This window comes from Halorussus lipolyticus, assembly GCF_029338375.1.
Classification (GTDB): Archaea; Halobacteriota; Halobacteria; order Halobacteriales; family Haladaptataceae; genus Halorussus; species Halorussus lipolyticus.
The window spans coordinates 332,865-388,649 of sequence record NZ_CP119804.1 but is presented as its reverse complement, the minus strand read 5'-3'; the positions used below and the strand labels follow the sequence as shown (position 1 = coordinate 388,649).

The window sequence follows — 55,785 nt, the reverse complement described above, 5'->3', positions numbered from 1 at the left end:
AATTCGACGGTTGCCTCCTCGGCCGTCTCGACCTTGTAGGAGGGGGCCTGCACGCGCTGACCGTCAACCTCGACGTGTCCGTGGACCACGAACTGTCGGGCTTGGTTGGGCGTGTTGCCCAGACCCTTGCGGTAAGCGACCGTCTGGAGACGGCGCTCCAGCACGTCGGTCACGTCCAGCAGAAGCACGTCGTCCAGTTCGTCGCCATCGTCGAGGATGCCGACGCGCTGGAGACGACTGACGAACTCCTCTCCTTCGACGGCCTCAGTGTCACCCTGTGCACGCTGTGCGAGGATGTTCCGGGCCTCGCGGCGGTAGCCACGAAGTTCGGACTGGGCCTTCCAGAGTTCCTGCTTGTTCTGGAGTCCGTATCGGTCGAGGAGACTGCGCTCCTCGGAGATACGTTCGCCCTGATACGGATGGTTCGGCGTCTCGTAGGCTTTGGTGTTCTCTCCGAGCGCCATTATTCTTCACCACCCTCCTCTGCTTCGGCGGCCTGTTCTTCCTTGATCTCCTCGACGTTGACGCCGATGGTGCCCTCGGTACGCCCCGTCGAACGGGTGCGCTGACCGCGGACCTTCTGGCCACGCTTGTGGCGGACGCCCTTGTACGAGTCGATCATCTTCATCCGGTTGATGTCCTGACGACGGGTCATGTTCAGGTCGTTGCCCGTCTCGTGGGTGGTCTCCCCGGAGAAGAAGTCGTTGCGGTGGTTAGCGAGCCATTCTGGGACCTCGTCGGCGAAGTTCTCGACGGCCTCGACGACGGTATCGATTTCGTCGTCTTCGAGTCGGCCGAACGTCGCCGTGCGGTCTACGCCGGTCTTGTCGGCGATGATGCGCGCCGCTCGGCGACCGATCCCGTTCAGTTCGGTCAGGGACCGTTCGACGGACTTCGTCCCATCGAGGTCGGTCTGACCGATGCGGACGAAGTATCGGAGGTCCTCGTCTTCCTCCTGTGGTTCTTCTGTACTCATGGTTTGAATACTGGAAAGCGTCGAGGGAGGGATTTGAACCCTCGAGGCTTGACGCCACAGAGTTAGCAACCCTGCGCCGTGGGCCAAACTAGGCTACCTCGACACGCTTGCATTCACTGTCGCCCTCTCGGACTCGGGACGCCTCGCCCCTACAGGTGTGCATTTCAGCGTATGCACGATTCCTATATAAACGCAACGAATCAGATTCGATAGAATTCGGTACGCCTTCCCACGGTATCGTGACGCCCGACCGCGGTTTCGGTCCCTGCGGACGACTCCACGCACCGGTGGGACTACTTGGGTCCCCAGTGCCACGCCTCCTCGCTGTCGCCGATTTCGACGCTCTCGACTTCGCCGAGTTGTTCCCACCCCGACCCCTCGTCGCTCGCGTCGGTGTGGCGAACTGCCACGTCTCTCCACTCGTCGCCGTACTCCGCGGAGAGTTCGTACCGCTCGGTCGCACCGTCTTCGGGCCTGATTTCGAGGCGGAGCGAGTCCTCGGGCACGTAGTCGATGGGACTCGCCGGTCCCTCGAAGGAGGCCCCGTCCGAGAGCGTGACGCTCACCCGGTCGTTCAACTCCATCTCGCCGAGGCGCTCGACCAGTTCGGTGTCGCCCATGGAACGGCCTTCATCGGAGGCGGGGTTAAGCGTGCGGGCCGGTTTCGTGACCACTTATTTTGTGTCCGGCGCGGCCGCGAGCGGTCGCACCCGCGCGAGTCGGACGGAAACTGCCGTCGAGGGACAACTATATATCATTCAAACACCCCTGTATGAGTTCTAAACAATTGAGAACATTTCTTTGCCGTCGTTCGAAGGTCGGCATCAATCGTCTCGAAACCGGCGACACAGCGAACCGAACTCGCCGACACAGCGAACGGACGACTCGCGCGCGACCGAAGAATCAGACTTCGACGTTGTTGACGTACTCGTCGTTGATTTCCCACTCGCCGTCGTCGCCCCGCACCATGTACTCGCCGTAGTAGGGCACCCGATTCTCCACCGTCTCGCGGAAGGTCTCCCGAATCTCGTCGCGGGTCATCTCGCCCATCGACCGGAGGTCGTCGTTGCGGTTCAGACACCCCTTCAGGTATCCTTCGTGCGTGACGCGCACGCGATGGCAGTTCGCGCAGAACTGCGGGTTCTCCACAGGGTCCACGATTTCGACCATCCCGCTCTCGTCGTCAGCGGCGGTGCCCCCGACCCAGTAGCGATTCCGGTTGTGCATGTCGCGGGTCTCCACCTCGTCTGCGATGTCGGCCAGCCAATCGTGGACGCGCTGGATGTCGATGTTCCACTCGGGCTTGCCGGTCAACTCGGGCATGTACTGGATGAGTTGGAGTTGCAGGCCGTCGTTCTCGGCGACGTGTTCGACCATCTCCTCGACGTAGCCCGCGGTATGCTCGAACACGACCATGTTCAACTTCACGGGGTCGAGTCCGGCGTCTACGGCGGCGTGAACGCCTTCGATAACCTTGTCGTAGGCCCCGCTCTGAGTTACCTCGGCGAAGGCCTCGGGGTCGAGTGCGTCTTGGGAGACGTTGACTCGTTCGAGTCCGGCGTCCACGAGGTCATCTGCCCGGCCCGGCAGGAAGGTGCCGTTGGTCGTCAGCGACACCTCCATCTCGTCGGGGGTCCGCCGGATTATCTCCTCCAAATCTTGACGGAGCATCGGCTCTCCCCCGGTGAACTTGACTTTCCCCACGCCGAACTCGCGGGCGACCTCCAGAAATCGGACGACTTCGTCGGCGGTCATCTCGTCGTCTTGGGGGTCCATCGGCCCGCGCGTGTCACCCAACCCCTCGTTGTGGCAGTAAACGCAGTCGAAGTTACACCTGTCTGTGAGCGAGACTCGCACGCCCGAGACCTCGCGCCCGAAGTCGTCCTCCAGCATTACTTCTGGATTTTTCGCGCGGGAGTCCTTAAAATCGCTGTCGAACACCGGTCCCGCGTAACGAGATTTGGTTACGGGCTACGCCTCGTCGTCCTCCACGACCGACGCCGTGGCGTGACTCCCACCGACCTCCTCGATTTCGATGTTCACGCGCTCGCCGAGTTCTCCGTCAGGGACGAAGACGACGAACGACCCGATGCGAGCGATACCGTCGCCTTCGCTCCCGAGGTCCTCGATTTCGACGGAATACCGCTCGCCGACTTCGACCGGTGCGGTGTCGCGGTCTGCCATGACTCCGGACACGACCTGCCACCGGTTAAGTAATTGGTACGTGACCGGTCCGGACTTCCCCGCCGCGCGACTCTAGAGTTGACAAGGCTTATCGACTCGTCGGCCCCTACCTCGGGTATGGACGAATCAGCAGTACGCGAACTCCTCCGGGAGGTAGACGACCCGGACCTCGGCGACGACATCGTCTCGTTGAACCTCGTCAACGACATCTCGGTCGAGGGCGATACCGCCAGTATCTCGCTGGCGCTCGGCGCGCCCTACTCGCCCCACGAGTCCCAAATCGCCGACCGCGTTCGGGAGGTCCTCTCGGAACACGGGATGGAGGCCGAACTCTCGGCCCGCATCGACGACGACATCTCGGCCGACGAGCAGGTTCTCCCGAACGTCAAGAACATCATCGCGGTGGCCTCCGGGAAGGGCGGCGTCGGGAAGTCCACCGTCGCGGTCAACCTCGCGGCCGGTCTCTCCCAGATGGGGGCGCGCGTCGGCCTGTTCGACGCCGACGTGTACGGCCCGAACGTCCCCCGAATGGTGGACGCCGACGAGGTGCCGAAAGCCACCGAGGACGAGACCATGATTCCGCCCGAGCAGTTCGGCGTGAAACTCATGAGCATGGCTTTCCTCGTCGGCGAGGACGACCCGGTTATCTGGCGCGGTCCGATGGTCCACAAGGTCCTGACTCAACTCTGGGAGGACGTCGAGTGGGGCCACCTCGACTACATGGTCGTTGACCTCCCACCGGGGACCGGTGACGCGCAACTGACCCTCCTCCAGAGCGTCCCGGTCACGGGGTCGGTCATCGTCACCACGCCCCAAGAGGTCGCCATCGACGACGCCCGCAAGGGCCTCCGGATGTTCGGCAAGCACGACACGCCGGTTCTGGGCATCGCCGAAAACATGTCCACGTTCAAGTGCCCCGACTGCGGCGGCGAACACGACATCTTCGGCAGAGGCGGCGGCGCGAAGTTCGCCGAGGAGAACGACATGCCCTTCCTCGGGTCGGTCCCCATCGACCCCTCGGTCCGGACCGGGGGCGACGAGGGCGCACCCATCGTGTTGGACGAGGACAGCGACACCGGCGACGCCTTCCGCGTCATGACCGAGAACGTCGCCAACAACGTCGGAGTTATTAAACGACGCCAGCAACGCTGAACTATGTCCCACGACCAAGGCTCCTACGGCTCAGACATGGAGCGCGCGAAGACTCTCCGAGAGGTAGCAGAAGACATCCGCGGCGAATCCTCCGAGAGCAAACTCGTCGCGGCGATTCTCTACCGCATCAGCGACCTCTACGACCCCGACGAGGAGACCTCTCCTCGGGACATCTACGTCAACATGCGCGAAATCATCCGGACGAAGGAAACGTAGTCCTCCCTCCTATCGCACCTTTCGCAGGGCTATCCACCCGACGAGCAGTGCGAGGCCGAAGTAGATTACTGGCACGCCCCCAATCTCGACTCCGCCGCTAGCTCTCTCGCCGAGCGTCTGCCCGTAACTGCTGTTCTGGTACCGGTAGTTGTCGTCCATCCACGTCGGCCGCCCCGTTTCGTACGAGGTGTTCCACACTCGGGTTTCTCCACCGGCTTTCCCAGCGAACTCCACTTGGTCTAGTGCGCCCTCCTCGGTCGTCATATTACCCGCGTAGAATCGCGCCTCGCCTGCTATCTCTGCTCCGGGGTCGTCTAAGAGTTCGACGGTGATGGTCCGCGAATCGCCGGGCCGAACCGACGCCGGGTAGAGACTCCCGTCGGTCCCGACCGTGTGGACCATCAGTTTGGTGCTGTAGAGCTGTTCCGAGGGATTGACCAGCGTCACGTTGGCGACCGCCGACGGCTTGCCGTCGATCGTTCCCTCGGTAACCGTCACGTCCTCGATGTAGGGCGTCGGGATATTTTCGGCCTCGGCGGAGTCGATTTTCCGCGTGAAGTTGAATTGCGTGTGCCCGCCGAAGGTCGAGAACGTGACCGTGTGTTCGTCCTGATTGACGTTTATTGCCGGCGTGATGTTGATTTCCTTCGTTCGATGTTCCCCTTCGGAGAGATTGAAATCATCTTCATAAATTTGTTGCCCATCAACTGTAATTACATATCCTGATAACTTTATTTTATTTTCGGTCGGATTCCTGTAACCCACCACAACCGTAGAGTCGTTGGGAGAGAATGATATTTGATACTTAATGCCACCCGAGGATTCTATCACTGCCGACTTTTTGTCCACGCTCGAAACCTCAGCACCGACGATAGCGCTCTGCACGGAGGCCAGTAGACAGAGTAGTGCCAACATGCAGACGATTATAGATGACTTTTGTAGTGTCATGAATTTAGTCACCCCCGTTTTCTTCCGGGCAAGAGGCCTTTCTTTCACACCACTTCGAATCCTCTTCTCCAGTGGTTATATTCTTATATATATCTTCAGCATTTTTAGCTCCGGTGTCGGTCTGCTCGGTAGTCCGATGTTCGATTTTCTTAGTGACGTTCCCTGTTTTCGGGTTGTAGAACTCTTTGGTGAACTGTCCTGTAATCTTCACTTGCGTCTTAGCGACATGACTTTTGTTAGCGTACACGTCAGTCCAGTACTTCGACGTTCCGTCGTCTCGAACGAGGACCCACGCCGGAACCGATTCCTCGGTAATTCGCCAATCGCTCCGGCCACTTGCCTTTTTTCTGGCAACGACGTAGTCCATGGTTGAGGTTCGCGCTTTCCAGTCGTACTGGGCTTTTTGCACCTTCTTGTCACGTGCGGCCTTGTAGTCGGTGACCCACTCGGTTGATTTCGATTTGTATTCGACCTCGAACTGAGTTTCGTACACGGCATCTTCGATCTTAATTCGTCTAGTTCTTCCAGTAAACTCGTGGTCGTAGCCACGACTGGATGTCGCCCAGTAGGTGTCCGACTTCGTAACCGTGTACGTCTCCGTGACTTCTACGTCCCGACAACCGAATCGAAGACTACACCGCTCGACTATTTTGGTCCTCGTCTTCTCGACTTTGTACTCGTACCGGTACTTTTTCTCCGTCTCGTACTCGGCATCTTGGACTTTGACCTCCCGTGTCTCTCCGGACTGTTCACCGTTCCAGAGACTCAAGTCGTTCCACTTCCGCGGGGAACTCGTCGTCGAAGCGTCGAACCACGAAGACGACCGCTGGATTCGCGTTTCTTGTTCTCGCACTACTCCGTCTGCGTACCACTTCCGCATCGAATCGAGGAACTGACCCCTGAATCGTTTATTCGAGAAGCGCTTTGTCACCTTCCCGTATTTTGCTTCTTGCGTCTTGACACGTTCTTCGAGGATGTATTTTGTATCTTCTTCAATTTTATTGATGTGATACTCCTCGTCGAGGTATTGGTCACGCTTCTCTTCCGAGCGGACCGTGACCTCCCGGATTTTCGGTTTTTTCACCAGATATGTGAGATTCTCGATGCTCACGTCCGACCAGTATTCTCTATTTTCGAGCAGTACTTCGACCTCGGGAAGTGTCGTCTTGGTCTCCTTTCGGGTGTTGTTGACGTTATAAGCGGTTACTGTCGAATCGTGTGCCGAAATTTCGGTGGCAGGCACTTCGACGATGCCGACGTACTTGTACGCATCTTCAGTCGGTTCTGAATGCGAACTGTCCGGTGCGCTAACCGATTCCCATCGGGACACGGTTGCGTCCGGATTCGCCACTGCTAAACCGAGTGAGAAGTCGTTGTAGTACGTCTGTTTCGAGAAGTGATACGGTTCCGTTTCCACGCTAATCCGTACTGTATCGTCAGCGTAGTATGGGCCGGTACTTGTGACGTTTGTTCCAGCTATATCCGGAACGAAGTAGTCAAGGAAATTGAAATTACGCTTCGTTCGGAGGTCGTACTGATCTTCTACGATGGTAGCCGCTCGGTCGTAGGCGTAGAACTTCGCTGTCGTGTTATCTGGCTTCGTCGGCTCTGCACCGTATTTCCAGATATATTTGAGATCAGTGCCATCAGGGTCAAATGAACCGCTCGCGTTCACAGAGATTCCATGCTCTCTCGTAATTTCGTCTTTAGTCCCGTCGTTAAGTACGTCTAACCGAAGTTCTGGTTTGCTTTTCGTAACTTGGAATGATGAGGAACGCTTGTTTTTCCATATTACATCTAAGCCGTGTGGGGAAGCACTTGAATCGATATTTATGTCGTATTCTTTCGGCCTCTTACCAGACCAGTAAGTATGTGTGATAATATCTCCATTTTTGTGTTCCTGCCACTGTCCATGATTATTTGTATATAGCTTCCTCACAAAGCGATCTTCTGAGCTAAAATCAATCTCTAAATTCTCTATATCTACACCATTAAGATCAATTTCCAGAACGTGATGCGCAACATACCGCTTTGGGTCAATTCGCTCGTGATACGAGTCAACCGGTCCATTGACGAACTCCGAGCGAACGATTTCCGGTTCTTTCACCGGTGTAATCTCCCGAGACACGCTCGTCGTTTGGCCGCGTTCGTCCGTGGCGATGACTGTCACCGAGTGACTCTCACCGGGCGTGAAGTCGTCCGAGGAGAAATGGACCATCTGCTCGTAGTCCGTGTCGAGGCGGACACTCGAGCCAGCCGTGGCGACAGTTTCTCCGTCGACTTCGACGCGGAGCGTGTCGAGATTCTCGTACTCGTCGATGCCGTTGGCCGTTCCCGAAATCACGCCGTATCGGTCGAGCGAGGACAACGAGGCGTTCGGTCGAGGGTCGGCCACGACTGTCATCGTCCCGTCTGAAAACGTGGCCACGTTCTCAGAACCGTCCGTGTAGGTGACGAGAGCGTAGAGTTCGTGGTTGCCGGGTTCCCAGTCTCTGCTCAGTGCTTGACCGCTACCGATGCGTCCCGCGGCGTTCCGCCATTCGACCGATGCGACCGACTGCGCCGAGGAGTCGAGTTGAACCGAGTAGGTGCCTCGGAGTGGCCGAGACCCGGTGACGAGCGTATCACCGGAGACAGTCGGCGAGTTGCCATCTGCGATACTTCCTTCCTCCGGTGGCTCTGAGGGTGAGTCTTGCTGGCGGCGGACGCTGGTCGTGAGAGAACTCGTGTCGGTTTGCCCGTCTACGTCGTGGACCGTCGCGGTAAGCGACCGGTTGCCGACGGTCGGGAAATGCTTCGACACGGTGTCGCCGGACTGGGCCGGCGAGAGCGAGTGGTTTGCGAGTTCGACGCCGTCGATAGTCCAGACGATGTAGTCGAGTGTCGCGGACCCTGCGCTGAGGTCCGCGGAGTACGTTTCCGTCGCGCCTGTCGTCGATTGCTGTGGCCCCGAGACTGAGACTGTGGGCTTCGTGCCCGGCGAGACTTCGACGTAGAGGGTGTCGGCACTGCTTGCGCCCTCCTCGTCGGTGACAGTCAGCGTGACGCGGTAGCGCCCCGTCTCGGCCGGGGTGAATCGGGTTCGGTTACAGTCGGTGCAGTCCGGGGTAATGGTCTGGTTGCTCGGCGTTCGAATCGACCAGTCGTAGGCTTCGATACGCCCGTCGGGGTCGCGCGAACCGGTGCCGTCGAGGAGCACCGTCGCGCCTTTTCGCACGTCTTGGTCGAGGCCGGCGTCGGCGAGTGGGGCCTCGTTCGCGGGGCTAGCGTCGGCTGTAGGAGCGGCGACGTGCGCACCGAGCGTTCCGGCGACGGGGGTCGTCACGACGAGAAGGACGGCGAGACCGACCAGCGTCTGCTTCCACATGTGGCCGGTTAGCTCCCTTTTACTTAAAAAGTTATGTATTTAAAGAGTAAACTAATATATTCTGATAACAGGCTAATTAGTCCAAATTTCTAACCAAATGGCGACTTCTCCTTGGAAGGTTAGAAACTTACCATTACCGCAAAACCCTCATGAACATTCCTTGCTAATCTATAGCAAAGGCTTTACTGATTCCCCGATTTATCTACAATCACTGGGCCTAACGGCCGTGAGCTACAAATATGACTGATGACGAACTCATCTGGCGAATCGCGGGCGGTTCCGGTGACGGAATCGACTCGACGAGCCAGAACTTCGCCAAGGCGCTGATGCGCTCGGGCCTGAACGTCTTCACGCACCGACACTACCCGTCGCGCATTCGCGGCGGCCACACCTACGTAGAGATTCGGGCGAAAGACGAGCCTGTAAAGTCCCGAGGAGACAACTACAACTTCCTCCTCGCGCTGGGTGACAGTTTCGCCCGGAACCCCCAAGAGGAGGCCTACTACGGCAACGAAGAAATCAAGCCGCTGTCGGAGAATCTGGACGAACTGCGCGAAGGCGGCGTCATCGTCTACGATTCCGGCCTGCTCGACGCCAGCGAAATCGAGGACTTCGACCAGCGCGTCGAGGAGAACGACTGGCACGTCTACGACCTCGACCTCCGAGGTCTGGCCAAGGAACACGGCCGCGAGGTCATGCGCAACACGGCGGGTGTGGGCGCAACCGCGGCCCTGCTCGACATGGACCTCCAGTACATCGAGGACCTGATGGAAGACGCCATGAGCGGCGACGTGCTGGAGGCCAACCTCCAGATTCTCGAGGAGGCCTACGAGTCGGTCAACGACGACTACGAACACACCCACGACATCCGCGCTCCGACCGGGAGTACCGACGACGAGCAGGTACTCGTCTCCGGGTCCCACGGCATCGCCTACGGTGCGCTGGACGAGGGCTGTCGATTCATCTCGGGCTACCCGATGACCCCGTGGACCGACGTGTACACCATCATGACCCAACACCTGCCCGAGATGGGTGGCATCTCCGAGCAGGTCGAGGACGAAATCGCCGCGGCGTCGCTCGCCATCGGTGCGAGCCACGCCGGTGCGAAGGCGATGTCCGGGTCGTCCGGTGGTGGCTTCGCGCTGATGTCCGAACCGCTCGGACTGGCCGAGATTACCGAGACGCCCATCGTCCTCGTGGAAGCGATGCGCGCCGGGCCTTCGACCGGGATGCCGACCAAGCCCGAGCAGGGTGACCTCGAACACGTCCTGTACACCTCGCAGGGCGACTCGAACCGCGTGGTGTTCGCGCCGGGCGACCCCGCGGAGTGTTACGAGCAGACTCGCAAGGCCTTCGAAATCGCCTACGAGTACCAGATTCCGGCAATCGTCCTCTACGACCAGAAGCTCTCGGGCGGCCACCAGACCGTCCCCGAGGACCACTTCGACGAGGAGCCGAATCCCGACATCGGAAGTGTCGTGACCGAGGCCGAACTCGAAGAAGCGGTCCAAGAAGCCGGACGCTTCAAGCGGTACATGTACGACGACGAGGACAGCGGCTTCGGCGGCGTCAGTCGCCGGTCCATCCCCGGCCAGAAGGGCGGGAACTTCCTCGCGTCGGGTAACGAACACAACGAGGTCGGTCACATCAGCGAGGACCCGAACAACCGCGTGGTGCAGATGAACCGCCGGATGTCCAAGCTCGACGCCATCCGCGACGAGTTGGCCGAGAACGCCGACCATCAGCCGGTCTACGGGCCGGAGGACGCCGAGTACGGCATCCTCAGCTTCGGTTCGACCAAGGGCGTCATCGAGGAGGCCGTGGACCGCCTCAACGACGACGGCCACTCGGTCAAGGCGATGAACGTCAGCGACATCATGCCCTTCCCGAAGGACGACGTGACGGCCTTCTTGGAGAGCGTGGACGAGTCGCTGGTCGTGGAGATGAACGCCTCGGCCCAGTTCCGTCGTCACGTTCAGGGTCAGCTCGGTCGCTTCGGCGAGAAGCTGTACAGCCTGCTCAAGTACGACGGCAACCCCTTCGAACCCGAGGAGGTCGTCTCCGGGTTCGAGAGCCGACTCGGCGGCGAGGCCGACTTGAGCCAGTACAACGTCCGCATCGAATCCGCAACGGGTGATTAAACATGAGTGCATTCAACGCAATCGGCGAGGAGCGCGACATCGACAGAGACGAGTTCACTCCGGAAATCGAGCCGCAGGCGACGTGGTGTCCGGGCTGTGGCGACTTCGGCGTCCTGAAGGCGCTGAAGCAGGCCATGCCCGAGGTCGGCCGTAACCCCGAGGAGACCCTGCTGGTTACGGGTATCGGCTGTTCCGGCAAGCTGTCGAGTTACTTCCGGAGCTACGGGTTCCACTCCATCCACGGCCGGTCGCTCCCGGTCGCTCGCGCGGCCAAGATGGCCAACCCGGACCTCGAAGTCATCGCGGCGGGCGGTGACGGCGACGGCTACGGCATCGGCGGGAACCACTTCATGCACACCGCCCGCGAGAACCACGACATGACCTACATCGTCTTCGACAACGAAATCTTCGGGCTGACCAAGGGCCAGACCTCCCCGACCAGTCCGAAGGGTCACAAGTCGAAGACTCAGCCTCACGGGAGCGCCAAACAGCCGATTCGACCCCTGTCGCTCGCGCTGACCTCCGGGGCGTCCTACGTCGCCCGGACCGCGGCGGTCAACCCGAATCAGGCCAAGGAAATCCTGACCGAGGCGATGGAACACGACGGGTTCGCCCACGTGGACTTCCTGACCCAGTGCCCGACGTGGAACAAGGACGCAAAGCAGTACGTCCCGTACATCGACGTGCAGGACAGCGACGACTACGACTTCGACATCACCGACCGCGGCGAGGCGTCGGAGATGATGCAGGAGGCCGAGGACGCCCTCTACGAGGGCAAAGTCCTCACCGGTCGGTTCTACCACGACGAGGACCGACCCTCCTACCAGCAGGAAAAGCGGAACGCGGGCGACATGCCCGAGGAGCCACTCGCAGAGCGGTACTTCGACGACGACTACGAGTGGGAGCGTAGCTACGACCTGCTCGACCGCCACAAGTAACGTCGAAGCCGATTTCTTCGCTTTTCTCGATTCCGGAGCGACAGCGCCGGGCGCTACTCGTCGGCGAACTCGGGGGCGGCTCTGTTTTCGTCCTCGCCGCCCTCCTCTCCGCCTTCTTCTCCCTCCTCGTCTCCTTCCTCGCCGCCCTCCTCGCCGTCACCCTCTCCGCCGGGCATGCCACACCCGGCGAGACCGACAGCGATTCCGGCGAGCGAGACCTGTACGAACCGTCTCCGCGAGCGTCGTGCCATGTCGCCGGATACCGGCCGGTCGTCCGAAAAAGGGCCAGTTCCTCCCGGTCGTTCGGCGAGCGTAACGTCCCGTTGTCCGCCCGCAGGTCGGATTAGGGCCGACCGAACCGCCGGAATGGGGCCATCCGAACTACCGCCAACGGGGTTTTTCTCAGGCCACGAACTGTTTTCCCGTTCGCAAGGTATTTTTTCTCGTATCCGAAATAGACTGGTAATGAGTACCCAATCCACCGAAGACCGGATTCTATCGGTCCTAGAGGACGACGCCCAAGCGTCGTACGCCGAAATCGCCGACCGGGCGAACGTCTCGAAGCCCACGGTTCGGAAATACATCGAAAAGCTGGAAGACGAGGGGGTCATCGTGGGGTATTCGGCCGAAATCGACCCCAAGAAGCTGTCTAGCAAGTCCATCGCGCTCGTCGGGATGGACGTCGCCAGCGAGAAGTACGTCGAGGCCACCCGCGATTTGAAGGCGCTGGACGAAGTGGAGACTCTCTATTCGTCGTCGGGCGACCACATGCTGATGGCGGAGGTCCGGGCGGCGGACGGCGACGCCGTGGGCGACGTTATCAGCGAGAAGATGCTGGAAATCGACGGCGTGACGGCGGCCCATCCGTCGTTCCTCCAAGAACGGCTGAAGTAGGCGCGTTTGGTGGCGTCTGACCGGGGACCGATACGGGTTCGTGAGCAGTTTTCGGTTGCGTCTGTGGGGAGATAGCCACGGTCTCGTCACTCGCGCAGGAAATTATATATGCGTCTTTGAAGATTATACGTCTGCGTTTGAAAAACGAGGAGTTGTCTCAAACCCGCCGAGGCCGGGTTAGTCCGCGGTCGGACTCTCGACGCGCTCCAAGGCCCGCTGGACTCGCTCGGAGGCCTCGGCCAGTCGCTCGGCGCTGTTGGCGTAGGAGACCCGCAGACACTCCTCGGCGTTGGTCCCGAAGTCCGGGCCGGGCGTCATCGCCACGCCCGCTTCTTCGAGGAAGAAGTCCGCGGCGTCAAAAGCGTCCCCCGGCAGGTCGCTCACGTCCACCAGCAGGTAGTACGCGCCGCCCGGCGTGTAGTCCATGCTCAGGCCCCAGTCCTCGACTTCGCTCACGAGGTAGTCCCGGCGCTCGCGGTAGGTCTCGCGCACGTCGTCCAGAAAGTCGTCGCCCACCTCGTCTAACGCCGCGACCCCACCGGACTGGACGAAGTTGGGCGCGCAGATGAGCGTGTTCTGGGCGATGCGATTGACGTGGCCGACGTACTCGTCGGGTGCGACCATCCACCCGAGTCGCCACCCCGTCATCGAGAATCGCTTCGAGAAGCCGTCTATCACGAAGGCGTCGTCGGTGTACTCTAAGGCGGTGTGGTCGTCGCCATCGTAGGTCAGGCCGTGGTACACCTCGTCGGAGACCACCGTGGCGTCGGCCTCCTCGGCGAGTTCGACCAGTTCTTCGAGCGTCGAGTCCGAGAACACCGCGCCGGTGGGGTTCGCCGGGGAGTTGAGCAGGAGGGCCTCCGTCTCCGAGTCCACCGTGGGCGCGAAGGAATCGGCCCGCGGCCGAAATCCGTCGTCGGCCGCCAGCGAGACGGTCGAAACCCTCCCGCCGACCTGTCTGACGAAGTTGGGGTAGCAGGCGTAGTAGGGGTCGGTCAGCACCACCTCGTCGCCGGGGTCCACCAGCGCCGAGAACGCCAGCAGGAGCGCGGGCGACGACCCGGAGGTCACGACGATGCGCTCGGGGTCCACGTCCACGCCGTACCGGCGGTCGTAGTAGTCCGCGATTGCGCGCCGGAGTTGTGGTTTGCCCTTCGAGGAGGTGTACCCTGTCTCGCCCGCGCGGAGCGCCGCGACTGCCGACTCGGTGACTGCCTCGGGCGTCTCGAAATCCGGTTCGCCCACTTCGAGGTGTACAACGTCGTCCATGCGGTTGGCCCGTTCGAGAACGTCCATCGCGGCGAACGGGGTCGTTCTGGTCGCGCGCTCCGAAACCATATGCAGTGGAGAAGTGCGCTCGGTATATAAAGTCTCGATGTGACAGTCAGTATTTGCCGGTCCCCGGTGGTGAGCGCTCGCCGATGCCCCGGAAGTTTTGTCGGTGCTGACACAACTACCGACCATGCCCACCTACCAGCGAGCGGCCCGCATCGGCGCGCCCCTGTCGGCGGTCTGGGACTTCCACTCCCGAATCGGCGGACTGGAGGCGCTGACTCCCGACTGGATGAACCTCCGGGTCGAGGAGGTCCGCGGACCGGACGGCGACCTGCGCGGCGACGACGCCCTCCTCGAAGCCGGCACCCGAGTCCGACTGTCGATGCAACCCCTCGGTCTCGGGCCGCGCCAGCGGTGGACCACCCGCATCACCCGCAGGGACGAAGGCGACAGTACAGCGGTCTTCGCCGACGTGATGGAGGGCGGTCCCTTCCCGGAGTGGCACCACACCCACTCCTTCTACGCCATCAGCGACGAGGCGACGCTGGTCCGGGACCGCGTGGAGTACGAACTGCCCGTGGTTCGGGGCCTCCTCGGGCCGCTGGGGTGGATTGGCTTCGAACCGATGTTTCGGGACCGCCACCGCCGGACGAAGCGAATACTGGAGGCGTGAGCGAGGGTCGTCCTCAGAGACCCAGCATCAGCGGACCGAGCAGAACGCCCATCAGGTGAACCCGCCGGGCACCGAACTGGGCAGGGACCAGTCCCACCAGCGCCGCGACGGCGAAGACAATCACGCCGACTCCGCCGGCGAACAGGAAACTCAGTCCGGCGAGCAGACAGAGGACCGCCATCGACAACCGGAACTGGTCGAGCGACCCGACTGCCCGGAGGTAGCGGTCGCCGACCGAGAGGACCAGCAGGAAGCCAGCGATGCCGGCGATTCCGGCGCTGGCGAGGAGCAAGGGCAAGTTCACCGGGGCACCGACCTCCTGAAGCGCGACCATCACGCCGGTCCGGGGCGTGCCGAGCGCCGAGAGTGCGAACAGGGCGAAAATCGTGTTCGCGGTGTTGACCCCGCTGGTCGCAACCACGAACCCGCGGGCCTCGGTCGAACCGGGGACGAGCGCCAGCGCGATGACCGCGGCGACGGCCGACGAGACGCCCGGCAGGTAGCCCACGACCGCACCGGCGACGCTACCTGCAAGCGCCGTAACCGCCACGATTCGGCGGGAGGTTGCGATTACGGGGTCGTCCTGCTCGGGGACGCCCGACCCCGAGAGGGCCTCGACGAGGACGGGCGCGCCGAACAGTCCGGCGAACAGGGGCGTGAGCATCCCGCCCGCCGCGAGCGGTGCGGTCGGCGAGAGGTCAAGGGTCGCGTGGCCGAGGGTTGCGCTTCCGGCGAAAGCCGCCGCGCCGCCGCCGACGGCGCGGGCCGAACCCTCGGTCAGCAGGAGGAAGGCGACCACGCCGCCGAGGACGATAGGGAGATGATTTCGGACGACGGGGTAGGCCACGGTCATGCCGCGGGTAATCGGAACCGCCAGCGGGACCGCGAACGCGACGGCCAGTCCGCTCCCGAGCGCGGAGAGGCGGACCGCCTCGCGGCCTCGCCCGGCGACAACGAGGCGGTGGCCCGGCAGAGCGGTCGCCGCCATCGCGGCGTCGGGCACCCCGAGTGCGAGAGCGGGCACGGCGTCGAGGAAGGAGTGGACCACCCCGGCGGACAGCATCGCCGCGCCGACGAGTCGCGCCGGGCCGGGGACCGCGGGCGCAACCGACGCCAGCAGGAGCGCGAGGTTGTTCACGTGGAGACCGGGCGTGAGGCCGCTGAGCGTTCCCAAGGCGATGCCGCCGAGGACGAACGCCAGCGCCGTGGCTGAGGTCCCCAAGCCCATCCCGAGTCGGACGCCGACTGCTTCCATCGAGGCACTTTGGTCCCGCTTTCGGACTTAAACGTTCGTACCGACCGCTCCCGACTACCGTTCTATCCAGACTACTGTTGCATCCAAGACTCGGCGCGCGCTGGCGCGGCGTTCATGCCGCGCCAATCCGCGCGAGGTCTCGCTGAGTAGAGCGAAGCGAGGCTCGGCAGAGCTTGTCTCTGCCGGTGGACGACCGAGCGACTGAAAGGAGCGAAGGAGGAGGTTGGGGAGGCGTGAGGCCCGCGCTCCGTGGAACTTTCCACCGGCAAACGCTCGCCGACACGAACCAACACGGGTGGATGAAGGGGCCGCCCGGTCGCGTTTACTGTAGTCGCTGTGGGGGCTCTATTCGCGGCGGGCGGTGCTGAGAGCCGCGAATATCCGCCACAGCGACCGCGACCGGGCGGGGGCTTCAGAAGCGTTCCCAACCCCAATTTTGGTCCCGAGCCGTACTGTTCGCGCGTACAGTTACACTGGGACGAGAGCAATATACAACTAACTCTAACGAACAACAATATTTGTAAAACAAATATATTTCAATATTTGTCCGGTGATAAGCGCACAGCTACCCGATAGCGCGCGAAAGAAAGAATCCAGTTCTGGGGTGGGACGGATTTAACCGAAGAGTTCGCCGAGACCCTCGCCGTCGGCCTCGTCGTCGCCGTCGTCCTCTTCTTCGGCCGCTTCCTCTTCCTCGTCGGCGGACTCGTCCTCGTCGGCGGACTCCTCGTCGGCACCGCCCTCTGCGGCGGCACCGCCGGCGGCGGCTCCGCCAGCGGGCACGGCCGCGGCCTGCTCGACGGCCTCGTCGATGTCGACGTCTTCCAGCGCGGCGACGAGCGCCTTGACGCGGGACTCCTCGACATCGACGCCGGCGGCGTCGAGTACGTTGGTGAGGTTGTCTTCGTTGATTTCTTCGCCCGATTCGTTCAGGATGAGTGCAGCGTAAACGTATTCCATGGTTAGTAGTTTGGGGGTGGTTGGTTATCCGAACATCGCGCCGAGAGCGTCTCCGCCGTCGTCGCCGTCGTCGTCTTCCTCGTCGTCGGCGTCGTCGGCCTCGCTCTCGTCGGCTTCGGATTCGGTTTCTTCGTCGGTCGATTCGTCCTCGGAGGAGCCGCCCGCGGCGGGAGCCTCTACGTCACGAAGCTCCTCGGGGAGGGCGTCCTCGTCGTCGATCTGTCCAGCAAGCGCACGAACCTGTCCGTCCGCCTTGCTCACGAGGTCCGGCACGACGTCCGGACTCTCGACTTCGGCCTGCAGACCGAGGCTCTTGGCCTCGCCCTCGGCCTTCTGGATGAGGGTCGGCGTGGTCTGGGCGGTCGGGTAGACCGCGTTGACCGAGAGGTTGCGGGCGCGGGCCGCCGCAGACTCGATGTCCGCGCGGTACTCCTCGACGTCGATTTCCAACTCCTCGGACTCGAACAGGACGCCGTCGGAGTAGACGCCGCGCAGGTCCAGTCCCACTTCCTTCGGCTCGATGCCGAGTTCCGCGAGGACGTTGGCCGCTTCCTCGGACACTTCCTCGCCCTCCTCGGCGATAACGCTGTCCTCGGTGACGTGGATGGACCCTTCCATGATGCGGGCCGCCGCACCGATGGACTGGAGTTCGCCCACGAACGGACCGGGGTCGACGCCCGTGTCACCCTCGGGGATGACGATGTCGTTGGGCGCGACTTCGCCCGCGCCGATGGGCGCGGGACTCTTGGAGGCTTCGAGCTGTTTGTACAGCCCGAAGGGGTTGTCGTTCGTGCCGATGAGTCCGACTTCGCCGGAGACGTACTGGGTAAGGTCCTCGACGCCCTCGTTCACTTGTTCGAGGGCGCGGACCAGTAGCGTGTTCCGGCTGATGCGGAGTTCGGCGCTCCCGTGAAGGTTGCGCCGCATCGTCTGAAGCTGGCGCGACGGGATGCCCGTCACGTTGACGATGCCGACACTGCTGTAGCTCTCGATGAGGTCGGCGATGTCGTCGACCTCCTCCTGTTTCCATTGGGGGATGGTCTCGGTCTTACGCTCGGCCGACATCTTAGGCCACCTCCACGGCCGGTCCCATCGTCGTCTTCACGAAGACGTTGTCGATGTTCAGCGGGCCTTTTTCGAGATTCGAGTGGAGTCGGCGGAGAATCACGTCGATGTTGTCGGCGATTTCCTCCGCGTCCATGTCCTCTGCCCCGACGCGGGTGTGGAAAGTGCGTCGGTCGCCACTCCGTAGCTGGACCGTATTCTTCATCCGCTGGACGGTCTCGACGACGTCGTCGTCGGGCTGGAGCGGTTCGGGCATCTTACCGCGCGGGCCGAGGATGGTACCGAGGTACCGACCGATGTCTTGCATCAGCGCCGCTTCGGCGATGAAGAAGTCGGTCTCGTCCGCGAGGTCTTTGGCCTCGTCGTCGTCGTCGCCGAGGTCTTCGAGGTCGTCGCTGTCGAAAACCTCGTCGGCAACGTCTTCGGCGCGAAGGGCGGTTTCGCCCTCCGCGAACACGACAATCTTCGTCTCCTGTCCGGTACCGGACGGGAGGACGATACTTTCGTCTACGCGGTTCGACGGTTCGTTCAAATCTAGGTCGCGCAGGTTGACTGCGAGGTCCACCGTTTCGCGGAAGTTCCGCTCAGGTGCATCCTCGAGTGCGCGAGAGACTGCTTGCTCTATCTCCTGATCTGCCATTGTTCACCTCCGTAGTACGCAGGACGCTCCTACGGGTCAGTGAAACAGGTTACTGTCTGCCGACACCGTCGGGGTCGCCAAAACGGCGGTCCGCGATGGTATGGCACCAGACAGTACAGGCCTGTCTCGTTCCAGAAAGAAGGTCATCCGGAACTTAAACCCGTCGAAGCAACGCGACTCCTCGGACCGTCGCTGGCGGGCGTGACAGCCGCTCCCACGGGAATCTGCGGCCGTGGCGGTTCGCCGGGCGACGCCACCGCGAGGAGGACACCACACCGAGGGAGGCTGTCACAGCGAACTATACTATAGTACTTTGCGCGCGTGGGATACGCGAGGCCGCGGTGGTCTCGCCCGGAGCGAAAGGGCGTATCGAAAGTATTCAGTACCCACCGCCGCTAGCCTCGCGCATGAGCATGGAAGGAAGCGAGTCGGTCACGCGGCGCGGATTCCTTCGGACCGCCACGGGCGCGGCCGCGACTGCGGGCGCGGCGGGAACCGCGGCGGCCGAGAGCGAACAAGAAGGCGGCGGTGGCGGTGCCAAAGAGGTCATCGTCGGTCCCGGTGGGAGTCTGGTGTTCGAACCCGCCGACCTCGAAATCACGCCGGGCACGACGGTCAACTTCGTCTGGGAGTCAGACAACCACAACATCGTCCCCGATGGCCAACCCGACGGCGCGGACTGGCAGGGGACCGAGGGCGGCGCGAGCAAGACCTACGACACGGGCCACGAGTACAGTTACACCTTCGAGACGGAGGGCACCTTCGAGTACTTCTGCCAGCCCCACAAGACGGCCGGGATGGTCGGGTCCATTACGGTCACGCCGGACGCGGGCGGTGGCGGCGGTGGCGGCCCCGCGATTCCGTCCAGTGCCAAGACGCTCGGCATCGCCACGACGGCCGCGCTGGTGTTCACGCTCGGTCTGGCCTACTTCTTCATGAAGTACGGCGGCGACTACGGACAGGCAGAGTAACGCTCAGCGTCGGTTTTTCGCGTTTCCCGCTTGGCTTCGGAGAGCCTTCGGACCGTCAGACTACACCGTGTCGGGCGACTCGTGGAGCGTCAAATCTACGTCTCGGGGCTGGCCTTCGAGGTCCTCCACGATTCGGGCCACCACGCGCTCGCCCTCGTTCAGCACTAGCGGTTTGATTTTGCCGATAACCCAGTCGAGCGAGACCAGTCGGGGCAGGTCGAGCATGTCGGAACTCACCGAGTCGGCGTCGAACTCGATGACGAGGCGAATCCGAGAGGCCGTCTCGCGGTCGGGCGGGGCCTCGTCGGGGACGTGTTCGACGCGCCACTCGCCGTGGGCGTGTAGGTCCTTGGTGATTCGCCACCCGATGCGCTCGTGGGGTTCGAAGTCGGTCACTTCCGACCGGACGACGTAGTTGAGTTTCCACCAGCGCAGGTGGATGTCGTACTCCGTTCCGGGACCGCCCTCGCCGTGACGCTCGACCTGTTTGAGATGCTCGGAGTAGTTGGCGTACCCCGGAAAATCGACGAGGAAGTCGTAGGCCTCCTCGGGCGGCACGTAGACGACGGTGCTGAGTTCGACGCTATCCACGCCCGCGGTTTCGGACGAACACGGCGTAAAACTTCCGGCGGACGGACTCAAAGGCTGTAGTCGTGGTCGCCGGTCTCGGTTTCGAGGAAGGCGGTCAGGAGGTCGATGGTCGCCGACACGTCGTCTCGGTGGACTGTCTCGGTGACGGTGTGGAGGTACCGGGTCGGAATCGAAATCGCGCCCACCGGTTTCGCGCCGTGGGTGTTCTGGAACCCCGAGGTGTCGGTCGCACCCGAGGGCAGGACCTCCATCTGGTGTTCGACGCCGCGGTCCTCGGCGACCGAGCGCATCCGGCGGTGGACCTTCGGGGTCGTGACCACGCTGGAGTCTTTGAGCTTTATCGCCGCGCCCTCGCCGAGTTCGGTCACGTAGTCGCCCTCGTCTTTGACCGACGGGAGGTCGTTGGCGACAGTCACGTCGAGCGCGACTGCGAGGTCCGGGTCCAAATCCACGCCGAGCGCGGGCGCGCCCCGGACGCCGAGTTCTTCCTGCACCGTGGCGCAGAAGTGGATGGTCACGTCGGGGTCCGAGATGCGCTTCGCGGATTCGAGCATGGCGAACAGACACACCCGGTCGTCTAACGCCTTGCCGGTAATCTGGTCGCCCATCTCGACGGTGGTCTGGTCCATGCTCACGAGGTCACCGACCGCGACGCGCTCCTCGACTGCTTCGGCGGGCAGTCCGAGGTCGATGTACACGTCCTCGACCGCGAACTCGTCGTCGTCGTCCTTGACGTGGGTCGGGACCGAACCGATGACGCCCGTGAGGTCCTCGTCGTCGGCGTGGACGGTCACGCGCTGGGCGCGAAGCACGTCCGGGTCCCACCCGCCGAGGGTGTCGATTTGGAGGAAGCCCTCGTCGGTGACGTTGCGAATCATGAAGCCGATTTCGTCCATGTGTGCGGCGACGACGACTTCGTAGTCGCTGGTTCCTTCGACTGTCCCCACGACGTTGCCCATCGCGTCGGTGTGAACCGAGTCGGCGACCCCCGTGAACTCCTCGCGGACGAGTTCGCGCACTCGGTCCTCGTATCCCGGCACCCCGCTGGTCTCGGTCAACTCGGCCAACAAGTCGAAATCGAAATCCATGCGAAAATCTGGCGCACCGACCGGCTTAAATTCGGCTATCCGTCGCTCGTCCGGCCGAGGTTTCGGCCCGTTCAAAGACTGAATTACAATTGGGAAACAAATGCTAAGTTGGTCGTATCGTCGCATCAACCGCCGCGTGTCCTCGGGACAGGCGGTGCGAGACGACCCCGGCAGGTGATTCCCGGCGTCGTACACGCCGCTTGCGTCCTCGATTGGGCGCGTGTACTCGCCCGACAGCGGACGCCTGTCGAGGAGACGGCCGACCTTGCGCGAGGACGCTCGTCTCGCCCGATTCGACAGCGAGCGTATAACAAAGGCCGAATCGCCGGAACCAACGGGTAAACCGACGTGTCCGGACGTTGTGCCGCCACGTCGATACCAACCCTCGAACAATGTATAACGGCAACACAGTCGGCGTCGTCGTACCGGCGTACAACGAACAGGGGTTCGTCGGCGAGGTCATCGACACCGTGCCGGACTTCGTGGACCGGGTTTACGTGGTGGACGACTGTTCGACCGACGACACGTGGCAGGAGATACGGGACCACGCCGAGCGAGTCAACAGCACCGGCCCCAAAACCGGCGACAGCGAGGACTCCGGACGGTCCCGTCGAATCGAGACCGAACCGAAACTGGCCGACGGTGGACTGGCGTCCGCAGAGCGCGTCGTGCCGATTCGCCACGCGACGAATCAGGGCGTCGGCGGGGCCATCAAGACCGGCTATCGCCACGCCCGCGAGGACGACGTGGACGTGACCGCGGTCATGGCCGGCGACGGCCAGATGGACCCCGGCCTGCTGGCGCGACTCATCGACCCCATCGTGGAGCACGGGGCCGACTACGCCAAGGGCAACCGCCTGCTCTCCCCGGCGTTCCGCGAAGATATGCCCAGATTCAGACTGGTCGGCAACTGGATGCTATCTTTCCTCACCAAAATTTCCAGCGGCTATTGGAACACCGGTGACCCCCAGAACGGCTATACCGCGATTTCGGGCCGCGCGCTCGACCGCATCGACATCGACAGCCTCTACGACGATTACGGCTTCGCCAACGAACTCCTCGTGCGCCTCAACTGCCACGGGATGCAAGTCGCCGACGTGGCCACCCCGGCGGTGTACGGCGACGAGGAGAGTACCATCGAATACCACACCTTCATCCCGAAGGTGTCGTGGCTTCTGCTCTCGAACTTCGCCTATCGACTCCGGACCCAGTTGGCCGAGTTCGAGGCGTGGCCGACCGTTGCGGGGTATGTCCTCGGCGCGGTCGGACTGGTCGCGTCGCTCCTCGTGGGGGTAGTCGCCGGTTTGGGTGCGTTCGGGGCGGTGCTGGTCGGGAGCGTGGTTCTGCTCGGAGTGGCGATGTCGCTCGACCGAGCGAACAACGAGGGACTGGAGATGCAGGTCACGGAGGGGGTCGAGGGCGCGTAGGATTTCGACTCGGCATATTCGGGGATTTCGGTGTTCGATTGGCATCTTTTCCTCAGGCTTGGAGGGGTAGCGGTGTCGAAAAGCTTCACTCACTTGCTATCGACTCGCCAGTAACCGAAGACCTGAACGTTTCTTGAAGCCCCCACCCGGTCGCGGTCGCTCCGCCGGATATTCGCAGGCCTCTCAGCACCGCCCGGCCTGCGAATAGGGCCGCCGGAGACGACCAAGCCTGCGGCGCGACCGGGCGGCCCCTTCATCCACCCCACGGTGGTTGGTCAGTCGGGTTTTCGCTGTCGGTTTTTCGGCCGAGCGTTCGCTGGCCGAGGAGAACCCGCCGAAACCACCACCGAAAGAGTCACCGAGAAATCGATATTCAGCGCCTCAGACCGTCGCACTGCCGGCCATTCGCTCGTGGGTTCGCTTGGTCGGGAGCGACTTGAGCATCGCCGGGTCGGTCGCCACCTCGACCACGAGGTCAGTCAGGTTCACTTTGTCGGCCATGAACTCCCTGCGCTTTCGCGCCCACTCGTCGGCGACGCCCTCCTCGGCCAGCAGGCCCCGAGCGGTCTCCACGACCGGTTCGAACTCCCGAATGTTGTAGATGAGGCCCGCGCGTTCGAGTTCCTCGAAGTTGCCCATGTCGCCATCGCCCACGAAGGAGTTCGACCGAATCGCGGGCGTCCCGAGCAGGGCCGCCTCGGTCACCATCGTCTGGGTGTCGGCGACCAGCAGGGACGCCTCCGAGAGCGCGTCGTGCAGGAGCGCCGGGTGCAGGTCGAAGGGCCGGGCCGGGAGGTCCGCAAAGTCCATCTCCCCGCCCTCGTCGGAGACGAAGACGGTGGCCTCGCCGGAGAGGTCCTCGATTAGCTCCCGTCGCTTCTCTGGGGTGAACCCGCCCTGTCCCACGTCGTGGTGGGACCCGAAGGCATTGAGGCGGACGATGGCGTACTCCTCGTTTGCGCCGACACCCAACTGCTCCCGGATGTCGGTCTGCGGGACGTACTCGTCAGGGTGGAGATAGGCGCACTCTTTGAACCCCTCGAAGACGTGGTGTTTCTCCCCGAGGTCCTTGTCGAAGGTGTGGGGCGTCAGGTAGGCGTCGGCGAAGGGCCGCGAGATGGCGTGGTCGAGGTGGGTGTTCTCCGAGTCGGTGATGAGGACGACTGGGGTGTCCGTCACCGCTCCGGCGTGGGCGGCGTAGGCACCCACCCCGAAAATCTTGTCCGGGTCGTACTCGCGGGTCTTCCGGACGATAGTGTAGTAGTGGCTCGGGAGTTGGCGGGCCAGCGAGTACTTGCTGGTCGCCAGTTCACCGTAGACGACGTGTGGCAGGTCGTAGTACTCCAGCAGGTCGATGGTGCATCCGTAGTCCCGAGCAAGCAGGAGCGCGTCGTGGCCTCGGGCCTGCAGTTCCGCGACTGCGTTCCGATAGAGGTGGACGTGGGCCGGGGTGTTCGTGAAGAACAGGTAGTTCATGTCTCTGCCACATATCGCTTTGCGCCGAGTATTGTTCTACGCCGCGTTCGCCGGGTTCAGGCCCCGACACCAGATTCGACGCCGACGAGTACGCGACCGCTGACCTCGCGCCCGCCAGATAAGTCCCGGTTGAACGCCGAGTAGACAACTCCTGTCGGCGACCCCGGCGCTACCGAAGAAAGTTTTATACAAGCTCGTTGACTCGTTTCGGGTGCGTCGCAAGACGCGACCGTTACGCAACCTGTAACGGTTCCTTCCGGGCTAGCAACCCGAGACCACTGCTTTGGGCGGTTCTTCCTACCGAACGATACCGAAGAGGAGACTGTTTTGTAAAAAATCGGATTAGGAACTGTCCTCGACGCGGACCGTCGCGGGACCGTCGAGTCGGAAGCCGGTGATTTCGCCCGAGAACCGGTAGCCGTCCGTGCCGCCGATGACCCGGCCCGAAATCTGTCCGTCCGCGATTTCGTCGTTCGCGTTGACCGACCCGAGCGCGGCGCTCTTGCGGGCCTTCCCGCTGAACTCCACGGTGTACTCGCTGGACTGACGGGGCGTGTCGGTCCCGTCGATGACCAACCGGTTCGGCAGAACGAGGTCGTCCACGTCGACCTGATTGCCGCCGTAGGTGAGCGCCCACTTGCTCTCGTCGAGGGTCATCGAGAGGAAGTCGCCGTTCACGAGGTAGGAGTCGCCGTAGCCGTTGCCCGAGACGCCCGAAACCGTCACCGTGCCGTCGCCGTTGTTCGATACGCTGTCGTTGGCCTCGGACCCCACGTCGCCCGAGGTCCGCTTCTGGACGCTCCCTTCGACCGTGAACTCGTAGGAGGCGTTGGAGGTGTTCGCACCTGCGACGAGTTCCAAGACGGTGCCCTCGGCGTCGGGTTCGGTGGTTTCGGACCCGGAGCTACCGCCGCTGGACGCGCTGGAGGAGCCACTGGCGGCCTCCTCGGCCGTCATGGGGACCCCGGCCGGAACGCGGTCCGCGTTGGCGTTCGACCCCCAGCGAGTGTTGGTCGAGGAGATAGTCGGGTCGCCCGCGCGACTGTCCTGTTCGACCGCGGGGCCTTCGATGTCGGAGTCTCTCACTTCGACCGGACCCCACCACGCCCAGACGCCGCGGGAGTTCTTCGCGCCGGGGCTGGAACACCCGACGCCGCAGGCCCGAGTGGACCCCGTGCGCACGACACAGTTCTCGACGTGGCAGGTCCGACCGTCGCGGGACCCGACCCGGATGTTCGAGATGTTGTTGCTGTTGAAGAAACTGTCGTAGACGTTGACGACGCCGCCGTGCGCTCCGGCGTAGTCGTAGCCGGGGTCGGTCCCGTACAGGCCGTTGTCGATGAAGTGCTGGATGTTGACGTTCCGGAAGTTGAGCGTGCCGTAGTGGTCCGGACCGATGACCCAGATGCCGCCCTTGCCGGTGCCCTCCGTCTGTCCGTCGCCCATGTAGAGGTTTTCGACTGTGGCGGTGCCACCCTTCGAGACTGCGGGCGTGAACAGGTAGTGGCCGCCGGGGTGGTTACCTTTGAAGGCGACGTTCCGGACCGTCCAGCCATCGCCGTTGGCGTAGATTTTGGCCGACGCGCCGTCGGCGGTCATGTCGATGAGGAGGTTTTCGAGCGTCTCGCCGCTCCCGACGTTGAACGTCCGGGTCTCGCCTGCGGGAACCGTGACTGTCCGGTAGTCCGCCGCGTTCGCCGTCTGACTCGCCATCGAACCGAGGCCGAGTGCCGCGGCGGCCCCTGCTCCGGCGACTCCCAAGAAGGACCGCCGGTCTACCGCTCGTCGTTCGTCGCGTTCGCGTGCCGTCTTGTCGCGTGCCATTGCATCTTCAAGGCGAAGTTACTATATTACAAGCTTTGCGGTTTCACTTCAATGAGTAATTTCCGATTTATACGTTGTCCAATTCGCACGCCCGCTGTCGGTTGTAGACGGGTTCCGGGCCGACGAGACCGATTCCCAGTCACTCGACCAAACTTCTCGGCGACTCCCGAAACTACCGATACCGACTGCGTACTCTCACGTTCAATCGCCGGTTAACGCGGTGTTTCCGCTGGTAAGGAAGTCATACCACGAGCAAATTGGGTCACACGGACTTCGGTGGACGGTCCTCGGCGAGCGTGAGACCACAGTCGGCAAAGAAACCCACAACTAGTTCTGGGTTGTTCCGGAACGCTTTTGCCCGCTACGACACACATCACCTCACATGGCAGACGAAGAAACCGAGGCCGAACTCCGCGAGCAGTTCACCGAAGCGTTCGAAGGCGCAGACTACCCCGTGAGCAACCCGATGGACCTCGTTCCCGCGCTCCCCGACGGACCGGGCACGCGCTTCGAGGCCGGCGACGTGAGTTTCACGGCGATGGAACTCTCGACCAAACTCTCGGGCGTTCAGGAATTCCCCTACGACGACGTGGAAACCCTCGTGGATGACCTCCTCGAAGGGCTGAAAGAGAAGGATATGCTCTAACTACTCGTCTTCTTCTTCCTCGTCGGGAAGCGCGACCAATAGCACTTCCCAGACGTCGTACTGTTCGTTGAACTGACTGTCGATAACCCGGTCGTTCTCGCCGATGGGAATCGGCTGTTGTGGATGAGACACTTCGAGCCACGTCACCGTCGGCTCGGTAATATCCATCTCGGCGATGTCGTCGGGCCGCTGGCCGGCCTCGGTCGGTGCCCCCACGTCGCTTCCTCGTTCGGGATTTCGCTCCCCCGGACCTGTCGGTGTACCTTGACGTTCCACGGTAATCTCCCCACACCCCGTACCACACGATTGTACAAAACCTTGCTGGCGTCGTCACTCCGGAAGCGACAAGTCCCGACCGTCCCAAGTCCAGACAATGAGACGCCCGAGCGTCAGAACCCTCCTGTTTTCGGTCGCGGGCATGCTGGGTGGCTTCGCCGGGACCGCGCTCGCTCACGGCGGCGGTCTGCGCGCGGCGGCGGGGTCGCTCTCGGTACCGACGTGGCTGTTCCTGCTGACCGGCGGGGGCGTGGTCGGCGCGTCGTTCCTGCTGGCGAGTTTCGTCACCGACCGGGCGTTCATCCGCGCGGTCCACCGCTGGCGGCGAGTCGCGGGTGCGCCCCTCGACAGCGTGGCCACGCTGACCCGCGTCCTCTCGGTGGTCGCGCTGGCGGGCGTCGTCGCTATCGGTCTCCTCGGTCCCCGAGAGATGTTCCGCAACGCCGCGATTCTGACGGTGTGGGTCGGCTGGTGGGCCGGATACGTCGCCACGGTCTACCTGCTCGGAAATAGCTGGCCCGCGCTGAACCCGTGGCGGGCGCTCTCGGAGTGGCTTCCCTCCCTCGACAGGGAGTATCCCGAGACGTGGGGCGCGTGGCCGAGCGTGGCCGGTCTCCTCGTGGTGGTGTGGCTCGAAGTGGTGAGTCCGCTGGCCGACGACCCGCGACTGCTGGCGTGGGTCGTGGTCGGCTACTCGGTCGCTACGCTGGCCGGCGCGCTCGTCTTCGGGCCGGACTCGTGGTTCGGCGAGGCCGACCCCGTGGCGCGACTGTTCCGGTACTACGGCAAGGTCGCACCCATCCAGCGCGGCGAAGACGGCCTCGAACTTCGCCCGCCGGGCGCGGCGCTGACCGACGCGGGCCTCGCCGACGGCCGGGACGAAGTGGCCTTCGTGGTGGCGGTTCTGTGGGTCACGACCTACGACGGGTTCGTCGGGACGCCGGTCTGGGTGGAGACAGCGACGTTGCTGGTCGAGGTTGGCATTCCGCCGGTGCTCCTCTATCCGGTGGCGATGCTCGCGGGGTACGGCCTCTTTCTGGGGGCCTACTGGCTGGCGTCGAGTTATTCGCGCAAGACGGCCGAGACGTACCTCACGCCGGACGCCATCGCCGAGCGGTTCGCGCCCTCGCTTCTGCCCATCGCGGCGGGCTACCATCTCGCGCACTTCCTCGGGTTGTTCGTCTCGCTGTCGCCCGCGCTGGTGTCGGCACTGTCGAACCCCCTGAATCCGCCCATCAACCCCTCTGTCGTCGTCCTGCCGGACTGGTTCGGGATGCTCGCCGTCGCGTTCGTCCTGCTCGGGCACCTGCTGGCGGTCTGGGTCGCCCACACCTCGGCATACGAGGTCTTTCCCGGACGCTTGCAGGCGGTCCGGAGCCAGTACCCCTTCGTGGTCGTGATGGTGCTGTACACCATGACGAGTCTCTGGATAGTCTCCGCGCCGAGTGCGTCCCCGCCGTTCGTCTGACTACTCGACCATGACCGACGCAACAACCTATGACACCGACGTTCCTTCGGGTGAATCGCCCGCCGAGTGCCCCTACTGCGGTCGCCCGCTGGAGTCCGAGAAGCTACTGGTCCTCCACGAGGGCATCGACCACTGGGAACGCCTCGACGACGCCCGCAGAGAGGAGTTCCGCGCGACCTACACCGACGAGAGCGACGACCTTCGGACCTTCAGGCTGAAGCTCCTCGGCCTGCTGGTGGTGGTCTACTTCGCCTTCCTGTTCGCCTACTCCGTCGTCATGGAGGACCCGCTGGCCGCCGCGTTCGTCGGATTCGGGGCGATTCCGGAGGCGAGGGCGTGGCCGGATTCGCTCCGGTGATGCCGCTGGCGGACGGTCCACCGGCCTCGCTCTGCGAGACTCCCACCCGGATGCGCCGCGTCTGCACGAGCGAAGCGAGTCAGACGCGGCGGGGAGGTTCGGGGCGCGGTGCGGTCGCGGTGCTGTGCGGAGCGTTCGCAGTGCAGTTCTCCCGAAATCCGCGATAGCTGGCGCTCCTGCTAACTCTGCGTCTGTGCCCGACGCTGGTGTCCGAGGCCAGCGCGACACGGAACGCGCGGTCAGCGATTCTCGCCGAGGAGACAGCGATGCCACTCACGACGTTGGCTCAGCCGTTTCCGGTTAGTCGGACTGGCGGTCCCGGTCCCGGTCCCGGTAGACCGCGCGAAACGTCCGGGCAGGGTTCGTCGCGTCCTCGTATTTGAACCCTCGCGCGGTTCGCAGGTCGATAGCGCGTGGTGTGGCTTCGTCACTCCGAGGCGCGGACCACCGCGATTCGGACGTGGATTTTCTCACGAACCGCTCCGCCGAAGATATTCGGACGAGCAGTTATCCACCGGCGATTTCGTAGCGGTGCCCTTTAGTCGGACCCACCCCGAGGAAAGAGCATGGACGAACAACCCGGACTGAGTGACGAATACCGCAAGGCGAGTCCGTGGCCGCTGTTCGTCGCGTTCGGACTCGCCATCTTCGAGGTCGGCATCGTGTGGCCACTCTTTCCCGTCGCCGTCGGCGGACTCCTGCTGTTCGCCGGGAGCGTCGTGGGCATCCTCCGCGAGTCGGAGTACATCGCCGACCCGTGGAAGGGACTGGTCACGGCCTCGGTCCTCTGTCTCGCTATCGGGGCGCTCATCACCACCACGACGACGGGTTCGGTCCACCTCCGGGGGCTGGCTATCCTCGTCGGTGGCGTGGTTCTCCTCCTCAGCGGGGTCTTCGGGTCGTTCTGGCAACCAGACGCGGTTTGAAGCGCGTTTCGGTTGGCTTGGGACACAATTTTGTTTTGCTAAGAATCAGTTAGTTGTCCCTGAACCGTTCCGTGCTGTCCTCGTCCGTGGTCGAACCGAATCGGCAACCTATTTGGGACCCCCGTGGGTACCGTCGAACATGGCAACCCCCATCTTCGAACGGGAGACGTGGCTCGACATTTCGGTCAACATCATCCCGCTTTTCATCATCGGGTTCTTCGTCGCGCTGTTCGCCGTCGCGTCGCCGTGGGCCATCGAGGGACTCGTTTCGACGGTCGGATTCGCCCTGCTCGTCGTCCCGCTCGTCCTGCTGGCGATTCTGACCTACATCGCGGCCGACCTCCTCGAGTCCGCCGAGGCCGAGGAGTAACGACGCTCGACCACGATTCGCCCGACGAACGTACTCGCGCATCGCACTCCGAGAAATAATACCGAGTTGACAAGCCGGCGTAATCTTTGCTACTCCGTCCCACGAAATCCGACGCGGTGACGGGGGCGTATCCTAACCTTTCTTTACCTTGTAGTCCTGACCACCGCGTATGGTAGAAGCCGGGCAAATCGCACTCACCGTCGTCATGGGGGTCCTCCTCGTGGGGGTCGCCGCTTTCCTCACTCGACTCGAGGACTGGCGCTCCTACACCCCCCTCGCTGGCGGCGGGTACGTCGGCGAACAGACTGGGCACGCTCACTCCGAGAAGCCCGCCGGAATCGTGCGCTGGTTGACCACCGTGGACCACAAGGACATCGGCCTCCTCTACGGGTTCTACGGTCTCTTTGCGTTCGCGTGGGGCGGCATCGCCGTCCTCATCATGCGGACCGAACTCGCGGTTCCCGAGCAGTTCATCATCGGGGCGAACTTCTACAACGCCCTGCTGACGACACACGGCATCACGATGCTGTTCCTGTTCGGGACGCCCATCATCGCGGCGTTCGGGAACTACTTCATCCCGCTCCTCATCGGCGCGGACGACATGGCCTTCCCGCGCATCAACGCCATCGCGTTCTGGCTCCTGCCGCCCGCGGCGGTCCTCATCTGGGCGGGCTTCCCACTGGCCACACTGACCAGCGGTGACATTCAGCCTGCACAGACCTCGTGGACGATGTACACGCCCCTCTCGGTGGAGCAGACCAACCCCGGCGTGGACCTGATGCTGTTGGGTCTACACCTCTCGGGCGTCTCCGCGACGATGGGTGCCATCAACTTCATCGCCACCATCTTCACCGAGCGCGGCGAGGACGTTGGCTGGGAGAAACTCGACATCTTCTCGTGGACGATGATTACCCAGTCGGGTCTCATCCTGTTCTCGTTCCCCCTGCTGGGGAGCGCGCTCGTGATGCTCCTGATGGACCGGAACTTCGCCACGACGTTCTTCGCGGCGGAAGGTGGCGGTCCGATTCTCTGGCAACACCTGTTCTGGTTCTTCGGACACCCCGAAGTGTACATCCTCGTGCTACCCCCGATGGGACTCGTCAGCCTTATCCTGCCCCGCTTCGCGGGCCGGAAGCTGTTCGGGTTCAAGTTCGTCGTCTACTCGACGCTGGCAATCGGTGTCCTGAGCTTCGGCGTGTGGGCACACCACATGTTCAGTACGGGCATCGACCCCCGCATCCGGGCTAGCTTCATGGCAGTATCCTTGGCAATTGCAGTGCCCAGCGCGGTCAAGGTGTTCAACTGGATTACGACGATGTGGAACGGCCGACTTCGACTCGTCGCACCGATGCTGTTCTGCATCGGCTTCGTCCAGAACTTCATCCTTGGGGGCGTCACGGGCGTCTTCCTCGCGTCCATCCCCGTGGACCTCGTGCTTCACGACACCTACTACGTCGTCGGGCACTTCCACTTCATCGTGATGGGTGCCATCGCCATGGCCGGATTCGCAGGCATCTACTACTGGTTCCCGATGTTCACCGGTCGGATGTACCAGCGGACGCTGGCCAAGTGGCACTTCTGGCTCACGATGATCGGTAGCAACGTGACCTTCCTCGCCATGCTCCTGCTGGGCTACGGCGGGATGCCCCGGCGCTACGCCACCTACCTCCCGCAGTTCACCGACCTCCACCTCGTTGCGACGGTCGGTGCGTTCGTCATGGGCTTCGGCCAACTCATCTTCGTCTACAACCTCGTCGTCTCGTGGCTCGAAGGCCCCCGCGTCGAGAGCGGCGACCCGTGGGACCTCGAAGACGACGGCATGAAGACCAAGGAGTGGGAGTGGTTCGAGCGTAAGCGCGAGACCGCTATCGCCACCGACGGCGGAGAGGAGGTCCGCGCCGACGGCGGCGAGACCATCGAAGAAGAGTAATCTCGAACGTCGCTTTTCCGTTCTTTCGCGCCGAGTAGCCGACGCGCCGTTTTCTCGACGTCGAACTGCGTTTCCGGTCGTACCCGTAACGAAACCACTCGCGGGACCGTCCCAGTCGAAGGCCCGGATTAGGTCAGCGCGAGGATGATACCCATCGCAAACATGAGAATTGCGATTCCCCCGAGGAGATACGCCAGCATGTCTTTCTCGCTCATACCGGAGGTTGGGGTCGAACGGATGAAAAGGCTAATCCTTCCGCCGCCCTCACTGTCGGTCGTGAGCGAGACGTTCGGCGGTCGGTCGTTCGTCGTTGGATTCTACGGCCTCATCGTGGCCCTCACCGGGGTCGTTGGGGCCATGCTCGGCGTCGCCGGGCCGAGAGACCTGACTTCCGTGAAACTCCTCGGGCTAATCGAACTCGCGCCGACGCCACTGGGTCTGGCGGTCTACGGCGTCGTGACGGTGGGTCTGGCTCTCGGCGTGCCGCTGGCGCTGGTCGTCCTCGTCTCGGAGATGGCCGACGCCGAGCATCCCGACGAGAACTCCTGAGCCACGCTTTTGTATCCTTCTCGGCGAGCGAACTTCGGCCGAACACCTAAGTCTGCGTTCGTCGTGGCTGGTACCATGTACCACGTCGTCATCGCAGTTGACGAGGAGTCCGACCGCGCCCAGCGCCAAGCCCGAGCGGTCGCCGACCTCCCGCGGTCGGCCGACGAAGTTCGCGCGACGCTCCTCCACGTCTTCACCGAGAACCCCGACGGCGCGTCCGCGACGCAGGTCGGGTCGGTCCGGCGGGCCGAGGAGGTACTGGAAAACGCGGGCGTCGAGACCGAAATCTCCGAGCGGAGCGGCGAACCCGCCGTGGCGGTTTTGGAGTTCGCCCAGAACGAGGACGCCGACTGCATCTGCGTCGGCGGGCGGAACCGCTCGCCGGCGGGGAAGGCCATCTTCGGGAGCGTCTCCCAGTCGGTGATTTTGCAGGCGGAGAGACCCGTACTCGTGACTGGTTCGATGGAGGAACAGTAACGCGGGAACCGGCGCAGTTTTCTCCACTGGGATTCTCGACGGCCGCTTTGCATCTCGACCGACTCGACACTAACCGGAGTCGTGAACTCCTTTTGAAGCCCCCACCCGCTCGCGGTCGCTCGTCGGCATATCCGACGGACGTAGTTGCGACGGATAGCGGCCGACGAGCGACTGAATTGAACGCGACCGGGTGGCCCCTTCATCCACCCAAACGGCGGTCTGTTCGGCCGAGTGCGTTCCGGCAGTTGCTTCGCCGAGCGCGTCCCGGTGGTCTGTGGCACCGAGCGCCCGCGGATGCGCCCGTCGGGCGCATCCGCTCGAAAGACATCTCTGAAGGTGTTTTGAAATTGTATGGATTGCTTTAGAGAACTTATTTGATTGCTTGCCCGGTCAGTCGAGGAGCCTTCACTCCTCGTAGAACGCGCGCACCTCCTCGGCCGCTGTCTCGGCGTCCGACTCGCAGAGAGTCTGGCGGTCGTCGCCGTCCGCGAGGACGAACCCCGGCGCGGACTCGACTCGGTGACGCTGGCAGAACTCGACTGCGGCCTCGCCGTCCACGCCCGCCAGCGCCACGTCGTCGGGCACCGCACCGAGGAGCGTATCGAGGTCGTCCTTGGTCGCGTCACAGGGGTCGCAGAATCGCTTCCAGACCGAAATCAGCGCGCGCTCCTCGCTGGCGAGGAGCGATTGGGGGTCGTCGGTCACGTCCGCGAGGTCGGCCGGGACCGGCGAGTCGGGTACGACTTCCCAAATCATCCCGGCCATCGCGGCCAACTCCTCGGTTGCGGCCTCCCTATCGAGGTGCGAATCCACCGCGAGGTAGACCACGAACTCGTCTCTGGTCACGCCGCGGTCGGTCACGAGGTCGGCCGCCGACGCTCGGTCCGGCAGGCCGAACGTCGCAGAGACGGCCTCGTGAAACTCGTCGTCGGAGACGCCGACGTACGAATCGTGATAGACGGCGTGGGTGTCGTCGAACTCGTCGGTGGTCCGGACGCCCCGCTCGCCCACCGCGAGGACGCCCTCCTCGACCAGCGCGTCGAACAGGGCTTCGGTCTCGTCGGTCGGGACTGCATCGGTCTCGCCGGTCGCGGTCGTCTCGGTTGACTGGTCGCTCGATGCCTCAGACGCCGAGGTATCGGTCTCTCGTTTCGTCATCTGCTCGTAACTCGTCTGCGGTTCCTTCGAAGACGATGCTCCCTTGGTCCACCACGTAACACCGGTCGGCGATGTCCATGGCCGCGATGGCGTTCTGCTCGACCAGCAGAATCGTGGTCCCCGACTCCCTGATGCGCCGGATGGCGTCTTCCACGTCGGCGATAATCTGGGGTGCCAACCCCTCGTAGGGTTCGTCCAGCAGAAGCAGGTCGGTGTTCTGCTTGAGCGCCCGAGCGATGGCCAGCATCTGCTGTTCGCCCCCCGAGAGCGTCCCGGCCTGCTGGGACTTGCGCTCGCGGAGTCGCGGGAACTCGTCGTACACCTCGTCGGTCGTCATCCCGACGTGTTCGACCTCTACCTGCCCCAGCGACCGCCCGACCGTGTTCGACTTGTTCTCCGACACCTCCGCGAGGTGGAGGTTCTCGGCCACCGTGAGGTTCGGGAAGATGCGCCGTTCCTCCGGCACCAGCGAGAGGCCTCGCGCCGAGATGTCCTCGGGGTCCATCGCGGTGATGTCCTCGCCCTTGAACGAGATGCGCCCGTCCCGGACCTCCGGCGGTCGCGCCCCCGAAATCGACCGGAGCGTGGTGGTCTTGCCCGCGCCGTTCCGCCCGAGGAGCGAACAGACCTCGCCCTCCTCGACGTTCAGCGACACGTCCCGCAGGATGTGGCTCTCGCCGTAAAAAGCGTCCACCGCATCGAGTGTTAGCAAACTCACGCATCGACACCTCCGAGATACGCCTCTTGGACCTCGGGGTCGCCCTGAACTTCCTCTGGCGGTCCCTCGGCGATGACCGACCCGCGGTTCAGCACCACGATGCGGTCCGAGACGTTGAAGACGACCTCCATGTCGTGTTCGACCAGCAGGATGGTCAGGCCGAGTTCCTCTTTGACTTCCTCGATGAGTTCCACCGTGTCGGCGGTCTCCTCGGGCGACATCCCCGCGGTCGGTTCGTCCATCAGCAGTAGACTCGGTTCGCTCGCCAGCGCGATGCCCAACTCCAACCGGCGCTTGTCGCCGTAGGGCAGGTCCTCGGCGGTCACGTCGCGCTGGCCGAGCAGTCCCACCGCGTCCAGCGTCCGGCGGGCCAACCTGTCCACCTCGCCGTAGTTGTCCCGATGGCGCAGGAAGTTGAACCGGAACGAGCCGTGTTCGGCCGCCAGCGCCGCGATTTGGGCGTTCTCCTCGACCGTCAACTCCGGGAAGATGGAGGCGGTCTGGAAGGACCTGCTCACCCCTTTCTGGACCACCTCGTGGGGTTCGGCGTGGAGAATCGAGTCGCCCTCGAACTCGATGTCACCCTCCGTGGCGTCGAGCATCCTCGTGACGAGGTTGATGAGCGTGGACTTGCCCGCCCCGTTCGGCCCGATGACCGAGATGGACTCGCCCTCCTCGATTTCGAGGTTCACGTCGTCCACCGCCACGAGGCCGCCGAATGATTTGGTCAGGTTGTGGGTTTCGAGCAGAGCCATCACCGACCACCGCCCAGTTTTCGCAAGGCACCGCCCAAGTCCTCCAGCAGGCCCCAGATGCCCCGCGGGAACAGGACCACGACTGCGACGAACACCAGTCCCAGAATCAGGTGCCAGTAGGCCCCGAACCCGTCCATCAGGACGACTGGCTCTTGGACCAGCGTCAGGTACTCGTTCGGTCCGGTGAACGGCAGGGTCAACTGCTGAACCCCGCTGACGATGTTCTCGACGTAGAGGTAGATGCCCGCACCGAGGATGGGACCGAACAGCGACCCGACCCCGCCCAGCACGGCCATGATAACGACCTCGCCACTCGTCGTCCAGTAGAACGACGACAGCGGGACGTAGGCGCTGTAGATGGTGTAGAGACTCCCGGCGATGCCCGCGAACGCTCCGGAGATGATGAACGCCATCAGTTTGTAGCGCCAGACGTTCAGGCCCACGAACTCGGCGCGCTGGTCGTTCTCCCGAATCGCCCGGAACACCATCCCGTAGGGCGAGTGGAGGATGCGGTTGGCGACAGCCACGCAGAGGACCGCGACCCCGCCGACCAGCACGTACTTCCACGTCCCGATTAGCCAACTGATGCCGGGCACCGGATACCGGAGGTGGAAGACCCCGAACAGTTTGCCGAGTTCGACGCCGGTGAAACCGTTCTCCCCGCCGGTAATCCACGCCATCGGCGACAGCGCCATGTAGTAGGCCATCTGACCGAACGCCAGCGTCAGGATGGCGAAGTAGATGCCCCCGCGCCGGAGCGAGATGAACCCCAGTATCCACGCCGACAGCGCCGCGAACGCGGTGCCCGCGAGGATGATGAGTATCGGACTCGACGACACCTGCGCGCTGAACACCCCGGCGGCGTAGGCCGCGCCGCCCCAGAACGCGGCGTGACCGAACGACAGCAGGCCGGTGTACCCCAGCAGGAGGTTGAACCCCATGGCGAAGATGCCCCAGATGAGGATGAGGGTGGCCAAGTCCTGATACCCGCGCAGAACGCCGCTGATGACCGGGGCGCGGGCGAACAGCCACGGGAAGACCGCGACTGCGAGCGTGGTCACGCCGACCACGAACCACTCGCTTTGGCGAATTCGCTCCCACGAAGGGAGTTCGCGCCGAGTTCGCTCGACTGCAGTGCCGGTGTCCTCCGGGGCGTCCGGAGTCTCGGCGGGTTCGTCGCTCACGGCGTCACCTCCTCGGCCCCCAGTAGGCCCTGCGGTCTGGCCAGCAAGACCACGGCGGCCAGCACGTAGATGCCGACCTGCGACCACTGGGGTGCGATGGCGACCATAATCGCCAGCGTCTCGCCGATGAGGATGCCCCCGAGGACTGCCCCCGAGATGGACCCGACTCCTCCGATGACCACGACGAGGAAGGACGGGACCAGCACCTCGGTTCCGATGTTGGGGTTGACCGCGTAGAGCGGGCCGCCGACGACGCCCGCGACGCCTGCCAGCGCCGCCCCGACGCCGAACACCATCAGATAGGGCCGCGAGAGTTTGATGCCCAGCAGTTCGACCATCTCGGCGTCTCTGGTTCCGGCGCGGACGACCAGTCCGAAGTCGGTGTACTCGATGAGACCGTAGACCAGCACCACCACGGCGGCCGTAATCCCGATGATGTAGAGACGCCACTCGGGGAAGGTGCCCACGATGGGAAGGCCCACTTGTCCGCTGGCCCAACCGGGCCGGGCGAAGTTGTAGCTCTGGCCGCCGAACAGGATTTTGAAGACCTCTTGGACCACGATGGCCAACCCGAACGTCAGCAGAATCTGGTCGGTGTCGGGCCTGTCGTAGAACGGTCTGGCGACGAACCGCTCCATCGCTAATCCGACCACGAACACCAGCACCGGGACGATGAGGAGCGCGGGCAGAAAGCCCCATCCGAGGCCGAGCGTGGTGTAGCCCCAGTCGGCGAGTTTCCCGTCGGTCAGCGTGATTTCGAGGGTGATGAGCAGTCCGGCGTAGGTCCCTATCAGATAGAGCGCGCCGTGGGCGAAGTTGACGAACTTCAGCGTCCCGAGGATGATTGACAATCCGATTGCCACCAACACGTAGATTGCGCCCTGTTGGAGACCGTTCAGCAGTACCGTCACCGTCTCGGCGAGGAGACTCACGGTCTTCCCTCCGAGGACGGCGCAGTCGAGTTTCGATTCCCCACCATGTCTGTGTGGTATCCTCTCGCAAGCATAAAGGTTAGTTCCTTCATTTGAACCTGAACAGCACCCCAAAGAGGGGGTTCTCGACTACTCGTAGGGGCCGAGTTCGCACTCCCCTGCCGGACCCTCGTCGCAGGCGTAGCCCAGCGTGTCCCTCGACGTGAGATTCACGATTTCGAAGAACTGGCCCTGCTGTTGTTCGCCCTCGGGCAGTCCCTTGACGACGGGGACCGCGCGCTGGGCCTGATGGTCGCAGGCCCGCATCGTCTCTTGGCCCATCCCGATGTTGTCGTACTCGTGGTCCTCCAACTGTCTGATGACCTCCGGCGGGTAGAAGGTGCCAGCGCGCTCGACTGCCGCGGCGTACTGGAGCGTCTGGGCGTAGGCCAGTTGGGCCGGTCCCGACGGGATGCGCTCGTACTTCTCTTGGAAGGCGGAGGTGAACTGGTTCGACGGTTCGTTGTCGATTTGGGAGTCCCACGCGACGGTACCGAACACGCCTTCGATACTGCCGCCCGCGGCCTGTGCCATCGGTCGGTTGTACAGCGGGACGATGATTTCCATGTCCTCGTCCAGTCCCATCTCCTTGGCCTGACTCAGCGAGTTCGCGCCGTCGAGACCGTAGTGGTTCAGGAACAGCACGTCGGTCTCTCCTCGCGGCACCTGCGAGAGGTACGACGAGAAGTCCTTGGTGCCCAGCGGCGTGGCGACGCTGTTCATTTCGTTCCATCCGGCCTCGCCGAAGAACTGGCTCATCGAGGACTGAACCGTCTGGCCCCACGTGTAGTCGGCGTACAACTGGTAGAAGTTGTTGCTCCCGCCGTACTCGTCGGTGACGGGCGGGACGAGTGCTTGGGCACTCATGTAGGCGTTGAACATCTCCCGGAAGGAGTAGCGAACGCAGGACTTGCCCGTGGTGTCGTTCGAGTGGGTCAGACAGCACATGTAGTTGACCTTCTCGCGCTGACACAGTTCCTGAATCGCAATTGCGACCGCGCTGGAGGAGCCACCCGACAGCATGATGGCCCCGTCGCGCTGAATCATCCGGCGAGCGGTCTGTCGGGCGGTGTCGGCGTCGGTCGCGGTGTCCCCCGACACGAACTCGACCTGATTGCCCAGTACGCCGTTGCCCGTCAGGTCCGACCAGTTGTCTACCCAGCCCCCGCCGTTGTTGAGGTGTTCGACCGCGAGTCGATACGCCCGTAACTCGTCTTGGCCCTCCGACGAGTACGGTCCGGACTGTGGAACCGTGAACCCGAAGGTCGGATTGCCCTGAATCGGGAAGTTCCCGATGGGTGGATTCTCCTGTGCGCTCGCACTTCCCGCGACCCCCAGTCCCGCCAAGCCGGTGGCTCCTGCCATCTTCACCACGTCTCGGCGCGACACGTCCGCTTTTTCTCTCCGTGCCATGCTATCAAGCCACGCGAACATCATTAATAATTATACGGGAATATTCCGGCTTCCGAGTCGTAAAATATCGGGGAAATCGAAGGATAGCGAAAATTTGACGCCGAATCCTCGCAGTATTTGCCGGAGGTCGAAGCCTGTCCCGGCTTCAACATTTTCCGTCGGGAGTCGGCCCGCGGGCGGCGGTAATCGACGGACGACCGACGGTAATCGAGATTACAGCGCGTCGGCGAGCGCGGACAGCGACTCGACGGTCAGGTCCGCGTCGCCGCCGACCTCCTCGGCGGGTTCGCGCGACCGGTTGACCCACGCCGTCGCCATCCCGGCGCTACTCGCTCCGGCCACGTCCCACGGGTTCGAGGAGACCAGCCGACAGCCTCCCAATTCGCGGTCGAAGCGGTCGGCCGCGTTGCGGTAGACCGCCGGGTCGGGCTTGAACGTCCGGACCTCGTGGGCGCTCACGACCGCATCGAGGTGGTCGGCGAGGCCAGCGTTCTCCGCCATCGTCTCCAGCATCTCGGGGTTGCCGTTCGAGAGGACCGCCACGGTGTACTCCTCGCCGAGGCGGTCGAGTGCGTCCGCGGCGTCGGGGTAGGGGTCCAACTCGTCGTAGGCGGCGACGATTCGCTCGCGGGCGTCCTCGGCGGGATTCAGGTCGTAGAAGTTCAGCGTGTAGTCGAGGGCCTGCTCCGTGACCTCCGAGAAGGGCGCGTAGTCGTCCATCAGCGCGACCTGCTGGGCGTACCGGAGTTGGGTCCGCCGCCAGAGGGCGTCCACGTCGGCGACGAAGCCGTCGGCCACGTCTAAGTGTTCGCCGAGCGCCGCGGTGACGGTGCTGGTGTCGCAGAGCGTGCCGTACATGTCGAAACAGAGGACATCGTCGATTGATTCGCTGTTGGTCATAGTCCCACTACATTACCCCGACCTCGGCCTTCATCCTTCGCCTCGCAGAATCGGTCCCTTCTATCGTTTGTTAAGTAAACGATGGTTTCAGCCCCTCGACTAAGTATCTTTTGTCTCTTTGAACACCCTCTTTCTTTTAGATATTCAAAATCAATTGAACGACACAATTATTGTATTTCAGTGGCAAGTATTCTTATGCACGAAAATTTATCTATTGAGGAGGGTTTCGATGTTCGCAGGGAAGCAAAGGAACTAGGATGTAATACGGATGCCGACATTGCATTTGTCCCGTTAGGTCTTGCCGGAGCAGAGTCTAAGGAGGAATTATCATATCACGACACTACAGAAACGGTAGAAAAACTAGCTGAGCAAGAAGATCTAGAACTAGATACCTTCATTGATTCTGGCGATACTGACACAACGAAATTAAAGAGTACGGAGCTTTTCCTTGGAGGTTTATTTGTGACGGTTGAATTCTTAAGACATAATTTTAGTGATGTGGCAACATTAATTAATATAGTACACGAGCACTATTCAAGAGTCGCAATTGACGGTGAGGCTCAAATGTCTGTGATGGTGGAGGAAGATGGAGAGGTAACCCGGATAGAATATGATGGGCCAATAGAGGGGATAGACTCTGTACTGGACCAATTAGAAGAAATGAAAAACGATGATTAATACAGTTCCCATACCAATGCAACCCCAAACTTCTGACTTACTACAAGCGATGGATGACTTATCTACGAATGTTTTAGATGTGAATAACTTATCTCGAAGCGTTGAGAAACGTAATACCGTAACCTCACAGATTGAGGAGATGCTTTCTGTCGCTAAAAGGTATAAACAGGAAGTAAAGAACTCAGACGCTCCATGTAAATGCGCAAATAGAATTCTCTCCATAGAGCTTACTTTAGAATGCTGGAAACACGAATTAACAATGTGGAATGATTTAAGAGAAGAACAGTGGGAATCGGCTTGGGAAAACATGGTACGCGCCCAGCTAAATGCGCAGAGAGCAGTTCAAGCAGACAAATTAGGGGAGAAATTTGGAATGAAAAACTACCACAAGCGTCTAAATTCGGTAGAAACACTACTTTTTCCTGACCAACTGTTTACCAGTCCCGGTATGAAAACGGGGACAGCTATATGCTCTATATGCGATAGTGAATACTCTGAGTGTTCGCATATCAAAAATAGGGCATACAATGGAGAAATATGTTTCACAGAAATAACAGATATCACAGAGGTAGACCATATAGCCATTGTCGAAGACCCAGCAAATAAACTTCAGAGAATCACTCCATTAGAATAATATTCCCCATATTTTAATAATTATGTTTAACACTAAGCTAGTTTTTAACTCCGATTCCATTGGGCTTCCTTCCGGTGGCTCCTACGACCAGACGGTACTGAGGAAATCCCAAACACAAAACAGTTATCCCTGCCCGACCATCCGGTCTTCGTCCTCCCACTCGCGCTCGCGGAGTTCGTACTTCTGAATCTTGCCGGTCGCCGTCGAGGGCAGGTCTTCCACGAACTCGACGCGCTTGACCGCCTTGTAGGAGGCCATGTGTTCCTCGGTGAACTCCCGAATCTCCTGTTCGGTCACGCCGGGGTCCTCGGGGTCCCCGGAGGCCGGGACGACGAACGCCTTGGGCGTCTCGCCCCATCGCTCGCTCGGCGCGGGGATGACCGCCACGTCCGACACCGCGTCGTGTTCGAACAGGGTGTCCTCGATTTCGATGCTGGAGATGTTCTCGCCGCCCGAGATGATGATGTCCTTCTTGCGGTCCTGAATCGAGACCATGCCGTGTTCGTCCACCACCGCGAGGTCCCCGGTGTGGTACCACCCCTCTCTGCGCTCCGAGAAGGCCGCCTCGGTGGCCTCCGGTTTCTCCCAGTAGCCCTCCATGACCTGATTGCCCCGGACCACGATTTCGCCGAGTGAGGCGTTGTCGCGGGGCACCTCGTCGCCGTCCTCGTCCACCACCGCAACCTCGGTCCCGAGGTAGGGGATGCCCTGTCGTTTTTTGAGAGCGAATCGCTCCTCGCCTTCGGGAAGGAGCCTTCGGGCGTCGGAGGTGGTGATGAGCGGGCCGGTCTCGGTCGCGCCGTAGACGTGCTTGAGATACCACCCGAACTCGTCTTCGACCGTCCGGATGGTGGCCTCGGGCGGGGCCGACCCCGCGGTGGCGATGCGGACCTCGTTGTCGCCCTCGGTCTCGGGGTCGGTCTCCTCGTAGTAGTCGATGAGGAGGTTCAACACGGTCGGGGCACCGCAGAGGTACGACACGTCCTCCTCGACCACCACGTCGAAGATTTCGGCGGCGTTGACGCCGCGAGCGCAGACGTGCTTGGCTCCCATCCCGGTGATGGCGTAGATGTGACCCCACCCGTTGACGTGGAACATCGGGAGCGTCCAGAGGTACACGTCGTCGTCCCGAATCTCTTGGTGAACGGTAATCAGGTAGGCGTGGAGGGTCTCGGTCCGGTGGGTCCGCATCACGCCCTTCGGGTCGCCCGTGGTCCCGGAGGTGTAGTTGATGGTGATAACTTCGCCCTCGTCCATCGGGGGTCGCTCGTAGTCGTCGGCGTCTGCGCTCCGAATCACCTCGTCGAAGTCCTCCCAGTCGCCCTCGGTCGCGTCCGTGTCGTTCGAGATGAACACCTCGGTCGAGACTGAATCCCGGACCGCCTCGATTTTCTCGGCGTACTCGTAGTCGGCGATAACGGCGTCCACTCCGGCGTCGTTCAGGATGTACTCGTAGTCGTCGGGCGTCAACCGGTAGTTCAGCGGCGTGTGGACCGCCCCCAACTGCATGATGCCGTAGGCCGCTATCAGTTGGTAGTGGGTGTTGGGGTCCAGCACGGCCACTCGGTCGCCCTTCTCGATACCCCGGTCGGCCAGCGCAGACGAGAGTCGGTCGGCGCGCTCGCCGAACTCGTCGTAGGTGTACCGCTCGCCGGTGGTCGCCACGATGGCCTCTTGGTCGCCGTAGTGGTCTCGCGCCCGGTCCAGAAAGTCGGTCACGAGCAGGGGTTTGTGCATACTGGAATTGTCTGTGACTTTCATGATATACGTTCTGGTGGGTGCAAAGCTTAGCGGGGAAAAATTTAGGACAGGGCGAGTAATTGCTATCGAATCGGAAAATCGGCTATCTCCTCGCCCACCAACTATTCCCGCGGAAACGTCGTAGCCTTCCGCGTGAGCATCAAGCAATCCATGCGGGACATCGACCGGGCGGTCAAGGACGCTCTCGGCTCTCACGAGCAGTACGAATCCAAGAAAGAGGGCCGGTCCCAGCGCCGCGCCTACCAGAAGTCCATCGAGGAGGTCCGCGAAGTCGCGGGCAAGACCGAGGCCCAGCGACTGGCGACGTGGATAGAGACGACGATTCGGGACGACAAGAAACTCCCGTCGAGTCGAAAGGTGCGGAAGAAGGGCGCGGAAATCTGCCGCGACGTGGGCGAACCGGTCTCCACGAACGACTGGCTTGGGTCGTGAGACGGGGTTTTGGCTCGGTGAGTTTGCAGTCGCTGGAAGGGTAGACCAGAGCGTCGAGAACGGATTTTCGAGAGTGATTTAGAAAGCCCCCGGTCGCTCGCTGTCGCTCCGCGGGATATTCGCGGCTCTCCACACTGCCCGCCGCGAATAGTGGCCCGCGGAGACGACCAAGCGTTGCGCGAGCGACCGGCCCCTTTCAGTCCACCCAGACTGTGGATAGTGCCACCGGGCGCACTCTGGTGGAATGTTTCACTGGGCGCGTCCCGGTGGGAGGTTCACCGAGCGTTCGCCCGTGGTCTGTCGCACCGAGCGCGCCCCGGCAGTCGCCGCCCTCAGTCTCCGCCGACCTTCTGCTGAATGTCCTCGACCACGTCGGGATTCCGGAGGGTCGAGGTGTCGCCTAACTCCGCGCCGTTGGCGATGTCTTCGAGGAGTCTGCGCATGATTTTGCCCGAGCGCGTCTTGGGGAGTTCGGGCGTGAACACGACCGCCTCGGGGCGAGCGATGGGGCCGATGGCGTCCTCGACGCCCTCCTCGATTCGCTCGCGCAGTTGCGCGTCGCCCTCGTAGCCGTCCTCGGTGATGACGTAGGCGTAGACCGCCTCGCCCTTCACGTCGTGGTGGCCGCCCACGACCGCGGCCTCGGCGACCCCTTCGACGCCGACGATTGCCGATTCTATCTCCATCGTGCCGAGGCGGTGGCCCGAGACGTTCAGCACGTCGTCAACTCGGCCCAGCACCGTGATGTAGCCGTCCTCGTCTATCTTCGCGCCGTCCTCCGGGAAGTACACCCAGTCCTCGGGGTCGTCGGAATCGGTGTCCGAGTACTCCGCCCAGTACTCTTGGACGTACCGCTCGTCGTTGTTGTAGAGGGTCCGGAGCATCCCCGGCCACGGTTTCTGGACCGTGAGGTAGCCCGCCTGTCCGGCATCGACCTCCTCGCCGTTGGCGTCCACGACCTGCGCGTCAACCCCCGGCAAGGGCGGCCCGGCGGAACCGGGTTTCATCGTCTTGACGCCCGGCAGAGTCGTGACCATCATACCGCCGGTCTCGGTCTGCCACCACGTGTCCACGATAGGGCAAGACTCGTCACCGATGTTGGTGTAGTACCACTTCCACGCTCGGGGGTTGATGGGTTCGCCGACAGTCCCCAGCAAGCGCAGACTCGACAGGTCGTGCTGGTTCGGGTAGTCGTCGCCCCACTTCATGAACGCCCGAATCGCAGTCGGCGCGGTGTAGAGTTGGGTGGCCTCGTACTCCTCGATGATTTCCCAGAGGCGGTCGCGTTCCGGGTGGTCGGGCGTTCCCTCGTACATCATGGTCGTCGTGCCGAGGGCGAGGGGACCGTAAACGATGTAGGAGTGGCCGGTAATCCACCCGATGTCGGCCGAGCAGAAGTAGGTGTCCTCGGGCTTGATGTCCAGCACCGCTTGGGAGGTCCACGCCGTCCACGCGAGATAGCCCCCGGTCGTATGTTTCACGCCTTTCGGTTGTCCCGTGGTCCCCGAGGTGTACATCAAAAACAGCATGTCCTCGGCGTCACGCGAGACCGGTTCGACCTCCGCGCCGGATTGGTCGTCCACGAGGCCCTGATAGTCGTGTTCGTTCGATTCGAGGTCGTGGCCGTGCCCGTGTTCGCCGAGGCGGTCTACGACCACCACGTCCGACACCTCGTGGCTCACGTCGTTCAGCCCCTCGCGGGTCTTCTCGTAGTGGTCGAGGGGGTCGCCGCGCCGGAAGTACCCGTTCGCAGTCACGAGGTACTCGGAGTCGGCAGACTCCATCCGGGTGGCGAGTGCTTCCGCGGAGAAGCCAGCGAACACGACCGAGTGCGGAGCGCCGATGCGAGCGCAGGCCAACATGGCGATTGGCAACTCCGGAATCATCGGCATGTACATCGTCACCACGTCGTCCTCGCCGACGCCCATCTCGCGGAGCGCCTCTGCGAACTCGTTGACCTCGCGGTGGAGTTCCGCGTAGGTGTAAGTCCGGTTGTCCTCGTCGGTGGGTTCGCCGACCCACTCGATTGCGGCCTCGTCGCCTCGGTCTTCGAGGTGGCGGTCCAGACAGTTGGCGGAAGCGTTCAACTCGCCGCCGGTGAACCACTCGTAAAAGGGCGGGTTCGAGTCGTCCAGCACCGTGTCGTACTCTTTCTCCCAGTCCAAGAGTTCTGCCGCCCGCTCCCAGCAGTCGGGCCAGTCCTCCTCGAACTCGTCGTAGATGGAGTCGTCGGAGACGTTCGCCTGCGACACGAACTCCTCGGGTGGCTCGAACTCGTCTTGCTCCTCGAGCCGTGCTTCGAGTTCGGCGGTATCTTCGGGCATACGTTCGTTATACTACTCACTCAGGAGAGCAATAAAGGTTGGCGCGAGTTAACACGCCTGTACCCGGAGCAAGCGCCGCGTTCCCGACCGCAGGCTGTAGTATTCGGTGAGTAGGTTCTACCTACACTGAGTCCTCTCGGGGGAACTCGTCAGTTGAGCGCGTCCACTTCGTCGGTCAGGTCCTCGGGACCGTCAACCGGGCCGTTGACGAACAAGCCGTGGGCGATGACGAGCGCGGCGGCCACCCCCGCGACGGTCACGGCGGTCGGAAGCGCCAGCGGCGTGAGGACGCCGACACCAGCGCCGAGGCCCATCGTGGCGAAGATGGAGACCAGCACGAGGTCGTAGTACTGTACGGTGTAGCCCATGAGAATAGCTCACGTGTCGCCGCCGGAAGTAAGTTCGGAGACGCTACCCGCGAAAGACGCCAACTCGGAGAGTCGGCGCGGTCCGTCCGCTCAGTACGAGTTCACGAGGTCGATGAAGTAGCTCCAGTCCCAGTTGTCGCCGGGGTCGGTATGGGTGCTACCCGGAACTTGGTCGTGGCCGATGATGCCACCGGTCGTGTTGTCTCCCGCGTCGGTGGGGACCCACGTAGCGCGTTGCTTCGGGATGTCGTACTGCTCGCAGAGGTAGGCAACGAGGTCGGCCGACTTGCGGTACTGGGCGTCCTCGTAGGTGCCGCTGACGTAGCCGCCGTGTTCGATGCCGATGGAGGCCTCGTTGTAGCTCCAGTCGCCGGCGTGCCAGCCGATGTTGAGTTCCGAGAGGCTCTGATAGAGGTAGCCGTCCTCAGCGACGGTGAAGTGGGCGCTCACGTCCGCGTCGGGGTCTTGGAACCAGTTGACTGCGCTACTGGCCGACCCTTGAACCGTGTGGACGATAATCCAGTTGATGTCGCTCGCACCGCGGTTGGCGCTCGTGTAGTTGCTGGAGTCGGCGGGTACCCAATCGACCGCGGGCATGTCCGCCGCGGCGGAACCCGACAGGGCCGCGGTCCCGGCGATTCCTGTTGTACTTACTGCACCGAGCTTCTTGAGGAAGTTTCGTCTCGAACTCATCTGCAATAAATTCAGACGTACTAATCACTAATATAACTTTTCTAGTTTATATTACACTCTGGAAAATATGGGCGGGAGCGGAGACCAACGCCGAGCGACTCGCGCTCGACCGACTTACGCCAAACTCACCGTCTCCTGATAGCTCCCGTACTCGGCCTCGAAGACCTTCATAATCTCGCCCATCGTGGCGTAGGCCTTCACCGCGTCGATGATGGCGGGCATCACGTTCTCGTCGTTGTCGATGGCATCCTGCAGGTCGTCCAAGGCGGCCTCGACTTCGGCGTCGTCGCGCTCCTCCTTGACCTCCGAGAGGCGGTCGAGTTGTCGGTCTTGGACTTCTTCGTCCACTTCGAGGATGTCCGGCTTGGTGTCCTCGTCCATCTCGTACTTGTTGACGCCGACGACGGTCTCTTTGCCCTCCTCGACGCGCTCTTGGTACTCGTAGGAGGCGTCCTGAATCTCGCGGTGGAAGTAGCCCTGCTCGATGCCTTCCAGCACGCCGTCACGGACCGACCCGTCGCCCATCTCCTTGATTTCCTCGATGTAGGCCATCGCCTTCTCCTCGGTCTCGTCGGTGAGGCTCTCGACCGCGAACGACCCACCGAGAGGGTCCACGATGTCGGCCGCGCCGGACTCCTCGGCGATGATTTGCTGGGTCCGCAGGGCAACTCGGACGGCCTCCTCGGAGGGGAGCGCGAGGGCCTCGTCGAAGCTGTTGGTGTGGAGACTCTGGGTCCCGCCCAGCACGCCCGCGAGGGCCTGAATCGTCACCCGAACGATGTTGTTCATCGGCTGTTGGGCGGTCAGGCTCTGGCCCGCGGTCTGGGTGTGGAATTTGAGTTGCTTGCTCGCGTCCTTCTCGGCACCGTACCACTCGTCCATCACGTTGGCGTAGATTCGACGGGCCGCGCGGAACTTGGCGACCTCCTCGAAGATGGAGTTGTGGGAGTTGAAGAAAAAGGAGAGTTGCGGGCCGAAGTCGTCCACGTCCATCCCGCGGTCGAGACAGTCCTCGACGTAGGCGAAGCCGTCTGCGAGGGTGAACGCGAGTTCTTGGACCGCCGTGGAACCGGCCTCTCGAATGTGGTAACCCGAGATGGAGACCGGCTTGATTTTGGGCGTCTCCTCGACCGCAAACTCGATGGTGTCGGTCACGATGTCCAGCGAGGGTTCGGGCGGGATGACCCACTCCTTCTGGGCGATGAACTCCTTGAGCATGTCGTTCTGGAGCGTGCCCCGAATCTCCTCGCGCGGGACGCCCTGCTGGTCGGCCAGCGCGATGTACATCGCGTAGATGACCGGCGCGGAGGGGTTGATGGTAAAGGAAGTGGAGACCTCGCCGAGGTCGATGCCGTCGAACAGGATTTCCATGTCCTTGAGGGTGTCAACCGCCACGCCCTCCTTGCCGACCTCGCCGTCCGAGAGGGGGTCGTCCGAATCCTTCCCCATCAGCGAGGGCATGTCGAACGCCGTCGAGAGACCGGTCTGGCCGTTCTCGATGAGGTAGTGGAACCGCTCGTTGGTCTCCTCGGCGGTGCCGAACCCGGCGAACTGGCGCATGGTCCACGTCCGACCGCGGTACATGGTCGGGTACGGGCCTCGGGTGTACGGCTCCTCGCCGGGGAAACCGACCTCCTCGTCGTAATCGAGGTCGGCCACGTCGCCGGGGGTGTAGAGGCGGTCCACTTCGAGGTTCGAGACCGTGGCGAACCGGTCTTTGCGCTCGCCGTAAGCGTCGAGGACCGAGCCGAGTGTGTCTTCTTCCCACTCCTCCTTCGCGTCGCGTATCTCCGCGAGGTCGTCCTCGTCGTACATACTCGTAATAATTGCCGGACTGTCCATTAAGATTCCGCAACCCGCTTCGGTAGGTAGAGTACGCGGCTTCCACTTGGTCGAACTCCACGACAAGCACCGTAGCTATCGTGTCTTCTTAGAAAGCCCCCGCCCGGTCGCGGTCGCTGAGCGACATATCCCCCGCTCGCTGACGCTCGCTCCGGATAGTGGTCGCTCAGCCGACCATGCAAGCGCGACCGGGCGGCCCCTTTCAGTCCACCGGCGGACAAACCGCGTCCGCCGAGCCTGCGCTCACTTCGTTCACGCAGACACCCAGACAATCGATTGGTCAGTCGGCTATCGCGCGTCGAATAGAGAACGTAGCGCGTCTGTTATTGGAGTCGTTTCGTCGTCTCGACGAGGGGATGGCGGGCGTAGTCCACGACCTTCACGTCGTCCAGCGTCTCCAAGCCCTCCTTCTGGGCGGTCTTCTGCATGCCGAGTTCCACGTCGTCGTCCACGAGGATGACGTAGGCGTCCATGTCCTCGACGTCGATTTTGTCCGCGGCCATCACGCGGTGGTGGCCGTCGGCCAGAAGCAAGTCGCTCTCGTCGCTTCGAGGAGCGCAGTCGATGACCACTAGCGGTTCGGCCAGTCCGCGTTCCAGTTCGTAGATTCGACCCTCCAGTTCGTCGGCGTAGACCTTGCCCTGCGTGGGCGTGAGGTCCGCGAGCGACACTTCTCTGCGGGTCTGCTCGACCTTCGTGTCGTGGATGGATTCGAGGGTCCGCATGAGCTTGCCGACCTTCTCGGGAGTCGCACGCTCGATTTGGGAGCGAATGACATCCGTGTTCGAGATGATGCCAACGAGGTTGCCCGCGTCGTCCACGACCGGTAGCTTCTGGATGCCCGACCGGAGGATGACGCGCGCGGCGTCGTTCACGTCCATGTCGGGGTGAGCCACGATGAGGTCTTGGCTCATCACCTTGAAAATCGGCTCCTCGTCGTCGGCCAGAAGCAGGTCGCGGGCGTTGACGAACCCCTCGACGCGCCGTCCGTCGCAGACGGGATAGCCGTTGTGTTCGTCGCTCTCGGCGATGCGTCGGGCCACCTCCCTGACGGTCGCGTCGGGCGATACCGTCGCCACATCGCGGGTCATGTAGTCTTTGACCTTGGCCTTGCCGTCGGCAGTCCCGCCGTCCGCTGCCGCCACGTCCATGCACGAATGGATGCGGTCGCCCGTGAAAAGGCTTCCCGCTTCATCTTCCTGATACGAGGAGTTCGAGGCTGGTGAGTTCGAACGAGAGACTCGGGGACGGGATTGATTTCGGGACGCGGTAGATAGCGGCCCGGCGGAAGATGAAACCGAGGAGGAATCGCCGGTAGTTTCTGGGTGACTCAGAGCTATCTACTCCCGAAGCCGAGGCGTCACCGCACCCGCACCGCTACCGCACCTCGTCCTCCCCAACCGATTGCGTTGTCTGCGAACGACGTTCGCAGATCAGCGAGACGCGAGCGTCTCGCAAGCCTCGGCCTGACGGCCTGCGCTACTCATCCCTCGCACGCGGCGCGACGCGGGAGCGTCGCGCTCACACGCGCCGACCGCGGAGACGATTGTAATTGTTTCCTAGAGAAATAAAAACAATCGTTAGAAACTGCTTTTGATGTGTGGAAACGGGTGAGCCTCAGTCCTCGCTTTCCAGCACCGTCGCGTCGAAACTCGCCTCGCCGCCGTGGGAGTACTCGCCGTCGCTCCGAGGCGTAGACTGGACCGTCTCGAAAAAGCGGTCGGTAATCACGTCGCTGACGACGCTGGCGAGCGAGGCCTCCTCTTCCTCCTCGACTTCGCCCAACAGGCCGAGGGGAATCTGCGCGCCCGCCATGTCGGCGTGGCCGCCCGCGCTCCCGATTTGGCCGAACGCGGCCCGCATCGTCTCGCCGAGGTCGATGTCGGTCCCCCGCGCTCTGGCCGAGACGTAGACGGTGCCGTTCATGAATCCGTAGACCAGCGTCGTCGTGATTTCCTGCATGTTCAGCAGGTGGTCGGCGGCCTGCGCCAGCGCATCGCGGTCCGACAGCGCCCCGACGCAGGTCGCCAGTACGGTCCCCTCGATGCGCCGGTTGCCGATGGCCCGCGCAATCGTCTCGAAGGTGTCGGCGCTGACCGAGGGACTCTCAACGCGGTCCAGAATCCCGGTGTCGGCGCGGGGCAAGAGATACGAGGCGGCCTCGAAGTCGGCGGTCGAGACCTCCCGCGAGAAGTCCTTGGTGTCCACCCGGATGCCGTAGAGGAGGCCAGTCGCCACCGATTCCGAGAGGTCGAACCCGAGTCGCTGGATGTGTTCGGCCAGCAGGGTCGAGGTCGCGCCCACGTCGCTCCGGAGGTCCACGAATCCGGCCTCGACGGGTTCCTTCGGCGGGTGGTGGTCGATTACGATGTCCACCTCGGTGTCCTCGGGCAGTTGGTCGTTGACCCCCGGTCGGGAGTGGTCCACCAGCGCGATGCCCGCGAACTCGTCGCGGTCCAACTCGTCGGCGGACTCGAAGTTCCGCAAATCGAGGTCCAGCAGGTTGACGAACGCCCGGTTCTCCTGATGGGAGATGTCGCCGAAGTAGCAGGGTTCGGCCTCGACGCCGACCTCCTCGGCGATTCGGCACAGCGCCACCGCGCTGGCGATGGCGTCGGGGTCGGGGTTGTCGTGCATGAAGACGGCGAGTTTGCCGTCCACCCGCCGGAGCGCCCGCCGGAGGTTCGAGGTCCGAATCGCGTTCTCGCCGAGCGAGACCGCAAGCACCTGCTCGACTATCGCCGCGGTCGGGTCGATAACGTTGTCCGCCAACTCGACTATCCGACCACGCTGGCTCTCGTCACACCCCTTGCCGAGGTACGCGACGACGTAGGCCTCGGGGAACAACTCGACAGCGAGTTCGGCTGACCGGCGGTTGGTCTCGGGATTCCGGTCGGCCACGACGACAACCTCGGTGTCCTCGACGCCCGCCGAAACCGTCTCGCGGTCGGTCGGGTCGCCGACAGTCGCGGAGACGCCCTCCTCGCGGAGCGCGTCGATGCGACTCTCGGCGTCGTCGATGACCAGCAGGCTTCCCTGCCCGTCGGCAATCGCTTCCACGAGGGTCTGGCCGACGGTTCCACACCCGAGTATCAGCCGGGAAACCATCGTACCCCGCGGTTCCTGTTGCGCGGCCTAAAGTCTACCGTCTACGAGTTGTGGTCGGTTTCGGTCGAAGCGTTGGGATTTTAGGTCGCTTCGGCGGACTGCTCTCGATGGCTATCCGGTGTCGCCAGTCTCGCCCGTGAGAATCGAGCGGAAGCTACCTTCCGGAAGCAGGTCCGAAAAATGAACTCGCGGAAATCGAACCGCGGAAATCGAACCGAAGTCGATTAGCGAGCGACTCAGGCCACGAGCGCCGCGGCGGCGTCTGTGGCGAACTGCCAGACCGAACCGAAGCCGGGCAGAAGCAGGACCGTCACGACGGCGGCCGCGACGAGCGCGGTGTAGAGACCGACCGGCTTCGACTCGATGTCGAAGTCGCCCGAGGCGTCCTCTATCCACATCGCCTTGACGACCCGCGAGTAGTAGTACAGCGACAGCGCGCTGTTGATGGCACCGACCGCGGCAAGCCACCAGAACCCTGCGCGGACCGCGCCCGCGAACAGGAAGTACTTGCTCATGAAGCCGCCGAACGGCGGGAGGCCAGCGAGGCTGAACAGGAAGACGGTCATCGCCACGCAGGCGAACGGTGCCCGCGTCGCCAGACCGTTGTAGTCCTCGAAGGTCCGGCCGACCGACCAGTACTCCGCGAGGGCGATGAACAGGAACGCACCCGTGTTCATGAACCCGTAGACCAGCAGGTGGGCCATCCCGCCCGCCAGCACGAACTGGTCGCTACCGCCCGAGAGAGCGGCCAGCGCGATGAGGACGTAGCCCGCGTGTCCAATCGAGGAGTACGCGAGCATCCGCTTGACCTCGCTCTGGGTCGCGGCCGCGAAGTTACCGAGCGTCATGGTGACGACCGCGAGAATCTGGGCCGCGAGAACCCAGTCCACGCCGGCCGCCGCGCCGGTAACGAGGTCCTCGATGGGGAAGGCGACCGTCAGCACGCGGAAGGCCACGGCGAACCCGGCGGCCTTCGACGCCGACGAGAGGAAGGCCGCGACCGGTGCGGGCGCGCCTTCGTAGGCCTCGGGTGCCCAGAAGTGGAAGGGCACGGAGGCAGTCTTGTAGGCGAACCCGCCCAGAATCATCATGACGCCGATGCCCAGCACGCCCGTCAGGTCCGTCTCGGCGACGCCCGCGGCGACCTCCGGCAGGAGGAGCGACCCGGTGACACCGTAGACGAGGCTGATGCCGTAGACGAAGATGGCCGACGAGAGCGCGCCGATGAGGAAGTACTTCAGACCGGCCTCGACGCTCCCGCGGTTCTTCTTCAGGATGGCGACCAGCGCGAACGACGGCAGACTGGAGAGTTCGAGGCTGACGAACACGACCGCGAGACTGTTCGCGGCCGCCATCAGCGTCATCCCCGTCGCCGCCAGCATGACCAGCGCGTAGTACTCCGCCTGATAGGAGTGGTCGCGCATGTAGTCGTAACTTGCGACCACGACCAGCGTGGTGACGCTGGCGAACACCAACGCGAAGAACAGCGTCATCGTGTCCACGACGATGGTGTTCTGATAGAGCGAAATCGGCTCCTCGCCCGTGCCAGCCACGAGGTACCACGCCGAGAGACCGACCGCCGCCAGCGACCCGAAGGCCGCCGTGCCAGCCAGCAGACCGCGGTTAGTCGTGTCCGGGTCGATGCTGTCGAAGACCAACAGCAACAGCGCAGTCACCGCGAACACGAGGGTCGGACCGAGTGCGGTCCACGTCGGAAGTTCGACTGCCATCTATGCACCACCTCCGGTCGCCGGAACCAGCGGATCGACTGCGTTCTGAATCATGTCGTAGAAGATGCCCGGATCGACACCCAGCAGGATGACCAGCAGGATGAGGACCACGAGCGGGGCGACGTCGTGGAAGGCCGCGGGACCGACCTCGTAGTCGGTCTCGACCTCGAACTCGCCGAACAGGGTCCTCTGCATGGCGAACAGCAGGTAGCCCGCGACCACGACGATGCCGAACATCGCGGCGGCCGTGAACCAGACCGAGCCGGCGAACGCCCCGAACGAGCCGAGGAAGATGAACAGCTCCGCGGCGAAGCCGGCCATCAGCGGCAGGCCCATGTAACCGAACGCGCCCGCGACGAACACCGCCACGGTGATGGGCATCTTGCTAGCCAGCCCGGACATGTCCGAGACCATCCGGGTGTGGGTCGTGTTGTAGATGACGCCGACCGACATGAACATCAGGCCCGAGATGAGACCGTGCGCGACCATCTGGAAGGTCGCGCCGCCCATGCCGTAGAGCGTGTAGGCCACCAGTCCGAGGATGACGTACCCCATCGAGGAGACCGACGAGTACGCCACGATGCGCTTGAGGTCGGACTGGGCCAGCGCCAGCATCGCGCCGTAGATGACGCTGACTACCGCGAACACCGCGATGATGGGCGCGTTGTTCTGGGCGACCTCCGGGAGCATCGTGAAGTTGAACCGGAGCAGGGCGTAGGTACCCATCTTCAGGAGAACCCCGGCCAGCATGATGGAGACCGGCGTCGGGGCCTCGACGTGAGCGTCCGGAAGCCACGTGTGGAACGGAACCACCGGAACCTTCACCGCGAACCCGGCGAACATGGCGACGAACGCCGCCACCTTCAGGGTGCCCGCGCTGACCGGACCCAGACTACCGAGTTCGCCCGCGCGAAGCGCTTGGGCGATGGCCGGCATGTCGAGGCTCGTCACCGAGTCGCCGAGACCGAAGACGAGCGCGATGAACCCGATGAACATCACGAGGCTGGCGATGTTCGTATAGACGAACATCTTGATGGCCGCGTACTTGCGACGCGGACCGCCCCAGACGCCGATGAGGACGTACATCGGGACCAGCACCATCTCCCAGAAGACGAACCACAGGAAGAAGTCGAGCGCCGAGAAGACGCCCAACAGGCTCGCCTCCAAGAACAGCATCAGGCCGTAGAACTGGCTCTGACGCTCGTCGATGGGAGTCCACGACGCCAGCAGGGCCAGCGACGTGAGGACCGTGGTCAGCGCGACCAGCGGCATGCTGATGCCGTCGAGGCCGACGTGCCAACTCAGGCTGTACGGTCCGGCGACGACCCAGTTGAAGTTCGTCTCGAAGGCCAGTTCGCTCCCTGCGAGCAGGGCGTTGCCGCTGGCCTCGTACGTGCTGTACATCCAGAGGCTCCCGACCATCGGGAGCAGGCTGAGCGCGAACGCGAGCTTCCCGGCCACTTTGTTCGGGGCGAGGAAGACCGCGGCCGCGGACGCCAACGTCACCGCGATGAGTGCTTCAATCCACATTCAGAACCAACCTCCCATGAGACCGATGACGAGCAGTAGGACGACGAAGCTCGCCGTCAGCAGGAAGGCGTAGTTCGACACCACGCCGGTCTGAACGCGCTTGATGCGGTCGCCACCGAACAGGCTCACGCTGGAGACGCCGTTGACCACGCCGTCGATGACGCCTTGGTCGAACTTGTCCGCGGCGCGAGCCAGCGGCAGGGTGAACCCTTCCGCGAGCCAGACCTGATACTCGTCCTGATAGTAGTTGTTGAACAGCACCGTCTTCGCACCACCGAGTTTGTCGGTGTGCTCCTCGGGGTCCGGGACGGCGTAGAGCTTCCATGCGAGGCCCGCACCGGCAAGTGCGAGGGCCAGCGAGAGGCCCGCACCCAGCAGGACCGTCGTGACCTCCGAACCGATGGTGCCCGCCGAGTAGTGGGCGAAGTCGTGGAGGAGTTTGCTGTAGTGGTGGGCCGACAGGGCTTCGGGACCGCTGTCGAGCCACTGGTGCAGGAAGTCGATGCCCTTCACGCCGAGGACCTT

54 protein-coding genes and 1 tRNA gene (2 of these 55 running past the window's edge) are annotated in these 55,785 nt (G+C 62.9%); 19 read left to right on the top strand and 36 right to left on the bottom strand.

Translation table 11 applies throughout. The features are described from left to right. The 6 genes from P2T57_RS02000 to P2T57_RS01975 form a co-directional block, all read right to left on the bottom strand. Positions 1 to 464 carry the 5' portion of a 30S ribosomal protein S4 gene (locus P2T57_RS02000; RefSeq protein WP_276300804.1) on the bottom strand. Its footprint begins 61 nt before the window's first position, so 464 of the gene's 525 nt are visible here — the first part of the coding sequence; it begins with the start codon at positions 462 to 464; its stop codon lies beyond the left edge, outside the window. Further along, the gene (locus tag P2T57_RS01995) at positions 464 to 976 is read right to left on the bottom strand and encodes a 30S ribosomal protein S13 (protein WP_135826726.1); all 513 of its coding nucleotides are present in this window, start codon (positions 974 to 976) and stop codon (positions 464 to 466) included. The genes P2T57_RS02000 and P2T57_RS01995 overlap by 1 nt, the downstream gene beginning before the upstream one ends. An 18-nt stretch (positions 977 to 994) precedes the next feature. Next, positions 995 to 1,079: transfer RNA gene (locus P2T57_RS01990), tRNA-Ser, on the bottom strand. A 190-nt stretch (positions 1,080 to 1,269) separates the two neighbouring features. Next, on the bottom strand, positions 1,270 to 1,596 hold the full coding sequence (locus P2T57_RS01985; RefSeq protein ID WP_276300803.1) for a hypothetical protein: 327 nt from the start codon (positions 1,594 to 1,596) through the stop codon (positions 1,270 to 1,272). Between the two features lie 283 nt (positions 1,597 to 1,879). Then, positions 1,880 to 2,869, bottom strand: coding sequence for a GTP 3',8-cyclase MoaA (gene moaA / locus P2T57_RS01980; protein ID WP_276300802.1), 990 nt, complete (start codon positions 2,867 to 2,869; stop codon positions 1,880 to 1,882). 78 nt (positions 2,870 to 2,947) lie between these two features. Continuing rightward, the gene (locus P2T57_RS01975) at positions 2,948 to 3,160 is read right to left on the bottom strand and encodes a TRAM domain-containing RNA chaperone (RefSeq protein WP_276300801.1); all 213 of its coding nucleotides are present in this window, start codon (positions 3,158 to 3,160) and stop codon (positions 2,948 to 2,950) included. A gap of 117 nt (positions 3,161 to 3,277) precedes the next feature. Between P2T57_RS01975 and P2T57_RS01970 the strand changes: the two genes are divergently transcribed. After that, entirely contained in the window at positions 3,278 to 4,312 is a 1,035-nt protein-coding gene (locus P2T57_RS01970) for an Mrp/NBP35 family ATP-binding protein (RefSeq protein WP_276300800.1), read from the top strand. A 3-nt stretch (positions 4,313 to 4,315) separates the two neighbouring features. Continuing rightward, positions 4,316 to 4,528 (top strand): DUF7976 family protein, encoded by a 213-nt coding sequence (locus P2T57_RS01965; protein WP_276300799.1) that lies wholly within the window; start codon positions 4,316 to 4,318, stop codon positions 4,526 to 4,528. Positions 4,529 to 4,537: 9 nt separating this feature from the next. Here P2T57_RS01965 and P2T57_RS01960 read toward each other — a convergent pair whose 3' ends face one another. Beyond that, complete coding sequence (locus tag P2T57_RS01960; RefSeq protein WP_276300798.1) at positions 4,538 to 5,476, bottom strand: hypothetical protein; 939 nt, start codon at positions 5,474 to 5,476, stop codon at positions 4,538 to 4,540. Positions 5,477 to 5,480: 4 nt separating this feature from the next. Beyond that, positions 5,481 to 8,843 (bottom strand): PKD domain-containing protein, encoded by a 3,363-nt coding sequence (locus tag P2T57_RS01955; RefSeq protein ID WP_276300797.1) that lies wholly within the window; start codon positions 8,841 to 8,843, stop codon positions 5,481 to 5,483. Positions 8,844 to 9,082: 239 nt separating this feature from the next. Between P2T57_RS01955 and P2T57_RS01950 the strand changes: the two genes are divergently transcribed. Together P2T57_RS01950 and P2T57_RS01945 are read left to right on the top strand one after the other, a co-directional pair. Further along, positions 9,083 to 10,984, top strand: a complete 1,902-nt coding sequence (locus P2T57_RS01950; protein WP_276300796.1) for a 2-oxoacid:acceptor oxidoreductase subunit alpha — start codon at positions 9,083 to 9,085, stop codon at positions 10,982 to 10,984. 2 nt (positions 10,985 to 10,986) lie between these two features. Next, entirely contained in the window at positions 10,987 to 11,922 is a 936-nt protein-coding gene (locus P2T57_RS01945; RefSeq protein WP_276300795.1) for a thiamine pyrophosphate-dependent enzyme, read from the top strand. A gap of 53 nt (positions 11,923 to 11,975) precedes the next feature. Here the strand turns inward: P2T57_RS01945 and P2T57_RS01940 are convergent, their stop codons facing one another. Next, on the bottom strand, positions 11,976 to 12,173 hold the full coding sequence (locus P2T57_RS01940; protein ID WP_276300794.1) for a hypothetical protein: 198 nt from the start codon (positions 12,171 to 12,173) through the stop codon (positions 11,976 to 11,978). Between the two features lie 214 nt (positions 12,174 to 12,387). Between P2T57_RS01940 and lrpA1 the strand changes: the two genes are divergently transcribed. Next, a complete protein-coding gene (gene lrpA1 / locus P2T57_RS01935) occupies positions 12,388 to 12,816 on the top strand; it encodes an HTH-type transcriptional regulator LrpA1 (RefSeq protein WP_276300793.1) in 429 nt (142 codons plus the stop codon). 177 nt (positions 12,817 to 12,993) lie between these two features. On the opposite strand, the gene P2T57_RS01930 is transcribed toward lrpA1, so the two are convergent. Then, a complete protein-coding gene (locus P2T57_RS01930; RefSeq protein WP_276300792.1) occupies positions 12,994 to 14,154 on the bottom strand; it encodes a pyridoxal phosphate-dependent aminotransferase in 1,161 nt (386 codons plus the stop codon). A gap of 124 nt (positions 14,155 to 14,278) precedes the next feature. Between P2T57_RS01930 and P2T57_RS01925 the strand changes: the two genes are divergently transcribed. Further along, complete coding sequence (locus P2T57_RS01925) at positions 14,279 to 14,764, top strand: SRPBCC family protein (RefSeq protein WP_276300791.1); 486 nt, start codon at positions 14,279 to 14,281, stop codon at positions 14,762 to 14,764. Between the two features lie 13 nt (positions 14,765 to 14,777). Here the strand turns inward: P2T57_RS01925 and P2T57_RS01920 are convergent, their stop codons facing one another. The 4 genes from P2T57_RS01920 to P2T57_RS01905 form a co-directional block, all read right to left on the bottom strand. Next, positions 14,778 to 16,019, bottom strand: coding sequence for a tripartite tricarboxylate transporter permease (locus P2T57_RS01920; protein ID WP_276300790.1), 1,242 nt, complete (start codon positions 16,017 to 16,019; stop codon positions 14,778 to 14,780). Positions 16,020 to 16,634: 615 nt separating this feature from the next. Next, entirely contained in the window at positions 16,635 to 16,979 is a 345-nt protein-coding gene (rpl12p, locus tag P2T57_RS01915; RefSeq protein ID WP_276300789.1) for a 50S ribosomal protein P1, read from the bottom strand. Positions 16,980 to 17,003: 24 nt separating this feature from the next. Beyond that, complete coding sequence (locus P2T57_RS01910; RefSeq protein WP_276300788.1) at positions 17,004 to 18,044, bottom strand: 50S ribosomal protein L10; 1,041 nt, start codon at positions 18,042 to 18,044, stop codon at positions 17,004 to 17,006. Position 18,045: 1 nt separating this feature from the next. Next, entirely contained in the window at positions 18,046 to 18,684 is a 639-nt protein-coding gene (locus P2T57_RS01905) for a 50S ribosomal protein L1 (RefSeq protein WP_276300787.1), read from the bottom strand. Between the two features lie 407 nt (positions 18,685 to 19,091). Between P2T57_RS01905 and P2T57_RS01900 the strand changes: the two genes are divergently transcribed. Beyond that, positions 19,092 to 19,655, top strand: a complete 564-nt coding sequence (locus P2T57_RS01900) for a plastocyanin/azurin family copper-binding protein (protein ID WP_276300786.1) — start codon at positions 19,092 to 19,094, stop codon at positions 19,653 to 19,655. A gap of 60 nt (positions 19,656 to 19,715) precedes the next feature. On the opposite strand, the gene P2T57_RS01895 is transcribed toward P2T57_RS01900, so the two are convergent. After that, positions 19,716 to 20,246 carry an SRPBCC family protein gene (locus tag P2T57_RS01895; protein WP_276300785.1) on the bottom strand — a complete coding sequence of 177 codons (531 nt, stop codon included), beginning with the start codon at positions 20,244 to 20,246 and terminating at the stop codon, positions 19,716 to 19,718. Positions 20,247 to 20,293: 47 nt separating this feature from the next. Continuing rightward, entirely contained in the window at positions 20,294 to 21,334 is a 1,041-nt protein-coding gene (locus P2T57_RS01890) for a M42 family metallopeptidase (RefSeq protein ID WP_276300784.1), read from the bottom strand. A gap of 392 nt (positions 21,335 to 21,726) precedes the next feature. Here P2T57_RS01890 and P2T57_RS01885 point away from each other — a divergent pair, with 392 nt between their 5' ends. Beyond that, positions 21,727 to 22,761, top strand: coding sequence for a glycosyltransferase family 2 protein (locus P2T57_RS01885; RefSeq protein ID WP_276300783.1), 1,035 nt, complete (start codon positions 21,727 to 21,729; stop codon positions 22,759 to 22,761). A gap of 381 nt (positions 22,762 to 23,142) precedes the next feature. On the opposite strand, the gene P2T57_RS01880 is transcribed toward P2T57_RS01885, so the two are convergent. Together P2T57_RS01880 and P2T57_RS01875 are read right to left on the bottom strand one after the other, a co-directional pair. Further along, a complete protein-coding gene (locus P2T57_RS01880) occupies positions 23,143 to 24,237 on the bottom strand; it encodes a DUF354 domain-containing protein (RefSeq protein ID WP_276300782.1) in 1,095 nt (364 codons plus the stop codon). Positions 24,238 to 24,579: 342 nt separating this feature from the next. Next, on the bottom strand, positions 24,580 to 26,061 hold the full coding sequence (locus P2T57_RS01875) for a hypothetical protein (RefSeq protein ID WP_276300781.1): 1,482 nt from the start codon (positions 26,059 to 26,061) through the stop codon (positions 24,580 to 24,582). 382 nt (positions 26,062 to 26,443) lie between these two features. Between P2T57_RS01875 and P2T57_RS01870 the strand changes: the two genes are divergently transcribed. Then, positions 26,444 to 26,707: an MTH865 family protein gene (locus P2T57_RS01870; RefSeq protein ID WP_276300780.1), complete on the top strand. Its 264-nt coding sequence runs from the start codon at positions 26,444 to 26,446 to the stop codon at positions 26,705 to 26,707. Here the strand turns inward: P2T57_RS01870 and P2T57_RS01865 are convergent, their stop codons facing one another. Further along, entirely contained in the window at positions 26,708 to 26,923 is a 216-nt protein-coding gene (locus P2T57_RS01865) for a hypothetical protein (RefSeq protein ID WP_276300779.1), read from the bottom strand. A 202-nt stretch (positions 26,924 to 27,125) separates the two neighbouring features. Here P2T57_RS01865 and P2T57_RS01860 point away from each other — a divergent pair, with 202 nt between their 5' ends. From P2T57_RS01860 to P2T57_RS01830, 7 genes are all read left to right on the top strand, one after another. Next, a complete protein-coding gene (locus P2T57_RS01860) occupies positions 27,126 to 28,451 on the top strand; it encodes a hypothetical protein (RefSeq protein ID WP_420028552.1) in 1,326 nt (441 codons plus the stop codon). Positions 28,452 to 28,461: 10 nt separating this feature from the next. Then, positions 28,462 to 28,809 carry a C2H2-type zinc finger protein gene (locus P2T57_RS01855; protein ID WP_276300777.1) on the top strand — a complete coding sequence of 116 codons (348 nt, stop codon included), beginning with the start codon at positions 28,462 to 28,464 and terminating at the stop codon, positions 28,807 to 28,809. 566 nt (positions 28,810 to 29,375) lie between these two features. Continuing rightward, a complete protein-coding gene (locus P2T57_RS01850) occupies positions 29,376 to 29,735 on the top strand; it encodes a DUF7541 family protein (RefSeq protein WP_276300776.1) in 360 nt (119 codons plus the stop codon). Positions 29,736 to 29,874: 139 nt separating this feature from the next. Continuing rightward, positions 29,875 to 30,105 carry a DUF6684 family protein gene (locus P2T57_RS01845; protein WP_276300775.1) on the top strand — a complete coding sequence of 77 codons (231 nt, stop codon included), beginning with the start codon at positions 29,875 to 29,877 and terminating at the stop codon, positions 30,103 to 30,105. Between the two features lie 205 nt (positions 30,106 to 30,310). Then, entirely contained in the window at positions 30,311 to 32,035 is a 1,725-nt protein-coding gene (gene ctaD, locus P2T57_RS01840; RefSeq protein WP_420028551.1) for a cytochrome c oxidase subunit I, read from the top strand. Positions 32,036 to 32,311: 276 nt separating this feature from the next. After that, the gene (locus tag P2T57_RS01835) at positions 32,312 to 32,584 is read left to right on the top strand and encodes a DUF7520 family protein (RefSeq protein WP_276300773.1); all 273 of its coding nucleotides are present in this window, start codon (positions 32,312 to 32,314) and stop codon (positions 32,582 to 32,584) included. Between the two features lie 75 nt (positions 32,585 to 32,659). Next, positions 32,660 to 33,061 carry a universal stress protein gene (locus P2T57_RS01830; RefSeq protein WP_276300772.1) on the top strand — a complete coding sequence of 134 codons (402 nt, stop codon included), beginning with the start codon at positions 32,660 to 32,662 and terminating at the stop codon, positions 33,059 to 33,061. A 405-nt stretch (positions 33,062 to 33,466) separates the two neighbouring features. Here P2T57_RS01830 and P2T57_RS01825 read toward each other — a convergent pair whose 3' ends face one another. From P2T57_RS01825 to P2T57_RS01795, 7 genes are all read right to left on the bottom strand, one after another. After that, on the bottom strand, positions 33,467 to 34,219 hold the full coding sequence (locus P2T57_RS01825; protein WP_276300771.1) for a thioredoxin domain-containing protein: 753 nt from the start codon (positions 34,217 to 34,219) through the stop codon (positions 33,467 to 33,469). Continuing rightward, the gene (locus P2T57_RS01820) at positions 34,185 to 34,937 is read right to left on the bottom strand and encodes an ABC transporter ATP-binding protein (RefSeq protein ID WP_276300770.1); all 753 of its coding nucleotides are present in this window, start codon (positions 34,935 to 34,937) and stop codon (positions 34,185 to 34,187) included. The genes P2T57_RS01825 and P2T57_RS01820 overlap by 35 nt, the downstream gene beginning before the upstream one ends. After that, entirely contained in the window at positions 34,934 to 35,692 is a 759-nt protein-coding gene (locus tag P2T57_RS01815) for an ABC transporter ATP-binding protein (RefSeq protein WP_276300769.1), read from the bottom strand. The genes P2T57_RS01820 and P2T57_RS01815 overlap by 4 nt, the downstream gene beginning before the upstream one ends. Further along, positions 35,692 to 36,876, bottom strand: coding sequence for a branched-chain amino acid ABC transporter permease (locus P2T57_RS01810; protein ID WP_276300768.1), 1,185 nt, complete (start codon positions 36,874 to 36,876; stop codon positions 35,692 to 35,694). Before P2T57_RS01810 ends, P2T57_RS01815 begins: the two co-directional genes overlap by 1 nt. Continuing rightward, positions 36,873 to 37,808 carry a branched-chain amino acid ABC transporter permease gene (locus tag P2T57_RS01805; protein WP_276300767.1) on the bottom strand — a complete coding sequence of 312 codons (936 nt, stop codon included), beginning with the start codon at positions 37,806 to 37,808 and terminating at the stop codon, positions 36,873 to 36,875. Before P2T57_RS01805 ends, P2T57_RS01810 begins: the two co-directional genes overlap by 4 nt. A gap of 129 nt (positions 37,809 to 37,937) precedes the next feature. Next, positions 37,938 to 39,260 carry a substrate-binding protein gene (locus P2T57_RS01800; RefSeq protein ID WP_276300766.1) on the bottom strand — a complete coding sequence of 441 codons (1,323 nt, stop codon included), beginning with the start codon at positions 39,258 to 39,260 and terminating at the stop codon, positions 37,938 to 37,940. A gap of 213 nt (positions 39,261 to 39,473) precedes the next feature. Beyond that, positions 39,474 to 40,160, bottom strand: coding sequence for a haloacid dehalogenase type II (locus P2T57_RS01795; RefSeq protein ID WP_276300765.1), 687 nt, complete (start codon positions 40,158 to 40,160; stop codon positions 39,474 to 39,476). Positions 40,161 to 40,355: 195 nt separating this feature from the next. Between P2T57_RS01795 and P2T57_RS01790 the strand changes: the two genes are divergently transcribed. Together P2T57_RS01790 and P2T57_RS01785 are read left to right on the top strand one after the other, a co-directional pair. Then, a complete protein-coding gene (locus P2T57_RS01790; RefSeq protein WP_276300764.1) occupies positions 40,356 to 40,838 on the top strand; it encodes a hypothetical protein in 483 nt (160 codons plus the stop codon). Between the two features lie 16 nt (positions 40,839 to 40,854). After that, entirely contained in the window at positions 40,855 to 41,472 is a 618-nt protein-coding gene (locus P2T57_RS01785; protein WP_276300763.1) for a hypothetical protein, read from the top strand. Positions 41,473 to 41,595: 123 nt separating this feature from the next. On the opposite strand, the gene P2T57_RS01780 is transcribed toward P2T57_RS01785, so the two are convergent. Beyond that, on the bottom strand, positions 41,596 to 43,209 hold the full coding sequence (locus P2T57_RS01780) for a long-chain-fatty-acid--CoA ligase (protein WP_276300762.1): 1,614 nt from the start codon (positions 43,207 to 43,209) through the stop codon (positions 41,596 to 41,598). A 156-nt stretch (positions 43,210 to 43,365) separates the two neighbouring features. Between P2T57_RS01780 and P2T57_RS01775 the strand changes: the two genes are divergently transcribed. Continuing rightward, complete coding sequence (locus tag P2T57_RS01775) at positions 43,366 to 43,665, top strand: hypothetical protein (protein WP_276300761.1); 300 nt, start codon at positions 43,366 to 43,368, stop codon at positions 43,663 to 43,665. A gap of 332 nt (positions 43,666 to 43,997) precedes the next feature. Here P2T57_RS01775 and acs read toward each other — a convergent pair whose 3' ends face one another. From acs to nuoL, 9 genes are all read right to left on the bottom strand, one after another. After that, positions 43,998 to 45,989: an acetate--CoA ligase gene (gene acs / locus P2T57_RS01770; RefSeq protein WP_276300760.1), complete on the bottom strand. Its 1,992-nt coding sequence runs from the start codon at positions 45,987 to 45,989 to the stop codon at positions 43,998 to 44,000. 149 nt (positions 45,990 to 46,138) lie between these two features. Beyond that, positions 46,139 to 46,357, bottom strand: a complete 219-nt coding sequence (locus P2T57_RS01765; RefSeq protein WP_276300759.1) for a DUF8015 family protein — start codon at positions 46,355 to 46,357, stop codon at positions 46,139 to 46,141. A gap of 90 nt (positions 46,358 to 46,447) precedes the next feature. Continuing rightward, entirely contained in the window at positions 46,448 to 47,050 is a 603-nt protein-coding gene (locus P2T57_RS01760; RefSeq protein ID WP_276300758.1) for an N-acetylmuramoyl-L-alanine amidase, read from the bottom strand. 114 nt (positions 47,051 to 47,164) lie between these two features. Further along, a complete protein-coding gene (locus tag P2T57_RS01755; RefSeq protein WP_276300757.1) occupies positions 47,165 to 48,865 on the bottom strand; it encodes an acyl-CoA mutase large subunit family protein in 1,701 nt (566 codons plus the stop codon). A gap of 350 nt (positions 48,866 to 49,215) precedes the next feature. Beyond that, complete coding sequence (locus P2T57_RS01750; protein ID WP_276300756.1) at positions 49,216 to 50,043, bottom strand: CBS pair associated ParBc domain-containing protein; 828 nt, start codon at positions 50,041 to 50,043, stop codon at positions 49,216 to 49,218. Between the two features lie 466 nt (positions 50,044 to 50,509). Beyond that, on the bottom strand, positions 50,510 to 52,000 hold the full coding sequence (locus tag P2T57_RS01745) for a DHH family phosphoesterase (RefSeq protein ID WP_276300755.1): 1,491 nt from the start codon (positions 51,998 to 52,000) through the stop codon (positions 50,510 to 50,512). 236 nt (positions 52,001 to 52,236) lie between these two features. Then, positions 52,237 to 53,730, bottom strand: coding sequence for an NADH-quinone oxidoreductase subunit N (locus P2T57_RS01740; RefSeq protein ID WP_276300754.1), 1,494 nt, complete (start codon positions 53,728 to 53,730; stop codon positions 52,237 to 52,239). Further along, a complete protein-coding gene (locus P2T57_RS01735; protein WP_276300753.1) occupies positions 53,731 to 55,260 on the bottom strand; it encodes a complex I subunit 4 family protein in 1,530 nt (509 codons plus the stop codon). Continuing rightward, positions 55,261 to 55,785, bottom strand: partial view of an NADH-quinone oxidoreductase subunit L gene (gene nuoL, locus P2T57_RS01730; protein ID WP_276300752.1) — the 3' end only. 1,536 nt of this gene lie beyond the right edge of the window; only the last 525 of its 2,061 coding nucleotides appear in the window; its start codon lies off the right edge, out of view — the gene reads right to left on this strand; its stop codon occupies positions 55,261 to 55,263.

What these genes read in the sequence shown, in the direction of transcription:
- P2T57_RS01995 (WP_135826726.1), bottom strand. Translation starts at nt 976, where the DNA reads ATGAGTACAGAAGAACCACAGGAGGAAGACGAGGACCTCCGATACTTC.
- P2T57_RS01985 (WP_276300803.1), bottom strand. Translation starts at nt 1,596, where the DNA reads ATGGGCGACACCGAACTGGTCGAGCGCCTCGGCGAGATGGAGTTGAAC.
- moaA (WP_276300802.1), bottom strand. Translation starts at nt 2,869, where the DNA reads ATGCTGGAGGACGACTTCGGGCGCGAGGTCTCGGGCGTGCGAGTCTCG.
- P2T57_RS01975 (WP_276300801.1), bottom strand. Translation starts at nt 3,160, where the DNA reads ATGGCAGACCGCGACACCGCACCGGTCGAAGTCGGCGAGCGGTATTCC.
- P2T57_RS01970 (WP_276300800.1), top strand. Translation starts at nt 3,278, where the DNA reads ATGGACGAATCAGCAGTACGCGAACTCCTCCGGGAGGTAGACGACCCG.
- P2T57_RS01965 (WP_276300799.1), top strand. Translation starts at nt 4,316, where the DNA reads ATGTCCCACGACCAAGGCTCCTACGGCTCAGACATGGAGCGCGCGAAG.
- P2T57_RS01960 (WP_276300798.1), bottom strand. Translation starts at nt 5,476, where the DNA reads ATGACACTACAAAAGTCATCTATAATCGTCTGCATGTTGGCACTACTC.
- P2T57_RS01955 (WP_276300797.1), bottom strand. Translation starts at nt 8,843, where the DNA reads ATGTGGAAGCAGACGCTGGTCGGTCTCGCCGTCCTTCTCGTCGTGACG.
- P2T57_RS01950 (WP_276300796.1), top strand. Translation starts at nt 9,083, where the DNA reads ATGACTGATGACGAACTCATCTGGCGAATCGCGGGCGGTTCCGGTGAC.
- P2T57_RS01945 (WP_276300795.1), top strand. Translation starts at nt 10,987, where the DNA reads ATGAGTGCATTCAACGCAATCGGCGAGGAGCGCGACATCGACAGAGAC.
- P2T57_RS01940 (WP_276300794.1), bottom strand. Translation starts at nt 12,173, where the DNA reads ATGGCACGACGCTCGCGGAGACGGTTCGTACAGGTCTCGCTCGCCGGA.
- lrpA1 (WP_276300793.1), top strand. Translation starts at nt 12,388, where the DNA reads ATGAGTACCCAATCCACCGAAGACCGGATTCTATCGGTCCTAGAGGAC.
- P2T57_RS01930 (WP_276300792.1), bottom strand. Translation starts at nt 14,154, where the DNA reads ATGGTTTCGGAGCGCGCGACCAGAACGACCCCGTTCGCCGCGATGGAC.
- P2T57_RS01925 (WP_276300791.1), top strand. Translation starts at nt 14,279, where the DNA reads ATGCCCACCTACCAGCGAGCGGCCCGCATCGGCGCGCCCCTGTCGGCG.
- P2T57_RS01920 (WP_276300790.1), bottom strand. Translation starts at nt 16,019, where the DNA reads ATGGAAGCAGTCGGCGTCCGACTCGGGATGGGCTTGGGGACCTCAGCC.
- rpl12p (WP_276300789.1), bottom strand. Translation starts at nt 16,979, where the DNA reads ATGGAATACGTTTACGCTGCACTCATCCTGAACGAATCGGGCGAAGAA.
- P2T57_RS01910 (WP_276300788.1), bottom strand. Translation starts at nt 18,044, where the DNA reads ATGTCGGCCGAGCGTAAGACCGAGACCATCCCCCAATGGAAACAGGAG.
- P2T57_RS01905 (WP_276300787.1), bottom strand. Translation starts at nt 18,684, where the DNA reads ATGGCAGATCAGGAGATAGAGCAAGCAGTCTCTCGCGCACTCGAGGAT.
- P2T57_RS01900 (WP_276300786.1), top strand. Translation starts at nt 19,092, where the DNA reads ATGAGCATGGAAGGAAGCGAGTCGGTCACGCGGCGCGGATTCCTTCGG.
- P2T57_RS01890 (WP_276300784.1), bottom strand. Translation starts at nt 21,334, where the DNA reads ATGGATTTCGATTTCGACTTGTTGGCCGAGTTGACCGAGACCAGCGGG.
- P2T57_RS01885 (WP_276300783.1), top strand. Translation starts at nt 21,727, where the DNA reads ATGTATAACGGCAACACAGTCGGCGTCGTCGTACCGGCGTACAACGAA.
- P2T57_RS01880 (WP_276300782.1), bottom strand. Translation starts at nt 24,237, where the DNA reads ATGAACTACCTGTTCTTCACGAACACCCCGGCCCACGTCCACCTCTAT.
- P2T57_RS01875 (WP_276300781.1), bottom strand. Translation starts at nt 26,061, where the DNA reads ATGGCACGCGACAAGACGGCACGCGAACGCGACGAACGACGAGCGGTA.
- P2T57_RS01870 (WP_276300780.1), top strand. Translation starts at nt 26,444, where the DNA reads ATGGCAGACGAAGAAACCGAGGCCGAACTCCGCGAGCAGTTCACCGAA.
- P2T57_RS01860 (WP_420028552.1), top strand. Translation starts at nt 27,126, where the DNA reads ATGCTGGGTGGCTTCGCCGGGACCGCGCTCGCTCACGGCGGCGGTCTG.
- P2T57_RS01855 (WP_276300777.1), top strand. Translation starts at nt 28,462, where the DNA reads ATGACCGACGCAACAACCTATGACACCGACGTTCCTTCGGGTGAATCG.
- P2T57_RS01850 (WP_276300776.1), top strand. Translation starts at nt 29,376, where the DNA reads ATGGACGAACAACCCGGACTGAGTGACGAATACCGCAAGGCGAGTCCG.
- P2T57_RS01845 (WP_276300775.1), top strand. Translation starts at nt 29,875, where the DNA reads ATGGCAACCCCCATCTTCGAACGGGAGACGTGGCTCGACATTTCGGTC.
- ctaD (WP_420028551.1), top strand. Translation starts at nt 30,311, where the DNA reads ATGGGGGTCCTCCTCGTGGGGGTCGCCGCTTTCCTCACTCGACTCGAG.
- P2T57_RS01830 (WP_276300772.1), top strand. Translation starts at nt 32,660, where the DNA reads ATGTACCACGTCGTCATCGCAGTTGACGAGGAGTCCGACCGCGCCCAG.
- P2T57_RS01825 (WP_276300771.1), bottom strand. Translation starts at nt 34,219, where the DNA reads ATGACGAAACGAGAGACCGATACCTCGGCGTCTGAGGCATCGAGCGAC.
- P2T57_RS01815 (WP_276300769.1), bottom strand. Translation starts at nt 35,692, where the DNA reads ATGGCTCTGCTCGAAACCCACAACCTGACCAAATCATTCGGCGGCCTC.
- P2T57_RS01800 (WP_276300766.1), bottom strand. Translation starts at nt 39,260, where the DNA reads ATGGCACGGAGAGAAAAAGCGGACGTGTCGCGCCGAGACGTGGTGAAG.
- P2T57_RS01795 (WP_276300765.1), bottom strand. Translation starts at nt 40,160, where the DNA reads ATGACCAACAGCGAATCAATCGACGATGTCCTCTGTTTCGACATGTAC.
- P2T57_RS01790 (WP_276300764.1), top strand. Translation starts at nt 40,356, where the DNA reads ATGCACGAAAATTTATCTATTGAGGAGGGTTTCGATGTTCGCAGGGAA.
- P2T57_RS01785 (WP_276300763.1), top strand. Translation starts at nt 40,855, where the DNA reads ATGCAACCCCAAACTTCTGACTTACTACAAGCGATGGATGACTTATCT.
- P2T57_RS01780 (WP_276300762.1), bottom strand. Translation starts at nt 43,209, where the DNA reads ATGCACAAACCCCTGCTCGTGACCGACTTTCTGGACCGGGCGCGAGAC.
- acs (WP_276300760.1), bottom strand. Translation starts at nt 45,989, where the DNA reads ATGCCCGAAGATACCGCCGAACTCGAAGCACGGCTCGAGGAGCAAGAC.
- P2T57_RS01765 (WP_276300759.1), bottom strand. Translation starts at nt 46,357, where the DNA reads ATGGGCTACACCGTACAGTACTACGACCTCGTGCTGGTCTCCATCTTC.
- P2T57_RS01760 (WP_276300758.1), bottom strand. Translation starts at nt 47,050, where the DNA reads ATGAGTTCGAGACGAAACTTCCTCAAGAAGCTCGGTGCAGTAAGTACA.
- P2T57_RS01755 (WP_276300757.1), bottom strand. Translation starts at nt 48,865, where the DNA reads ATGTACGACGAGGACGACCTCGCGGAGATACGCGACGCGAAGGAGGAG.
- P2T57_RS01750 (WP_276300756.1), bottom strand. Translation starts at nt 50,043, where the DNA reads ATGGACGTGGCGGCAGCGGACGGCGGGACTGCCGACGGCAAGGCCAAG.
- P2T57_RS01745 (WP_276300755.1), bottom strand. Translation starts at nt 52,000, where the DNA reads ATGGTTTCCCGGCTGATACTCGGGTGTGGAACCGTCGGCCAGACCCTC.
- P2T57_RS01740 (WP_276300754.1), bottom strand. Translation starts at nt 53,730, where the DNA reads ATGGCAGTCGAACTTCCGACGTGGACCGCACTCGGTCCGACCCTCGTG.
- P2T57_RS01735 (WP_276300753.1), bottom strand. Translation starts at nt 55,260, where the DNA reads ATGTGGATTGAAGCACTCATCGCGGTGACGTTGGCGTCCGCGGCCGCG.